Genomic DNA, 57,671 nt, shown 5'->3' with positions numbered 1-57,671 from the left:
TTCCATATACAAAGCGTTGTTTGCCGGGTTCATGTACCGGTTTTGGCCATTAAAACCATGAGCAGATGGACCAATGCCAATATAATCAATGCCTTTCCAATAATTAGTGTTATGTACAGCATAATGGCCTGGCTTGGCAAAATTCGAAATTTCGTAGTGTTCAAATCCGGCATCTGCCAGTTTTTCCATTAAAATGATAAATTGTGCTGCACTTTGGTTATCGTTCAGGGGGCTTTGTTTTTTGTTTTTTATGGCATGGGCCAAAGCTGTTCGGGGTTCTACCGTTAGTGCATAAGCAGAAATATGCGGTACCTCAAGCTCGATTGCTTTTTGGATATTGTTCAGCCATTTATGATCCGTAAGCAAAGGATAGCCATAAATTAAATCGAGCGTTAAGTTTTCAAAACCTGCATCCTGACTTCTTTTAATACCATCCTCAGCATCTTTGGCCCGGTGTGCCCGGTTCATCCAGATCAGATCTTCATCATAAAAAGACTGGATTCCTATACTAAAGCGGTTAACGGGCAACTTTTTCAGCTCCTTTAATTTCTGGGCGGTTAAATCATCCGGATTGGTTTCAATGGTAATCTCTGCACTGGCATTTACCGAAAAAGTATGGTGAATCGCATCAAAAATCTTTTGCATTGCAGCTTCAGATAGGATAGAAGGTGTACCTCCACCCAAATAAATACTCCCAACCTGTTCGTTAATCCGGTCTTTTTTCATTTTTATTTCCTTACAAATGGCTTCTACCATTTCATCAGCATATTTTAAAGAAGTGCTAAAATGAAAATCGCAATAGTGACAGGCCTTTTTACAAAAAGGAATATGGATATAGATACCAGACATTACTGCAAAGATAGTGAAGTTAATTTTTCTTTATTGTCATAAAGATGAAGCAATGATTCTGCAGGCAAAGGGGCTTAAAACAAAGTTATTCATCATTCCTTATTTTCTTTAGGTAAACTTTGATTATTCGACTACTTTTGCAACCGGAAGTTTTGATTTATAACATGCCGAAATTTGTTTTCTTTTTGTTCGCGTTGATATGGTCTGCTAATTTTTTAGCAGCCCAGGAAATTCCTGTTCAAACAGATAGCGTGGCCCTGAAGCAGTACCAATATCGGAGATACCGGCCCGATTCGGCAACGTTGGCCAAACAGCGGTATTCTACTGATTCTCTGATTCATCATACCTGGGTACTTCCTGATCATTTAATCAATAAAAACGCACTTTTAGATACCATAGAAAAGGAATATCTTTCTCCAAAACTAGATTTATGGGCATGGCAAAAGAAGTACCAGCATTTAAAGAAAAAAGCAAATCCTTACCAGTTGGGCACTAAAATTCCAAAGGGAAACGTAGGTTTGCTAGGCTTTATTTTTGGTATGCTTATCATCTTTGCCATTTTAAAAAATGCTTTTTCCAAGCAGTTATCGGCAATCGTTCAGGCATTTTTTAGTAACAGGATTCTGAATAATATCAACAAAGAAGATAACCTGTTTAGTTCATGGCCTTTCTTGTTGCTTTTTGTGCAGTTTGGTTTCGTTTTCGGGATGTTCTTTTTTCTGGTAGCGCAATGGAACGATATGTATCAAGCTAAAGACGGGTTTAAGTTTTTCTTTAGCATATCCATTACGATTATTATTTTTTATGCGTTAAAATTAGTGATATTACGCTTTTTAGGTTACCTGTTCAATGTGCAGAAACCGGTAGGAGAGTATATTTCAATTTTGTATCTCAGCTACTTCAATGCGTCGTTGCTATTTATTCCTTTAGTGGTCGCCTTTGCGCTCTCACCACTTAAATATGGCTCGGTTTATATTGTATTGGCTTTCTTATTGTTAAGCGTTATTTTTGCCTTTCAGCTTCTCCGGGCAGGTGTAACCATACTTTCTAATAATAAGTTTTCTAAAATGCATTTATTTTTGTACTTTTGCGCCCTCGAAATATGTCCCATCCTTATACTAATTAAAACGATAGGACTGTAGCAGGAAAAGGAAAAAATGCAAGAAAAGAACGACTCTAGAATCCGCAAAGTAAAAAGTATTTTGGTTACTTTACCAAAACCTGAAACAGAAAAATCTCCTTACTACGATTTGGCTAAAAAACACAATTTAAAAGTTGATTTTAGGTCTTTTATTCATGTTGAAGGTGTACCAGCAAGAGACTTCAGGAAGGATAAGATTAATCTGGCCGATTTCACGGCTGTGATTTTCACCAGCCGAAATGCAGCAGATCATTTCTTCAGAATCTGCGAAGAAATGCGTTATGAAGTGCCTGCAGAATTAAAATATTTCTGTCTATCTGAAACCATCGCTTTATATCTGCAGAAGTATATTCAGTATCGTAAGCGTAAGATTTTTTTTGGTAAACAAACTGCAGCCGATTTAGCCGAAGTGTTAAAAAAACATGCTAACGAGAAGTTTTTATACCCTTGTTCTGATGTGGCAACCGAAGACACGATGAAGTTTTTGGAGAAAAGCGGATATAATTTTACACCAGCGGTTTTATTTAGGACGGTAGTGAGCGATTTGTCTGATCTGGCAGAGGTATTCTACGATGTTATCGCCTTTTTTAGCCCATCAAGTATTCAATCATTATTTAAAAATTTCCCTGATTTTAAACAGAATAATACCCGAATTGCTGCTTTTGGAACCAATACCAGCAAGGCCTGTACTGATATGGATCTGATTGTAGATATTGCTGCTCCAACCCCAGGTGTCCCGTCAATGACGATGGCTATCGAAAATTATATCAAAATATCTAATAAATAACACGATAAATAATTTATTATAAGTCAATACAATAAATGTATAACTTTACTGTTAATTAGATAGTTAAGCATTTTGTTGCAAAACTTGCAAGGCTATTAGGAAATGGTTAACCTAACTTTAATTGCCTTTACGTGATGATTTAATGTAAAATATTTGCTTTTGTAGATAATTTCTGTGATTTTTGATAAAATTGCTCCTAATCGTGCTGTGCACAACCTTAAAAATATGAAGAAAATCTACCTTCTAGCTATTGTAGGTATAACTGTAATGCTAGCAAGCTGTGGCCATGGTGGCCAAGGTGAGCTGGTTGGTGCTTATAACCGGAAATTTAAAAACGATAGAATCCCACTAGGAATGGTTTATATTCCGCCAGGTCATACACCACTGGGAGGATCGGACGAAGATATTACATTTTCCCAGAACGGACCGAGTAGAATGACCACAATCAGTGCATTCTTTATGGATCAGACCGAGATTTCTAATGCCGAATATCGCCAGTTTACCAATTGGGTACGCGATTCGATTGCGATTGTGATGATGGGTAACCCGCAACAATTTATGATCACTCCAAAAGGAAATGCCGCAACAGCTCTTGGCGGGGAGAAATACATTGACTGGAAAAAGGTTGGGCCAAATGGGGTTAACATCTGGCGTAATAAGGGCAGAGGGGCAGCGGCGGCCCAAGCGAGCCAACTAGACGGTATGTATTATTCTGGCTTAGATGCCCTTCCGGGGAAGAAGGAGTTAGATGTGCGTAAATTCGAATATTCATATGCTGAATTAAATATGGAAAAGGCCGCTATGGGCCATAAAGACCCAAACAGCAAACGCCAGGATTATATTGATCGTTATACTGTTGCCGTCTACCCTGATACAATGGTTTGGAAAACAGATTATTCTTATTCACAAAACGATCCGATGGTGCGTGGTTATTATAACCACCCTTCCTATGATGATTATCCGGTAGTTGGGGTAAGCTGGGAGCAGGCAAAAGCTTTCGCTCACTGGAGGACCCGGTTGTACGACGGGGTTGCAACATCAAGGAAACTACCTGCAGGATCCAGATCTGACTACAGGTTACCAGCCGAAACAGAATTTGAATATGCCGCAAGAGGCGGTAATATCAAAACAAAATATCCATGGGGCGGTCCTTACATTAGAAATACAAAAGGATGTTTACAAGCTAATTTTAAACCGGGCCGTGGAGACTATTCTAGCGATGGCGGTATTTATACAGTAGGTGTCAGATCATATTTTCCTAATGACTATGGCTTGTACAACATGGCCGGAAACGTATCGGAATGGACTATTACGGCTTATAATAAAGGAGCTAGTCCGCTGTTACACGACCTAAACCCTAACTTTACTTATGATGCGGGTGCAGGCGACAGCAAATACAAAAAACGTAAAGTGGTAAAAGGTGGATCCTGGAAAGATACAGGCTATTTCCTGCAAAATGCAGTATCAACTTATGAATATCAGGATACACAAAGGTCATATATTGGCTTCAGATGCGTTTCATCTTATCCTGGTACCGATCTAAGACGTTAAACCAATCAAACTAAAAACTAAAGAAAAACATCAAATTTATGGCAGCAAAGAAACAACCAGGCTGGTTACACGTAGCGATTTCATGGGGAGCAAGTATTGTAATTATCGGAGCATTATTTAAAATTACGCATCTTGGCGGATCATGGGCAAATTTAATTATAGGCGTTGGTTTAGGGGTAGAGGCTTTATTGTTCTTCTTAACAGGTTTCTTTCCACCAGAGCCAGAACCAGCATGGGAAAGAGTTTACCCTGAGTTACAAGCAGATTTCAAAGGAGAATTACCAACAGCTTCGGCCAGGCCTGTGGCTGCAGTGGCTTCATCTAATACGGCAGCTTTAGATAAAATGTTATCAGATGCTAAAATTGGTCCGGAGTTGATCGAAAGTTTGGGTACTGGTTTGCGTACTTTTGGTGATAAGGTTGCAACAATTTCTAATGTTGCTGATGCATCTACTGCAACCAATGAATTTACAGGTAAAATTAAAACTGCATCGGCAGGATTTGATAGTTTAAGCGCTTCTTTTGAAAAAGCTACGGCTAATTTAAAAGCAATGGGCGAAAGTAATGTGGATTCTCAGGCTTACCATGATCAGGTTAACAATTTGGCTAAGAACTTATCGGCTTTAAATGCAGTTTATGAATTGGAGTTACAAGATTCAAGTGCGCATCTAAAATCGATGAATAAATTCTATTCAAACCTATCATTAACCATGCAGAACTTTAACGAATCGATGGAAGATTCTAAGCAGTTTAAAGAAGAAGTGAATAAGCTGGCTAAAAACCTATCATCGCTTAATGCAATTTATGGCAATATGCTATCGGCTATGAACGGCCCACGTGTATAATTGTTTAGTTTTTAATTTTTAAAGAAAAGCTACATTAAACATGGCAGGCGGAAAAGAAACAACAAGGCAGCGGATGATCAATATCATGTATTTGGTATTGTTGGCCATGCTCGCCTTAAACGTATCAGATACCATTTTAGACGCATTCAAAAATATCAACGATAGTTTGGATACTTCTAAAAACAATGTAAATACAAGCATTAATCAGTTGTTTTCTGCCTTCGAAAATTCGAAGTTGAAAGAAGAGCCGGCACGAGCTCAGCCTATTTACGATAAGGCTAAACAGGCTCAGAAAGCGGCTGATGAACTGAATAATTATATTGAAAGCATTAAAAAAGAACTTACCCAGGCTGGAGACGGAATCGATCCTGAAACAGAAGACCTGGTAAACAGGTCCAATCAGGATATTGCTCAGAATATCATGATTAACCAAAAGAAGGCGGATGAGTTAAAGAAAAGAATCAATGCGACTAGAGAAAAACTGATTTCTTTGTTAGATCCTGCAGATCGGGCAAACGTTTCTTTCTCTCTTGAAGCTAAAGACCCGGTAAGAAAAAGAAAAGGCAATTGGCAGGAAACTTATTTTGGTGAGGGAACGCCATTAACTGCTGCCATGACCATTTTGACCAAACTGCAAGCAGATACTAAAAATGCTGAAGCAGAGGTCGTGAAGAAATTGTTCGGAAATATGGATAAGGCGCAAGTTAATCTGGATCAGTTTGCGGCAGTTGCAGTAGCACCTACTTCTTATGTAATTCAAGGTCAGCCTTATACTGCTGAAGTTTTTTTAACGGCCAGCGATTCGAGATCTACTCCAGATATCACTGTTAATGGCAATAAATTATCCATTAAAGATGGCAAGGGAACTTATTCAGGTGGCACCGGGAGTGTTGGTCAGTTTACCTGGGTAGGTACGATCCGAGTTCGCCAAACTGATGGCCAGGTAAAGGAATACAAAACGCAGCCACAAACCTATCAGGTAGCAAAACCTTCAGCATCAGTTTCATCAACAAAACTGAACGTAATTTATGCTGGTATTGCCAACCCGTTTACAGTTTCAGCAGCAGGATTTCCATTAGAAAGCGTACGTGCGTCAATTTCAGGAGGTTCAATGTCTGGTAGTAATGGAAATTACAATGTAAATGTTCCCGGCAGCATGGTGGGCCAGGAAGTATCCATCAATGTCTCAGCAAACAATGCCGGTAAAACCGTTAGCCTAGGCTCGCAAAAATTCAGAGTGAAAGCCATTCCAGCGCCGGTGGCAAAGGTTGGCGGACGTGCAGGTGGTGATATTGCTTCGGTTCAGTTAAAGAGCGAAACCGAGATTGAAGCAGATCTTGATGATTTTCCTTTCGATGTTAAGTTTAAAATACAACGTTATAAATTAACCATTATTAAACCACGTTCAGATGCTGTTACCGTTGCCGGTAGCGGCGGAAGCTTCGCAGGTGCTGTTAAAGGTGCCATGAATTCAATTACTCCTGGAACAAGGGTGTTTTTTGAAGATATTGTTTCTGTAGGTCCTGACGGGCGGCAAAGAATTTTACCTTCATTGGCATTTAGTGTAAAATAAAAAGAAGATGAAAAGGATTTTAAGTATTGCTATTTTAGTTTTGTTAACCACATTTGCTTTTGCACAAAAAAAGCCAACCAAGTTAGCTCCGAAAAAGGCTGCACCTGTTGTTGCTGCTCCTGCAGTTGATACGGTTAAAGCCCCTGTTAAAACAGCGAAAAAGAAGCTAAAGGTTCCACCTAAAGATGGTTTCTATGCCCGTAAAGACATTGACAGTACTGAAATGGTTCCTTTGGCTGATGTAAGAGAGGAGGATGTTTTTTATGCAAAACGGATCTGGAGAGAAATTGATTTACGTGATACAGTTAATTCAGTCTTAAAATCACCCAAATCGAGATTAATTGATGTTTTGATTGCGGCAATTAAAAAAGATGAGCTAACAGCATATTCGCCGATTGATAGCGCCTTAAATGAAGATGATGCTTTCAATAATCCAATGTCTGCGGACTCTGCAGCTAAGTCTGCTTTAGGAACAGCAGAGGTTTCAAACAATAAAACCGGAACCGTAACTACGGTGGTTAACGATTTTAATCCAGAATTATTCCTGAAGTTCAGAATAAAAGAAGATTGGATTTTCGATACTAAACGCTCTATTTTTGAACCCCGGATTGTAGGTATTGCACCATTAAAATACAATGAAGTTTCAAAACAATGGCAGCCTGTATTTTGGGTATATTATCCGGAAGCCAGAGAAATTTTGACAAAGAAACGTTTGATCAATACCAATAATGATGCTTCGTCATTAAGTTTTGACGATTTCTTTATCCGCCGCTTGTTTAGCAGTTATATTGTTAAAGAGTCAAATCCCGGTGACAACAAGATCAGGGATATCATTGCAGATCCTAAACAGCGGTTATATGAATCAGAAAGGATCAAAAAATCTGTTCTTGATTACGAACAAGGTCTTTGGGAATATTAATCCTGTAAAAAGCTCCGGTGAATACCGGAGCTTTTTTATTTAGGTAGGTTCGTTACTTCCTGCTCCGTCCGATGGGGATCGAAATACCATAAGTTTTAAGATGGGCTTGGTTGGCTGAATACTTAGTAATCCCCGTTTGCGCAGGAATGGCGACTATTTAATATGAAATATCAGTATCAATTAAGGACAAGCGATTGATACGACGATAAAACATAAATCTGCTTAAGACAAAAAAATCGGTAATCCATAGATTGGATTACCGATTTTTTCACTTGGGTCTATAATGTGATCTACTGATTATCGGTAGCTGCTTCTATTACATTTTGTATCGCTACAGGTACATTCGATAAAAGGTCGTAACCGGTTGCCGATTCAATAGCATTAACAGTGGTACGGTAAGTTTTCCAGTTGGTATTTAAACCATTCGTATTCGGCATATTTACTGTAATTACCCTGGTAGATGATGTAATGCGGTTTAAATCGTTGTTACCATTAGTCAATACCACAATAACCTTCCAGGTGTTTGAAGGCACATTAATGCGGCCGTTGTCGATTGTATAAGTGATACCGCCATTGCTTCCTGTACCGCCAGAACCATAAGAACCACAGATAATATAAACCTCGTTACCTGCAGTTACCAGTGAGCGGGTGTAGTTTTCTAAATCAGCCCAGGGTCCCTGGTTGTTATTTGGCGCCTGTGGCATCATATTGCTCATTAAAAATGTAGAAGAATTTGCTGCAACCGAAGCCGTTCTATCAGCTGAGGGGCAGTTGTGGCCACGATCAAATCCTGAACCGGAATAACTACTAGTTGATACCTGATACCAACCTGAAGGTAAAGTATTATCTGCTCTGAAATCATCCTGACGAGGTGCTGAACCCAAATCAGATGACCCGATATGCCAGCTTACCCAGTTAGGGGTCGCCCTGCTTTTGCTATAGGAACTGGTATAGTAAGTACGTTCCATCAGGTAATTTTCCGGAGATGAGGTGCTTGAAACCGCATTACTTGGATTTCCAAGTAGCAGGTTATTATTATCTCCTGCGGTAGCTGGTGGAGGAGTCGTTTCACCATCACCGGTCGAAATACTGAAATCATCAATATTGACGCGGGCAGTACCACCACTGATTTTACGGATCTGAAACCTTACATTTCCAGAAAAGGAAACATTAAATGTTGCAGTGGTTAAAGTTGTTGAACTGGTGGTAATAGTGCTACCGGTTTGTTGCCAGCTCGAACCACTATCGGTAGAGGACCAAAGCTGCCAGGTACTATTGGCATCGGTACCATATTTGGCGTGGGCAACGGTTACTACGTTTGCCCCGTTTACGTTGAAATTCATGCTCAGTGTTCCGGTGTTACGGATGCGGACGGATTGACTACCATTCTTAGCATCTGCAGTGAGATTTCCAATCAGCGCATCGTCAAGGCTCCAGCTTCCGCTACCTAAAGTTACCGACCCAAGGCTATAACTTCCTTTGGTGCCCGATTCGAATGTCTCGGGGAACCCCGCAACCACTGCCTGCGTGCTAGCGGTAGACGCTTTACTACTTAACTTTTGCTCATAGAGACTGTTTTCTGGCAGGGTTTGATTGTCTTTTTTACAGGCAGCCAGGCCAAGGCATAAAACTGCCAATAAGCTTAATTTTTTTAATGCTTTCATTGTTTTAGGATTATTTAATGGATATGGAAAATTTTAGGTTTCGATAGCAAAAGTTTCGATCACGATGCAGGTGCCATCTGGTAAATAGCCCGCAATGATTACCGGGATCCGGCTGGCCCCCTCTACTCTTATAACTGTAATATGGGACAGGTTTTGCTTTAAAAAGTTATGGAGATCGGCGATTTTGCCCGCATTTTCGACCATTAGTGCATCGGATTTATCAACTTTCGATATTAGATGATCGAAAAAGGCGGCTTGATTGATTTGCTTTAAATGAGAAGGATCTGCATGATATTGGACAGCAATTTTCTGCGAAAGTTCTGACGGTAAAATTTTGCCCCAATCTGAGGCTTTAAAGGGGCTTTCAGATTCGGTAAAATACCATACGCCCAACAGGAGTTTGGTTATGGCAACCAGGATGTTATTATTCATGAAAATAGGGATGTTTTATGGCGTATTAACTGCCCCAAATTAAGAAAAAGGGATTTGAGTATGATGCAGTCAAGATTAACAAAGTGTTAATATTTATTACAGGTGCATCTGTTTTAGTAACGGATTTACACTTCTTTGAAATGTGCAAGCAGGGAAACTATCTGTTTTTTATTCAGTACATCTGCAAGTTCTTTTTCTGTGGCATCTTTAATTTTTTTAACCGATTTAAAATGCGTTAACAGCTTGTCTGCAGTTGTTTTTCCAATACCTTCAATCTGTTCAAGCTCGGTTTTAAGTGTGCCCTGATCGCGTTTTTTGCGGTGAAAAGTAATGCCGAAACGGTGCGCCTCATCACGCAGTTGCTGTATTACTTTTAAGGTTTCTGATTTCTTGTCTAAATATAGCGGAAAGGAATCACCGGGATAGAACAATTCTTCTAATCGCTTGGCAATACCGATAACCGTTACCTTGTTCTCTATTCCCAATAATTTTAAGCTTTTCACAGCTGACGAAAGCTGCCCTTTACCGCCATCAATAATGATCAGCTGAGGTAAAGACTGGTTTTCATCTAACATCCTTCTATACCGACGGAAAACAGCTTCTTCCATGGTCGCAAAATCATTGGGACCTTCAACCGTTTTCACATTAAAATGGCGGTAGTCTTTTTTGGATGGTTTGGCATCTTTAAACACTACAATTGCCGAAACCGGATATTTCCCCTGAAAATTGGAGTTATCAAAACATTCGATGTGTTTTGGAAGCTGCGTTAAGCGCAGATCTTTTTGCATGGTGGTCAAAATCCGATCGGTGCGTAAATCGGGATTTAACATTTCGTACTGATTGAGTTTCTCCTTTTTGAAAAACAATACATTCTTTTGTGAAAGTTCTAAAAGCTTCTTCTTTTCACCCAGTTTTGGGACGGTGAATTTTAGACTTTCGTCTTCAAGTGAAAGCTCAAATGGGACGATGATTTCTTTTGATGAGCTGTTGAATTTGGTTCTAAATTCCAGCATCGCCAAGGTTAAAATCTCATCATCGCTTTCATCCAGCTGCTTTTTCACCTCAATAGTCTGCGTTTGGATAATGGTTCCGTTCATCACTTTTAAGTAGTTCACAAAAGCATAACGCTCGTCTGAAGCAATACTCACCACATCCACATTCGTAATCGCACTGTTTACCACAGTCGATTTGCTCTGGTATTTTTCCAGTACTTCTAATCGCCTTGCGTATTGATGGGCGAGTTCGAAGTTCAGGTTTTCTGATGCCGATTTAATGACACCTTTAACATCGCGGATGACATTTCCGATTTTACCATTGAGAATTTCCTTGATCTCGCCAATATTTTTATCGTAATCGGCTTCGGTCTGGTAGTTCTGGCAGGGGCCTTTACAATTGCCGATCTGATATTCGAGGCAGACCTTAAATTTGCCTTCATCTATATTTTTTTCGGTCAGGGGTAAATTACAGGTGCGTAAAGGGTAGGTTTCTTTGATCAGATCCAAAATGGTATGCATCATACCGATAGAGCCATAAGGGCCAAAATAGGTAGAGCCATCTTTTATCACTTTACGTGTCCAGTAAATGCGCGGAAAATTTTCATTTTTTACAATAATCCACGGGTAAGTTTTATCGTCCTTTAAATTGATGTTGAATTTGGGCTGATGCTTTTTGATCAGGCTGTTTTCCAATAGCCAGGCATCAATCTCTGTATCTACAATAGTAAAGGTGATTTTTCGTATTTTGGATACCAATACCCTCGTTTTGCCATTAAACTGGTTTCTGTCACTGTTGAAATAAGAACCTACGCGGTTACGCAGGTCTTTTGCTTTACCAATGTACATGAGCTTTCCATCGGCATCCCAATACTGGTACACGCCGGGTTTATGCGGAATTGCGGTTAATGCTGTTTTATGGTCGAAACTGCTCATGGTTACAAAAATAGGATTCGGGAGCGGAAATTTAATTTAATAATCCGATTAGTATATGTGTGATTTAGGCGTACCCCAATCCCCAAGTTCTGGGGTTGGGATAAGGCTATCCGTTACAATCTTTTGCTGCGTTTTGCTATGCTCAACTTTGCAGCAAAAGCATGTCCACTGCTATCCTTCACGCGGGAGTTGATGGTTAAAATCCCAGCTTCTCGTCCAGTTCAGTTGTAGCTTCTTCCTGTTGCTGGTATTGGTTACAATCATAAGTAATCGAAACGCCAGATTTTGGTGCCTCAAAATCAGCATGACTGATTTTTAAGGCCGGATTGGCATATACCCTTTTAATAAATCCTGCAAAGATAGGGAGTGCTGTATTCGCCCCCTCACCTTGGTTGGTACTGATAAAGTGGAAAGCCCTGTCTTCACAACCTGTCCAGATTCCGGTTACCAATTGTGGAGTAATCGCCATAAACCAACCATCGGAGTTATTTTGGGTAGTACCGGTTTTCGCTCCGATTGGTGCATTCACTTTATATTTATAATTTAATCTCGATCCTGTTCCATTGGTCACCACGCCTTTAAGCATCCGGGTCATTACATACGCCACTTCCTCACTCATAATCGGTTTCGGTATTTCCTTTTGAGAAAATAATACTACTCCATTTTTGTCTTCAATCCTCAATAGATAAATGGGTTTGGTATAAATTCCTTTATTGGCAAAAGCACCATATGCACCCACCATGTTATAAACAGAAGAATCGAAAGTGCCCAAACAAATGGATGGAAATGCCGGAACATTAGGAATGCCCATTTTTGTCGCCAGCGTAGATACGGCCACAGGGCCAACCTGTTTCATTAGATAGGCCGTAACAAAGTTTTGTGAGTAAGCCAATGCTTTTTGCAAAGTAATGCTGCCGGGTAGTGGTTTGCCAGAGTTTCTTGGTGTCCATGGTTCACCATAACCTTCAATCGTTACCGGAACGTTGGGTACCGTATAACAAGGCGAATAACCATTTTCGATGGCTACTGCATAGGTAAATGGTTTTGCTGTTGAACCGACCTGGCGGGTTCCCATCTTAACCTGGTCGTATTTAAAGTGCTCGTAATTAATCCCGCCAACCCATGCTTTTACGTGTCCATTGGTCGGATCCATTGTCATCATGGCATTCCGTAACAGCATTTTGTAATAACGTACCGAATCGATCGGTTTCATTACCGTATCGATATTGCCCTTCCAGGTAAAAATGGTCATTTCCGTTTTGGTGTTGAAATCATCTTTAATTTCTTCATCCGATTTACCTTCCAGTTTTAACGATTTATAACGGTCAGACCGTTTAATTCCCTGTTCGATCTGCAAAGCTTTATCCTTAAATGGGTTTCTGCCTTTCCAGCTGGCAATAAATTGTGCCTGTAGCACCTTCATATATTCTTTTTGTGCTTCCTCAGCATATACCTGCATATCATAATTCAAGGTGGTATAGATTTTTAAACCATCACGGTCTAAATCATATGGCGTGCCATCGGGTTTGGTAATGGATTGCTCCTGGAAAATGTTTTTGATATCATTTTTTAATACCGAACGGAAGTAAGGTGCAATGCCATCGTTAACAGTTGCGGCATTGAAATGCAGGTTTAAAGGTTTCTCTTTTTGTTCATCAAATTCTGATTGGCTTAAAAGATCAGCTTTAACCATTAAGGCCATAACTGTATTTCTACGTTCCCTGGATCGCTCTGGATGACGGGTTGGCGAATACATGGTAATGCCTTTTTGCATACCCACCAGGGTTGCAGCCTGTGTTAAATTCAATTTGTCCGGGGTAGTATTGAAATAAACCCTTGCTGCAGATTTTATCCCATAAGCCTGGTTACCAAAATCTACTGTATTTAAATACATGGTAATAATTTCTTCCTTGGTATAGTTGCGCTCCAGTTTAACAGCAACAATCCACTCTTTAAACTTGGTTAATACCAGCGAGAAAAAATTAAGGTTCGATTCGCGTGGAAAGAGATTTTTAGCCAATTGTTGGGTAATGGTACTGGCACCTTGTTTTTTACCGATCAAATTATAACCGATTATGGAAAATGTGCGTTTAAAATCTATGCCTGAATGTTCTTTAAACCGGGTATCTTCTGTTGCAATTAATCCGTTGATTACATTTTCAGAAATATCTTTGTAAGTAACATTCGATCTGTTTTGAACAAAGTAAGTACCTAACGGGCGGCCATCTTCGGCAATAATTTCTGATGCCTGATTACTTTTTGGATGCTCAATATCCCTGAAAGAGGGCAGGGCACCAAATAGCCCCAATCCAATCATCGAAATAAAAATAGCAAAGAGGGCAATTCCACCAATCAATAATTTCCAAATGAGTAAACTGTATCTTTTTGTATCCTGTGGAGAAAGGGATTTGTTCATTTTGTGTTATTATTTTCCAAAACACCGGGATAGGCGATTTTGGATGCAAATTTATTAATTTTTTATAGAATCAAATTGAAGGTCGGGCTTTGGTCCTTTCGCTTTAAGCGTTAGCCCTTTACCTTCGCTTATTTGTAATTGTCTTTTAAAAACTCAAGATATTCATTTATCCTTGCCCTGTCTGTCAGTTTTTCAAAATTTTCTTTACTGATGATAAAGCCTTTATACAGGTTGGCGGGAACCTTCATAATGTTCTTTAACTGACCAACAATGCTCGATTCATAAAGTTTTGCATCCTCAAGATCGATAAAGCTGGTAATGTAAATCAACTGATCGTTATCCAACTCTACCAGTTTATGTTCCAGATCATTGTCGGGGTAATTTCCGCGGTTAAACTGACCGATCCCGAAACGTGATGAACTTAAGGTTAAAGTGGCATCGGCTACATCTATTACGTAATAATACTCTTCTGATTTTGCCCTACTAAAAACACTAACAGGTTTGGTTGGATCAACTGGTTTAATCTCAATCGGTTTTACTACCGGAGTTGGTTCAGCGTTTTTTGCTACCGGAGTTTCAACTGGTAGCGGTTTTGTTGGAACGGCAACGGTTGCGGACTGACTTACAAAACGAGGCGCGTTTGCATCAAAATCAACAAGGGCTACCGGGCGCTGTTTAAATTCGTTGAGGTTAGCCTCGATGTATTTTAAGTGATCACGTACCAAAGGGGTAATAATTTTATCATTGGGATAGCGCTCGGTAATCAGATTAAATTCGGTAAGTAGCGGATCAACTTTTGCTGTACGTCCAACAGCGATGGCTTTTAAGTAAGCATACTGCGGCGCCAGATCACTTTCGGGAGAAGCCTTGATATTATCGTCAGCCTGTTTCACCACGCTGGCGTAATCTTTTTTTACATAAGCATCAAAAGTTAAATTGTAATTGTTGATGGCCATATTTTCCATCTGTGTTTGCTTGGCAGAGTACGATGGATCTAAAATATTTTTTGCGAAATTAGATTCGGGAAATCTGGTCAGCACCAATTGCTTATACTGGTCAGATTTTACTTCGTCAATGCCTTTATAATTCAGGTATAAACTGTAGTAAATGGCAACCAAATGGTTATTATCCGGATATCTTTTGATCAGTTCTGAATATATTTTATTTGCTTCCGGCTTATCATTCAGTTCTTGCTGGTAAAAGCTCGCGATTTCGAAATATGCATCAATAATTTTCTGATCAGATGCGGCCAATAGTGCTGGCGTGGTGGGTAAAGCATCCAAAAACTGTTTTTCAACGGAAGTCTGGTCTGCAGCCGTTGGGTCGGTTTGTCCATTGGCAGGTATAATTTCTGTAGCTACTTTTCCTCCGGCCAAAACCTGGTTGGTTTCCTGTGCAGATGAGCGTATGCTCTGGCGCCAGTTATCCTCCAACTGTCTGGTTCCCCATCGTTTTTTAAAATCGCCAAAGCCATTGCTAACTGCTGCATTATTATCAAAATAAAAGGTGTTGCCGGCGATATTGTTTGTCGTATTTAAACTTCTGTTCGGAAAATCCGGATCATTTAAAAATTGGTTTTTCATTACACCACCGGTATTAGCCACTTCAACCTTGGGTGTTAAATAAGCTTTAACCTTAGCCTCACGCTCAGCAGCCGGAAGTTTGGCGATGGCCTGGGCCGTATCTTCTTTGGCAATAATGGTATACCTGTCGGTCAAATATTGCAGGTTATCTGCCTTTTTAAGAATATTATCGTAATCAGGAAAGTTTTTGGGCAATATCATCACAGTACTGTCATAGTACAGTTTTGCTTTAATATAGTTGTTAAACTCCTTAAAGTTTAAATCGGCAATTCTTAAATAAGATAAGGCTTTTTGCGTTTGGTTTCTGGTGCTTTTTAAAACCGACTTATAGTAGTTCTCTTCTGCCTTTACAAAGTTTCCCTCGGCAGAGAAAAGTTCTCCAACCTGGTAATAAATCTGATCAGTATAATCAGTATTTTTATCATCTTTCAATAAAGCCAAAACTTGTTGTTCCTTATTAAGTTTTTCTCCATTTAACAAGGCCCTTAGTTTAATCCTGTTTAAATTGGCATGAAAATACATCTCAAAAGGTGCATTGCTTTTTTCAACTTTGGTGAAATTGTTATAAGCATCCTGGATATTTTTCTCTTTTTCCTGTAACTGTGCCAATATAAAACGCCAACGGATGCGCAGCTGTTTTTCTGCAGGTAAAGCAATGGCCGATTCTAAAAACAGGATGGCCTCTTTATATCGTTTTTGATAAATACGCATCTGAGCAGCTGTAGCCAAAGGTTCAGCCAGGTCTTTTTTCAATTGATCAGAAGCGCGCAGCATGGTATCAATAATTTTATCGGCCGGTACCATATTGTTGAGTTCCATTTGGCTACGTGCTTTCCAGTTCATGGCCATAATAAAGGTATTCAGGTCGTTGTTATACGTTTTAGCCGTATAATCAAAGTATTCTGATGCGATAAAATAATTGCCTTTAAGGTAATTCGCCTTACCCAAAAGCATGTAGGCATCGTCAATATAGTTACTGAAACTTTTATCGTTGATAATGGTTTGTCCTTTGGTAATTACCTCATCAAGCTGTTTATTGGCAGCCCCGGGTGTGAGTACTAAATTGATCTGTGGCTCAGGATCAAGGTAAACCGGTAGGATCTTTTCGTAATTGTCTGCATAACTTTGCAGCAAACTCTCATTGTATTCGCTTAGTAAAACATTGGCGTTATAAATATAATTGTATTTTGCGGTTAAGTTCTGAAACCTACGATCTACCGCAGTATCTTTATTTGCAACACAGCCATAAATAAAAATACTGATGAGGATGAAGAAGGGATTTAAGTTTTTGTTAGCGTAATTTTTCAAGTATGATAAATCTCTTAAGTAATGTATAATAAACAATATATATAGAAAAATATTTTATCTGGCAACAAATTTTAATTATTCAAAGTTAATTTAATTATTGCATTAAAAAATGGAAAATCCGCAAGAAGAAGACACAAAGAAAAAGGTGAATGCAGCAGCCAAGTATTCTGCCATTGGTTTCCAGATGATCGCCACCATAGGCCTGCTTACCTTTATAGGTTACAAAATTGATGAACACCGAAACAGCAAAACCAATTTAATTACTGCAGCCTTTGCCCTGGCAGGTGTTGGGATTGCACTTTATCAGGCAATCAGGCAGGTTACCAGGGGTTAGTTTTCAGTTTTCAGTTTTCAGTTGGCAGTTGCCGGTTAACAAATGTCAATAATAAAATTCTTCAGTTAGCGATTAACCAGTTCAACCAGTTAACCAGCTAACAATATAACAATTAAGTATTCTTCATTAGTTACTTGATGCTAAAAACCTTATCTTTGCACAAGTTTTTATCTGCTAAGAAATTATACATTGACTCTAGCCAAATTTACCAGTATCTATTTCATTTTCGTAGGCCTGTTAATCGGTATTATAGCCGTTGTGCCTGTAGTATTTCCAGATCGGCAGATTTTGGTAAACAATTTTTGGGTTATGTTTGGCTTTTTGGCGGGTATCACGTATATCGCTTACCTGTTGGTTGATATCGGTATAAAACGTGACCCTGAAGTAGGTGTTATGGCTATTATGGGATCGATAGCGGTGAAGATGATTTTTTGTATGGCTTTTGTGTTGATTTACAGTATAAAAGCAAAGGGAATCGGGCCTGTATTTCTGCTTAATTTTTTTTCTTTATATTTATTGTTTACGGTCTTTGAAGTTTACTGTTTGTTACGTAACTTGCGCCACCAAAATTTAAAGTAAAAAACTGCCAATAAATGGATTGTAACCGAGTTTTTGTGTCTAAAGTTAAAAGGCTAACTATTGTTTTTACGCTTTTAATCGCGTTTTTATCTATCAAAATTGATACTTTCGCTCAAGTTGATAGCGCTGTTGTACCTGTTGATAGTGCTGTTGCCGAGTCTGCTCAGGCGGTTTCCGGCGAGCACGGAGAAGCTGGTCATGGCAAAGAAAAATTCGAGCCTACCAAGGTAATTATGGAACACATTGCCGATTCGCATATGTGGCATCTTTGGGGACATACCTCATTGCCTCTTCCGGTTATTTTATATACGCCTAATGGTTTAGAGGTTTTCTCATCAGGTAATTTTCATCATGGTGAACACGATTATAACGGTAAATATAATAACTATCGCTTAGAAGAGGATCATATCAAAGTGGTTGCTGCTGACGGTAAAGTGGACGAAGAAGCAAGTAAAGCTGTTTTAGACTTCTCGATCACCAAAAATGTTGCTGCAATGTTTGTAGCCATTCTGGTTATTCTGATTGTATTTATTTCAGTGGCTGGAGCTTACAAAAAACGCGCTGGCAAAGCACCTAGAGGGTTGCAATCTTTTATTGAGCCTGTGGTGCTTTTTGTGAGAGATGATATTGCCAAACCTAACATCGGTCATAAATATGCGAAGTTTATGCCTTACTTGTTGACTACCTTTTTCTTTATCTTATTTAACAACTTATTCGGTTTAATTCCGATTTTTCCAGGGGGTGCCAACGTAACCGGTAATATCGCCCTAACTTTTGTAATGGCTTTAGGTACTTTGATTATTGTTAACATCAATGGTAACAAATATTATTGGAAACATATTTTCAGGCCAGATGTTCCTTTTTGGTTATATCCGATTATGATTCCGGTGGAGTTGATCGGTATTATTTCCAAGCCTTTCGCTTTGATGGTGCGTTTGTTTGCAAACATTACCGCTGGTCACATTATCGTATTGAGTTTAATTTCCTTAATCTTTATTTTCGAAACATTGGCTATTGCCCCGGTTTCAGTCGCCTTCGTATTGTTTATGGATGTATTGGAATTATTGGTGGCATTTTTACAGGCCTTTATTTTTACCTTATTAACTGCCTTATTTATTGGAATGGCAGTAGAAGAACATCATTAATAGAAAACTATTTTTTACAAATTAATATAAATTAAATTAGTTATGGTAGGTTCAATCGCGGCAATCGGTGCCGGTTTAGCAGTAATCGGTGCAGGTATCGGTATCGGTCAAGTAGGTGGTAAAGCAATGGAAGGTATTGCTCGTCAACCGGAAGCTGCATCAAAAATTCAGACTGCAATGATTATCGCTGCTGCCCTTATTGAGGGTGCTGCTTTATTCGGTGTGGTAGTTGCATTATTAGGCTTAAACGGTTAATAAGCACTGAAAAAATTAGGTTGGGTATTTAACGATTGGTTATTTACCCCGCCTTATTAAAAGATTGTTTTTAAAAATTAGATAAAAATGGAATTAGTAACCCCAAGCATAGGATTGGTTTTTTGGACATCATTAGCATTCATCTGCTTATTGATTTTACTTAGAAAATTTGCATGGAAACCTATTTTAGGTGCAATTCACGAGCGTGAGCAAAGCATTGATGAAGCTTTAAACAAAGCAGAGTTGGCTAAACAGGAAATGGCCCGTTTAACCAGTCAGAATCAGGATTTGATGCAACAGGCCCGTGCTGAGCGTGACGAAATTTTAAAGGAAGCTAAAACCTTAAAAGATAGTATCTTAAATGATGCTAAAAAACAGGCTCAGGTTGAAGGTGCTAAATTGATCGAGAAAGCAAAAATCGAGATTGAAAACCAAAAGAAAGCAGCTTTAGCTGAGGTTAAAGATCAGGTTTCTACTTTATCATTAGAAATTGCAGAACGTGTTTTGCGGACCCAGTTAGATGATAAAACCAAACAGGAAGCTCTAGTAGCTAACTTGTTAAAAGACGTTGAACTAAACTAAGCGTATTGCGTAAAGTGGTTAAGCGTGCCAAACGCCAAACACTTAGCGCCAACCCAAATAAATATGTCAGAAATTAAAGTTGCAGGCAGATACGCCAAATCATTGTTAGATCTTGCCATTGAAAACAATGCGCTTCAAGATGCCTATAATGATATGGTTTTATTTGAAAAAGTGGTTGATGAAACCCCTGAGCTGGAAGCGATATTAAATAACCCGATCGTACCTTTAGATAAAAAAACCGGAATTTTAAATGGTATTTTTGCTGATAAAGTGGGTAAATTAACGATCACTTTCTTTAAAACTGTAGTGAACAAAGGCCGTTCGGCTATTTTATTTGCTACTGCGAAACAGTTTGTTCAACAATACAATCAGATTAAAGGCATTGTTACTGCTGATGTCGTTTCAGCGACTGTTTTAAGCGACCAAGCTAAAGAACAGATTGTTGCTATTGTGAAGAAGGAATTAGGTGCCAATCAGGTAATTGTTAACGAAAAAGTTAATGAGAAATTAATTGGTGGTTTTATATTGAAAGTTGGTGATAAACAATTTGATGCCAGTATTGCCAGCGGTTTAAGTAAACTTAAAAAAGAATTTGCGCAGTAAGCGCCAGGCGATAAGCGAATAGCAGAAAAACGCCGAACGCAAACCGCCAAACACAAAGAATATTGCGATAAGCGGATGGCGATTAAATGCCAGGCGCCATGCGCTAAGCACTAAACATTTATAAAAAGATATAAAGTAAAATTATGGTAGAGGTAAGACCAGACGAAGTATCGGCAATTATCAGACAGCAATTGGCGGGCTTCAAATCAGAAACCGAACTGGAAGAAGTTGGTACCGTGTTGCAAGTAGGCGACGGTATTGCCCGCGTTTACGGTTTAACTAAAGTTCAATCAGGAGAGTTGGTTGAATTTGCAAACGGACTTCAGGGTATCGTATTAAACCTTGAGGAAGATAACGTTGGTGTGGTACTTTTAGGTGCTTCTGACGAGATTAAAGAAGGTGATACCATTAAACGTACCAAAAAAATTGCCTCTATTAAAGTTGGTCAAGGTATGCTTGGCCGTGTAGTGAATACTTTAGGTGAGCCTTTAGATGGTAAAGGTCCGATCTTAGGTGAAACTTACGAAATGCCTTTAGAGCGTAAAGCACCAGGTGTAATTTACCGTCAACCGGTAAACGAGCCTTTACAAACTGGTATTAAAGCAATCGATGCAATGATTCCAATCGGTCGTGGTCAACGTGAGTTGGTGATCGGCGACCGTCAGATTGGTAAAACTGCTGTTTGTATCGATACCATTATCAACCAGAAAGAATTTTATGAAGCAGGCCAGCCAGTGTTCTGTATCTATGTAGCGATCGGTCAGAAAAACTCTACTGTAGCCAACATTGTACGTACATTGGAAGAAAACGGCGCTTTACCATACACTGTTGTTGTGGCTGCTTCTGCTGCAGATCCTGCTCCAATGCAGTTCTATGCTCCTTTTGCAGGTGCTGCAATTGGTGAGTTTTTCCGTGATACAGGTAAACCAGCATTAATTGTTTATGATGATTTATCTAAACAAGCTGTGGCTTATCGTGAGGTATCGTTATTACTTCGTCGTCCACCGGGCCGTGAGGCTTATCCAGGTGACGTTTTCTACTTACACAGCCGTTTACTGGAAAGAGCTGCGAAAATCAACGCGAACGATGATATCGCTAAAAACATGAACGATTTACCTGAGTCGATTAAACATATCGTTAAAGGTGGTGGTTCATTAACAGCACTTCCAATTATCGAAACACAAGCGGGTGACGTTTCTGCCTATATTCCAACCAACGTAATTTCGATTACTGATGGTCAGATTTTCTTAGAGTCGAACTTGTTCAACTCAGGTATCCGTCCGGCAATTAACGTAGGTATTTCGGTATCACGTGTGGGTGGTAATGCGCAGATTAAATCGATGAAAAAAGTAGCAGGTACTTTAAAGTTAGATCAGGCTCAATACCGTGAGTTAGAGGCTTTCTCTAAATTCGGTTCTGATTTGGACGCTGCAACTAAATCGGTATTGGATAAAGGTGCACGTAACGTAGAAATGCTAAAGCAGGCGCAGTTCTCTCCATTCACTGTGGAGAAACAGGTTGCCATTGTTTACGCTGGAACTAAAAACTTAATGCGTAACGTTCCGGTTAACAAGGTAAAAGAATTTGAAACTGAATTCTTAAATCAATTGGAATTACGTCACCCTGAAACTCTAGCGGCTTTAAAAGCTGGTAAATTTGATGATAACATCACCGGTGTTTTAGATACAGTGGCAAAAGAGATTTCAAGTAAATATTAATAGGATTTGAGACATGAGATTTGAGATTTGAGATGGGGACTTAATGTCTCATGTCTCACATCTCAGATCTCACATCTAAATAGAGAATGGCTAATTTAAAAGAAGTAAGAAACCGGATTGCATCGGTACAGTCAACACAGCAGATTACGAAAGCTATGAAAATGGTTTCGGCGGCTAAGTTGAAACGTGCTACCAATGCAATTATCGCTTTACGTCCTTATGCAACTAAACTGAAAGAGATTTTAGGTAATCTATCGGCAAGTTTAGAAGGGTCTTCATCACCATTTATTCAGGAGCGTGAGCCCAATAAGGTTTTAATTGTTACTGTTTCATCAAACCGTGGTTTGGCCGGAGCATTTAACATGAACGTAATTAAAGCGGCCAACAATTTAATTGCTGATAAGTATAGCGAACAGTTGAAAAACGGTAATGTGAGCATTATTTCTATTGGTAAGAAAACTCAGGATTATTATGAGAAACGTAAATACAACGTTATCGGTAACAATAATGAAATCTTTTCGGCCTTAACTTTCGAAAACGTAACTAAAATTACGGATGCCATTATGGCTGGCTTTGTTAAAGGTGAATTTGATAAAGTTGAAGTGGTGTATAACCGTTTCAGGAATGCGGCCGTACAGTTTATTACGACTGAACAGTTATTGCCTTTGCCAAAAGCAGAGCCGGTAGCTGATACCAAATCGGATAAAAGGACCACTAATATTGATTATATTCTGGAACCTTCGCAAGAGGAAATCGTTGAACAGCTAATCCCTAAATCAATTAAGATCCAGTTATACAAAGCCGTATTAGATTCGCACGCATCTGAGCATGGCGCACGTATGACCTCAATGGATAAAGCAACTGAAAACGCTGGTGAGTTATTAAAAGCCTTAAAACTTTCGTATAATCAGGCACGTCAGGCAGCCATTACAACTGAATTAACAGAAATTGTAAGTGGTGCAGCAGCATTGGAGGGGTAATTTGCAGTTCTCAGTTTTGAATTTGAAGTACTAATTGCACAAAATATAAAGCCCGTTTCTTAATTGAAATGGGCTTTTTTATGGTAGCATTTGGTTTTAATCCAAAATTATTTTTTTTTTTTGTGGATTGTAATCCATAATTATTATGATTTTTATGGATTATATTCCAAAATTATTATACTTTAGTGTAAGGATTTTCATTATGATTACTCGTAAACAGTTGGATTATGCTATAGAACGGCTTTTTAAAGGTAAAGCCTTTATCATATTTGGACCGAGGCAAACCGGCAAAACCACATTTGTAGAACAATTATTGGCAAAAGTTAATAAAAGGACCTTATATCTGAACGGAGACGATGCAGACGTCAGGGAAACTTTGGCAAAACCCAATGCCGCGCAAATTCAACAAATGCTCGCTGGCTATGAAGTGCTTTTTATTGATGAGGCCCAACGGATCAATGATGTGGGTTTGCTGATCAAAATTATTGTAGACCGTTTCAAGTCTGTTCAGGTTATTGCTACCGGCTCATCAGCATTAGAACTATCGGGCAAAATAAACGAACCACTCACCGGTAGAAAGTACGAAATGATGCTTTTGCCCTTTTCGTACGCAGAGCTGTTAAGTGACACAGATTTTATAACTGAAGAACGATCTTTGGAACAGCGGTTAATTTATGGTTCTTATCCGAAGATTATCAATGACCCGCAAAATGCAGAAGAACACTTAAAATTACTTACTGATAGTTACCTGTATAAAGATCTTCTTATTTTAGAAGACGTTAAAAAGCCGCTACTTTTCGAGAAAATTGTAAAAGCTTTAGCCCTGCAGGTAGGCAGTGAGGTGAACTTTTCGGAGATGGCGCAGCTGGTAAAGGCCGATCAGAAAACAGTTGATAAGTACATCAGCCTGCTTGAAAAAGCGTTTGTGGTGTTCAGTTTACCTGCCTTTGCAGGCAATGTTCGCAATGAAATTAAAAAAAATAAGAAAATCTATTTTTACGATACGGGTATTGTGAATGCGATTACGCGGAATTTCAATCCCTTAGCCAACAGGAATGACGTTGGCGCACTGTTTGAAAATTATATGATTGCGGAACGGATGAAGTTTCTGCACCAGAACCAGATGGAGGCTGAATGCTTTTTCTGGCGTACCACACAACAGCAGGAAATAGATTACGTGGAAAAAACAAGAGAGAAATTTCTGGCCGTTGAATTCAAATGGAGCGAAAGGGGGAAAAATAAAATCCCGCTTACCTTTACACATGCTTACCCTGATGCAGAAACATTGTTGGTATCAAAAACCGATAGGGGAAGTTTTTTGAACGGTTAAACGTATCTTTGTTGTATAATATTAATACATGAAAAAGTACACCCTCATCATCCTATCACTCATTCCGTTTTTTGCCGCAGCACAAAATCCTGCAAGAGATTATACCAACGCAGTACTTTGGCAACAAACTTCAGGCGAATACAGGGCCCTATGTTTCCAGGCTTATAACTTCGCTCGTTTGTCATTAAAAGAAGCTTTATGGGCGGATACAAGTAAAAAGCCAAATTGTGTGATTGTTGATATCGATGAAACCGTTTTAGACAATTCCGCTTTTCAGGGCCATGAAATTAAAATGGGACTAAGTTATGTACCTGCAGACTGGACCGAATGGACCAATCTGGCGCGGGCCGATACCGTTCCGGGGGCATTGGCTTTTCTGAAATTTGCCGCCTCAAAAAATATCGAAACTTTTTATGTGAGTAACCGCGATGAAAAGGATTATACAGCTACATTAAAAAATCTGCAACATTTTGGTTTCCCTTATGCTGATGATGCGCATTTAGTAGTTTCCAAAGGAAGTTCAAACAAAGAACCAAGGCGTCAAAAAATTAGCGAAACACATAATATTCTATTGTTGCGTGGAGATAATTTAAGCGATTTCAGCAATATTTTTTATCGTGAAAATAAAAATACCTTTGAGCAGGTAAACGCCAACCAGAACTTATTTGGAGCAAAATATATTGTCTTGCCAAATCCGATGTACGGCGATTGGGAAAAGCCTTTGTATCAGGGAGAAAAACTTAGCGATAAAGATAAAGCGAAGCAAAGATTGGAACGATTAAAAAGTTACTAAGTTTTATAAATATTCAGCAATAAGTATTACTTTTGCTGCATCATAAAAATAAACATTATGGATAACAACGAATTAAAGCACAATACAGAAAGTATGAAAACGGCTAACCAGCCCGGAATTTATAAATTAATGATTTTTGGTGTACTGGTTTGCATAGTGGGTACTTATGCACGTTTCGCTTATGATTCGTGGCAGGTATCTTTAGCATCCTGGATTGTTTTGTTCATCGGTGCAATTATTGCCATTAAAGGTGTATTCAAAATATTAGATGCATAAGCATCTATCCCCAAAATATAAAGCCGATTATGTTCATTCATGATCGGCTTTTTTGTTATTAAATAAAGTATTGCTTTTTTTGAAAAGCAGGTTCCTGTGGGCATCGGTTGCGAAAGCCCTGCCATCCGCTTTACTTCACTGCGGTCGTGCCCGCTCCTGTCAGGTTTAAATTACTTAGGTAAACCTTTCTATCCTAAACCCCTGCCCGTGCAGGCGGGCGACTGCAGCGGCAGCCCCTGATTTTTAACCAGGGCTAAAGCGAAAGGCGGGACTGCCATAACCCAACTGCTTCTGCATTTGCTTTTCTAAAATAACACATAGATTCAAGTATTAAGAGTAGTGTTGTTGAAAATGAAATTCTTTTGAAAAGCAGGTTCCTGTGGGCATCGGTTCCGAAGCCCTGCAATCCACTTTACTTTACTGCGTTTATGCCGGTTCCTGTTAGGTCCAAAGTATCTTTGCAGACCTTTCTGTATTCAAAAAAACAGTCTTGTAAATTTCTGATTATTAGACGGTTAATATTGTATTTTTTTGCTTTATGGAAATGCAGGTTATGTAACATCGTTATATAAACATTTGTTTTTGGGTTACCTAAAGCAGATTATAGTATTAAATGAAAAAGAGGGTTACAAACCAACCCAAAACACAAAACTTCTCATGGCCATTTGAAGCAAATATTTAAAAATGATTATTTATTTAGAACCACATCATCATGAAAAGGAATATTATTGCTATAGCCATAATTTTAACCATTTTCGGCTGCCAAAAATCGGGCGAAAAGTATGCCAGTACCGAAACTGTCGCGGCAAATGAATTTAGCGTACCTACAGATAGCACCGCAGTAGAAAAAATCATTAAAACTGCAGATATGCGTTTTAGGGTTAAGAATGTTCAAAATACCAAAGAGCAGCTGAGCAAAACCATTAAAGCAGAAGGGGGAACTGTTGCTGAGTTTTCTATAGAAAGCACTATTCAGGAAACGGATAAAGTAAAACAATCTACCGATTCTTTAAAAGAAATTACAGCCTATCGCACTGAAGGTTATCTGGTGGCGAAGATTCCATCTGAAAAACTAGATGAATTTACCAATACCATTGCAAAAATAGCGGTCTTTGTCGATCACCAATCGATGAAGCTGGACGATCAAAGCATTGCTTATTTAGCCAATAAACTAAAGGCGCAGAATAGAGTTGATGCGGTAGAGAAGATCAATAAAGTAGCGTCTAAGAAAAGTGCCAACGTAGAATCATCTCTTTACATCAAAGACGATTATGTGGATAAGAAAATCGAAAATATGCAGATCGATAGCCGGGTAAAATTCAGTACCATTACCCTTAATTTTTATCAGGATAATACGGTAAAAACCATGATTGTGGCGAATGATAATTTGTATGATTACCGTCCGGCATTTATAAACAGGCTTTGGTTAGGAATTGTAAATGGCTGGACGATTTTTAAAGAAATCATTATTGCTATTTCCAATTTGTGGATGTTGATATTGGTTGGTTTTGCAATCTTCTTCATCATAAAGTATTTTATCCGGAAGAATAAACTGGCAATGGATCAAGCGACTAAAAACATGATCGATCAGGCCAGGCAATAAGAATCTATCCCATTCTATGGTTCTTGTCCGCACGAACCATTTTATATTTTCTATCAAGACAGATTGTTTCAATCTGATATCGTTGAGCCAATAACCATTGAATCGTTGATAACGATGAACTATATTGTTTTAATGAAGCTATAGTAAATTTTAATTCAATCGAATTTGTCACGTTGAGCCTGTCGAAACGCCTTGTAAAACATTTAAAGCAGGTCCTTCGACAAGCTACCATTGACGTTATTTTGCAATTATTTATTAATGAGTGACTTGCGGAACCTACGCATTTCCGCGTAGCTAGTCCGTAGCACCGTATCTCCGTTCCGCTTAAATCCGGCCTAACAAATTTTTCGGGCTCCACTGACAAAGCCATCCCACTGGCTTCGAAAGAAAAATTTTCAGCCGGTGTTTTTTGTTTCTTTTTGACATCAAAAAGAAAGAGCCCTTCGGCGGCGGTGAGCCGAGGCAAGGCTTAGCCCTGGGGCAAAAAAAGAAATGTATACGTCATTCATATTGATTTTTATCCAATAAATTATCCCTCAGGATGACATTGAGGGGATTTGTCTGTCATTCTGAATGCAATGAATATTTTTTATCAGATGCATTTTAAAGGAGCATAGTTTAAGGTCATGTCTTTTTGTATCAAAACCATCAGTTCAACCGGAAAACAACGCGAACAAATGCGCTTAGCTTTTCTTACATTTGCCTCCATCTCATGATTAAACTACGTATTATATTTCTCCTGCTGTTTGCAGCAAGCAACACTGCCCACGCACAACTCTCCAACCAGGAAATTGCGGTTTTGAAAACCAATATGGTTAAAGCGGTAGAAAACTCAAAGCTAACCGATTCCTTATATGCAAAGCTGAATAAACTGCCCAATAAAACAGCATTGGTAACGGGTTACCTGGGTACTTTGGAAGCCCTTAAAGCCAAACACTCCTGGAATCCATATAATAAGATTAAATATGTAAGCCAATCGCTAAAAACGATGCAGAAAGCAATAGATATGGATGGGGAAAATATGGAAATCCGTTTTATGCGTTTTTCAATCGAATTTTATACCCCCTCCTTTCTTGGTTTTAGTAAAGATTTAGCGCAGGATAAAAAAGAAATTATTAAACATTATCAAAATGGAAATTTTGGCCTTGCCGATGCGGAATTAGTTAAAAACGTAGCTAAATTTATGATCGACAGCAAAAAATGCAGTGCAGCTGAAGTTAAAATTTTAACAAAATACCTTTAAAATGAATTATACCTATCTGCTTATTAATATAGCCGTAATTTTTTTTCCGCTGGTTTTATCATTTGATAAAAAAGTTCATTTTTTTAGTAAATGGAAGTTTGTATTTCCTGCCATATTGCTTACCGGTATTGTTTTTTTAATTTGGGATATCCTTTTTACCAAGCTCAACGTTTGGTCTTTTAATCCGGATTACCTCGTAGGAATAAACCTTTTTGGCTTACCTCTGGAAGAGATGCTGTTCTTTTTGACTGTTCCATATGCCTGTGTATTTATTTATGAATGTTTAAACATCTATTTCCCGAAAAGTAACCTCCAGAAGTATAGCCTCGCAGTAAGCAATCTTTTTTTGGGACTTAGTGTAGCCCTTTTGTTTTTTGGTTATAACAGGTGGTATACGCTGATCAACTTTGGCTTTTTGCTTATTGTGCTGGCCTATGTAGAATATGTGAATGTAAAATTCAGGTTTATGTACAGGTTTTACAGGGCTTATCTGGTTTCGCTTGTTCCATTTTATATCGTAAATGGTTTTTTAACCGCTGTTCCGGTGGTCATATATAACGATAAAGAAAATATAGGTTTTAGGGTAGGTACGATACCTTTCGAAGATCATTTTTATTTAATGAGTTTATTGTTAATGAATGTTTTTCTATATGAGTTTTTTAAAAGCAGAGCCGTTAAAAAGAAGGTATAGGATTTCTGTTTAACACGAAGAAAAATCAGCCAGCTTTGTCGGGTTTTACATTATAGTAAATAGAAATTTGTATGCCTTCTATTCTTTTACAGGGTTGAAGATTGGGAAATGAGCGTTCAGTAGTTCCTGGCGGTTTGCAGTTCCGCTTTTCATTTCAATTCCTCGCTGCGCTCCGGGCTTTACATTGCATCGATAGCCATCGGATCGGGTTTATCGCCAGGGGGGCTGCTAAACAACCTCAGGATGAAAAGCTGTTTTAACCATCTGGCCGGGTTTGAAGCGATATCCTGTAGCAATGAGGTACGAGGCAGCGAATCGTAAAAGCAAAAAAGGGAGCGAATTCGTTGTCTTGTAGCAATCTTGCGATTGAAATGGGGATAGTAAATCGAAATACGATGTAGATAAGTCTTTCACTATGCTCAGCAAGTAATCGCTGCACTTATCTTTTGCTTTGAAAATAATAGCTACTTTAATAATACAAGGCATTAAAGAAAACATAGCTTATATGCCCTTATATTTCTGATATGGTTAAAAACCTTTTGATTATCTTCAGCCCGAAATTAATTTAAATGGACTTACCAAATTATACCAAACAACAGCTTGCGTTGCGTAACGGGCAGGATAAACCTCAGATCTGGGTGGCTTATAAGGGGTTGATTTACGACATGACGGATAGCAGGTTATGGAAAAATGGAAAACATTATGAACATTGGGCAGGTCAGGATTTAACTGGTGAGCTACCGGATGCACCCCATACCGATGCTGTGTTTGAAAAGTTTGTTCCGATAGCTATGCTTGCCAAACCAGATTGATTTTAGCCGCTGATTCGTTGTTAAAAACATTAACTCCATAAAAAAACTGCAGACTTGAAGACTAATTTCTTAAAGCCTGCAGCTGAATTGCCATATGAAACTGTTAACTGCTTACTAAGAAGTGTTAACTGGTTACGCTTCTATCGTGAAAGAACTTAAGCTTACAAATTCCTGAATTCTGGCGGCAACTTCTTTATCGGTTAAATTCAATAACTTTTCTGTCCCAAATTTCTCTACGCAGAAAGAAGCCAGTGCAGAGCCATAAATAATCGCATTTTTCATATTATTGAAGTTGATAGTCCCAACTTTTGCCAAATAACCGATAAATCCACCAGCGAAGGTATCGCCAGCACCTGTCGGATCGAATACTTCGGCTAAAGGTAAGGCCGGAGCAGAGAAAATCTGATCCTCATGAAATAACAATGCACCATGTTCCCCCTTTTTAATAATCAAATATTTCGGACCCATGCTAAGGATTTTTTTAGCTGCTTTTACAAGCGAGTACTCACCTGATAGCTGACGTGCTTCAGCATCATTAATGGTTAATACATCTACCATTTTAATGGTTTCCAGTAAATCATCCATCATAATATCCATCCAGAAGTTCATGGTATCCATTACGATCAATTTCGGGCGGTTTTTAAGTCGTTTAATCACCGTTTGTTGTACCTGCGGTGTGAGGTTGCCCAACATCAGGTATTCACAATCCTGGTAGCTTTCCGGGATAACAGGATCAAAATTTTCCAATACATTTAATTCCGTAATCAACGTGTCGCGGCTGTTCATATCATTATGGTATTTGCCCGACCAGAAAAATGATTTCTCACCTGCTTTGATCTGTAATCCTTCGGTATCGATACCGTGTTTGGTGAAAATGTCAATGTCTGATTGATGAAAGTCATCACCTACCACAGCTACAATTTTTGCTTTATTATAAAAATAAGAAGCGGCTAAACTGGCGTAAGTTGCTGCACCACCAACAATTTTATCTGTTTTTCCGAAAGGAGTTTCAATAGCATCAAAAGCTACAGTACCTATGATTATCAGGCTCATATCTATGTATTAGATTTTTTTAATTTTTTTTTCCTGCAAATATTGCATAAATAATTTAAAAGCCCTAATATTGCATTCCCAAAACAAACAAGCATATGTTTGCTGAAAAGTTTAAACAAGCTGTTTTTTGGATAGCCGGATTCCTTCTTAGCTCAGCCGGTTAGAGCATCTGACTGTTAATCAGAGGGTCGCTGGTTCGAGCCCAGCAGAAGGAGCTTAAAGCGGATAACGGAAGTTATTCGCTTTTTTTTGTTTAATTCTATTTTGGACTAAAGATTTATGATAATCACTGTCAGGTAAAGCTCTCAGATAATAAGGACTCCAGTTTTTTTGTATTTATGACCTATTATCTTTATATCTTATATTCTAAAGCTTCGGATCTCTATTATGTTGGATACACCAGTGATTATGTCCGTCGACTTGAAGAGCACAATAGCTTATCTTTTGGAACATTTACCTCTAAGCATAGGCCTTGGAGCCTGGAAGCTGTATTTTCGTGTGGATTCATAGAGCCTGACGCCATCCGCCTGGAACGTTTTATCAAGAGGCAGAAAAGCCGTAAATTAATTGAGCGAATTGTTCAAGGAGATTACTAACAGGAATTTTGGCTCAGCTGGTTAGAGTCCCGCACGTGCGGGATTAATCAGAGGGTCGCTGGTTCGAGCCCAGCAGAAGGAGCCAAAAGCCAACTGTAATGTTGGTTTTTTTTTGTTTAGGCGGGGCGATAAGTTTACCCCCGGTTGCATATCGTGGAGTCCAACAGAAGGCGCAAAGATTTTCAAGACTGAATCGCATAAAAAACCCATCTCTAACAGGATGGGTTTTTTATTTCCATAACAGGAAGTTTCTTACTCCAAAATCTTTTTTAGTAATATTTTCGTCAGTTTTACAACGGAAATTGCCAAACTTTAATGATTAGAATAGTATAGAAGTTAAGATTGCCGGCCTGTTGTTTGTTGGGGCTTGATTAAACTTTGCCCCTGATACGAGACTTTATCTTTGAATCATATAAATCCCTTAGCCGTGTAAGTGTATCGAGTGACAAAGGGGGTATTTCGGCAGCTTCTATATTGCTGCGAACTTGGTTGGGGCTTGATGCACCAGGGATCACTGTCGTGATAGCCTCGTGCTGTAATATCCATCGGATACTTTGCTGGGCCAGTTTCTCGACACCCACAATGGCCTTTATTTCGTCCACCAGCGCTATCCCTTCTTCGAAAGCAATGCCGCTGAATGTTTCGCCCACATTGAATGCGTCGCCGTTGGCGTTGAAGAACCGGTGGTCTTTATCGGCAAATTTGGTTTCATTGGTAAATTTGCCGCTCAGTAATCCACTAGCCAAAGGAACGCGGGCAATAAGGGCAGTGCCCTGTTCATTGGCTTGATTAAAAAAGGATTCTGCCAGGTGTTGACGTAACAGATTAAATATAATTTGCAGTGAGGCAATGTCGGTGTGTGCAAGGCAAATGTGAGCTTCCTCTATAGTTTCCACACTCACACCAAAATATTTAATTAGCCCCTCTTCCTGCAAGCGGCGCAGGTGATCAAATACCTCACCTCTACGTAATTCTTCAGTTGGGATACAATGCAGTTGTTCCAGAAATAATTGATCAAGTCCCAGGTGAAGTAGCGAGTCCTCAACATGGCGGCGGATGGCATCATAAGTAAAATTTTGAGGCCACCCGTTAGGCTCATCATGCCGGCGTCCGAGCTTTGTTGCAATATGCAGTTGATGCTCCGTCTGTTTTAGAAATTTACCGATCAGCCGTTCGCTGGTTCCCGACCCATATACATCTGCCGTGTCAACAAAATTACCGCCCAGGCTAACATAGGTGTCTAATATTTCAAATGCTTTCGCTTCATCAATTATTCCCCAATCAGCGCTGCCTAACTGCCAGGTGCCTAAGCCTACCTCGGCAATGTAATCACTTTGAAATTTTCTGTATTGCATATCTTTCATTGTCGGCTGTCTAATCCGCCATTGAAGCAAAAATATGAAAAATTATCTTGATTCAACATCGTTGAATCAAGATAAACATAAGAGATTTATAACAGAAAATTTATGTACATAGTTTCATCGCGCACCGACCTTATGCCATAGTCATCATGATTTTCATGATGGCAGGAATAGAAGACATTGTCTAGCCATTTTCAATTTTTAAGCTCATCCGCTCTAAAAGCGCACCATTATGTAAGTATAACTTTTACTTTAAACGTTCGGAAACATTTGCGATCTGATGGCAGCATTCCAATATTTGCAGATCTGTCATTTTACGATATTTTCATTAAATGAAAAATTCCAATTTAATTACCGGAAAGTAATTTTTTTTTATAACATTTGTATTCAACTTTGTTGAATATAATTCAAATTTCGGGAATCAATCAGGAAATATCAATGAAAAAAACCATCACCATTTTACCTTTTCTCATTTTTGCTATCATCCGGCTTTATGCGCAGGCGCCAGAAATTAAAGTAGACCTCAACAGTGAGGTCGGAAAATTAACGCCGATTTGGGCATGGTTTGGCTATGATGAGCCGAATTATACCTATATGAAAGACGGTAAAAAACTCTTATCTGAAATTTCGGCATTGAGTCCGGTGCCGGTATACGTCCGCACACATAGTCTGATGGTAACCGGAGATGGGGAACCTGCACTTAAATGGGGTAGCACCAATATGTATTCAGAAGATGCACAAGGCAAGCCCATTTACAACTGGACCATCGTAGACAGTATATTCGACACCTATATCAAACGGGGAATGAAACCCCTTGCACAGATTGGATTCATGCCAGAGGCGCTTTCTACGCATCCTAAGCCTTATCGGCACCACTGGAAGCCGGGTGATAAATACAGTGATATTATAACAGGCTGGGCTTACCCGCCGAAAGACTATAATAAGTGGGCTGAACTGGTGTACCAATGGGTAAGCCATTGCGTAGAGCGCTATGGCCGAAAAGAAGTAGAAAGCTGGTATTGGGAAGTTTGGAATGAGCCGGATGGAGCTTATTGGAAAGGCACCCGGGAAGAGTTTTTCAAACTTTATGATTTCTCTGCCGACGCAGTCAAAAGAGCGTTACCAACCGCACGAATAGGGGGCTTAAACACGACTGGTGGTGCTATGAGGTGGCTGGACGCTTTTATAAAACATTGCTTGTATGAAAAAAATTATGTTACTGGTAAAACCGGCTCCCCCCTGGATGCTATTCTCTTTCATGCTAAAGGATCACCGCAGTTGAGTGATGGACGTGTGATTATGGGCATACGTAGTCAACTTCGTAATATCAGAGACAATTTCGAGGTTATCGCCCGTTATCCTGAATTAAAGGGCAAACCGGTTATTTTGGGTGAAAGTGATCCGGAAGGTTGTGCCGCCTGTGGCATGGCTACCGATCCTCAGAATGCCTACCGCAATGGCACCATGTATTCAAGTTATACTGCCGCTTCTTTTGCACGAAAATATGAATTAGCACGACGCTATGGCATTAACCTGATTGGTGCGGTAACCTGGGCCTTCGAATTTGAGAACCAACCCTGGTTTTATGGATTCCGGGATTTGGCGACCAATGGAGTCGACAAGCCGGTTTTGAATGTGTTCAGGATGTTTGGCATGATGCCAGGCAACCAGGTCAAGGCAGAAAGCAACCGGCGCTACAGTCTGGACGCTGTTCTGGATTCCGGTATCCGCAAAACAAATACGGACATAGGGGCGCTTGCGTCCAAAGACAAGCGAACGGCAGCAGTAATGGTTTGGAACTATCATGATGCCGACAAGCAGGACAATGGAGGGCCTTTAACCATCAATATCGACAATATACCTGCTACAAAAGTGAATTTACGCATTTTCCTGATTGATCAAGAACACAGCAACTCTTACGAAGTATGGAAAAAAATGGGGTCGCCTCAAAATCCGACAGTGGGGCAGATTAAAACACTTGAAAAAGCCGGGCAGTTAGCCGGCAAAAGTACCAGGACACTTCGCGTAAAAAATGGAAGCCTTCGGATTCCGTTAACTTTAGAACGGCAGGCAGTTGCTTTGACTGTGGTTACCTGGTAACCGGTTAAAAAGAACAAAAAGTTTATGAAATCTTTGAAATTTATTTTGTTCACAGCTGTTGGTTTGTTATCGGCAAAAAGTATGATCGCACAGTCCTTCAAGGATCATATAGATCTCCCAAAGCCCTATGCAACACCTTCCAGTAAAGTTTTTGCCCGGGTTATCGGGTGGAAAGATGAGCAAAAGCCAATTGCGCCCGCGGGTTTCAACGTAACTAAATTTGCCAGTGAATTGGCAAATCCCAGGTGGCTTTACGTAGCTCCCAATGGCGATGTATTCGTAGCTGAATCCGGTACCAGGATTCCCAAAAACAAACGAAGTGAAGAAAAGGATGAATTTTTCGCCTCGAAGGCGCAGAATTTTGGAAGTGCTAACCTAATTACACTCTTCCGGGATAAAGATAAAGGATGGGGAGTACGAAAGCAGATATACTTACCTGGCTAATTTGAACCAGCCCTTTGGAATGCTGGTATTGAATGGCTTTTTTTACGTTGCCAATACTGATGAGGTCATTCGTTTCCCATATAACCCGGGCGATACAACGAATACCGGTAGCTATAAAAAGATTATCGATTTGCCGGCAGGCGGCTACAATAATCACTGGACACGAAATATTATAGCGAGCCCGAATGGAAAAAAAATATATGTTACCGTTGGGTCTGAAAGTAATGTGGCTGAAAGGGGGATCGAAACTGAAAAGCGCCGGGCCAATATACTGGAATTTAACCCGGATGGAACTGGTGAAAGGATATATGCCAGTGGATTACGCAATCCCAATGGCATGGACTGGGCACCCGGAAGTAAAATATTATGGACAGCTGTTAACGAAAGGGATGAGCTAGGTGACGACCTGGTGCCAGATTATGCGACAGGAATAATCGAGGGTGGTTTTTATGGATGGCCATACGCTTATTTTGGTACAAATGAAGATCCACGTCATACCGGTGAGCGTTTAGATTTGGTCAAAAAGTCAATTATACCTGATATCGTATTAGGTGCACACACCGCATCTTTAGGCCTTACATTTTACAGGGCAAAGTTATTTCCCAAAAAATATTTCAATGGCATGTTCGTTGGACAACATGGATCCTGGAACCGGTCTGTACTTTCAGGGTACAAGGTTGTCTTTGTTCCATTCAAAAATGGTAAACCTTCAGGAAAACCTGAAGATTTTCTCACCGGATTTATTGCGGACCCTTCAACGCATGAGGTATATGGCAGACCTGTTGCAGTCGCCGTACTGCCTGATGGCTCACTGCTGGTTAGCGATGATGCCGCAAAAACCATCTGGCGGGTAAGTTCCAACTGATAACCAGAGTTTCACTATGTCACTACAATTCAACTTTATTCAACATTTTATAATTTAATTCAACTGCATTGAATAACACAATCATCCTTTTTGAGGTCGCAAGGCCATATTTAGGTTGAATGAGTAGCAAACGGGATGGTATACCGGTTTTATTTATGGCAGATATTTTTTATTTTTGATTCATGTTAATGTTGACAGTTTAAAAAATCATGCTACCTACACAGTCCCCAAGTAGCCTTTTAGAAGATATGGAAACAAAACCGGTTGTGAACACGATATCCAGCATCGGCGACCGGATCAGAATTTTACGGGTGAGCCAAAAAAGAACCTTACAAGAGTTCGGAGATATTTGCGGATTGTCCAAAAGCATGATTTCAAAGATTGAAACCAACAAAACCATGCCTTCTGTGGCGACGTTGGTTAAGATTGCACAAAATCTGGGAACTACTATTTCCAATTTGATGGAGAATGACGGTTGGGCCAAAGCAATTGTAGCCTCAAGGAGCCAGGCAGAACAAAAGTTAATGCCAACTGAAAAAGGTTACTCTATTTATCCATATGCTTCGGAATATCATGAAAAGAAAATGCAGCCGTTTCTTTTTGTGGCCAAAAAGGGAGAAGTGAGGCCACACTTATTATCACATGAGGGAGAGGAATTTATATTTGTTATTGACGGACAAATGAAGATGCAGATCGGTGAAGTTGAATATATCCTGAATACCGGCGATAGTATTTATTTTAACACTATACAGAAACATGGCATCCTGCCTATTTCGGATGTCGTAACTTATCTCGATATTTTCGTTTAAACGGAACTGTATTTCCGCAGTACAAGGTTAAAACAATAATCAAATTGAACTGATCTACCAGAAAAGGGTAAAAAAATCAGTTCATATTTGTTGCGTGAAAACGTAGGCGACTAAACTTGATGCTGTAAGTTACTAAACCTGCAGATTGCGCAATAATAATCAGGGATCAGGGCCATTGCAGTTAAAATGTATGGCAGGCATCGTTTCTTTTTTAAATTACCAGTTATTTAACCGACAATTAAAGCGCCATCCTGAATTAAATCCGACTGACATAAGTATTTGAAAGTAGCTGAATCCTAAGTTGCGAAGGCTATTACTATTCCATTGCTCCTCATTGTTTATACCTTAATATAGTAAAAGAATAAGTGGGTAATTCCAATTTGGCCACATCCTGTTTAGTTATTAAACTAATTACCGGTTTTGCTTTTTCATCGCCCGGCAAACCGGTGAGTAAACTGTGCTGTATTTTACCATCATGACACACCACCTGGCCAACCTTGAATACCACCATTTCAAATATGATGCCCATCGGGTTCCTTACCAGTCACATGTACACTTTATGGGTGCGGACGCTTTCAGCTTTGGAAACGGCATTAAATTACAGAATGGGGATGTCATGACTGTGCACTGGGCACAGTTGGGAAGGCCATTGAAAAACAGTATTAATCTGATTCAATCGGAGGAAATATTAATTAAAGTCAATTCTTTAGTTTAATTTCATTGCGATGCCAATTAAACCTATATAATTATGAGAACTTGTTTAAAACCACTTTTCCATAAAAAGCTAATAGGGCTGTTTGCTTCGCTGCAATGCTTTACAACTCCCGCGTGATTGCGCAGGACAAACCATTATACCTCGATTATACCAAGGCGATAGACCTTAGAGTTGAAGACCTGATGTCAAAAATGACAATCGAGGAGAAAGCCCAGTTTCTTAATCATGTTGCGCCCACCATTAGCCGGTTTGGTATCCGATCAGACAGATGGAACCAAAGTCTTCATGGTGTAACCTGGAATAAACCGACAACCATGTTCCCCGTGTCTATTGCCATGGCGGCAACCTGGGATACTGTATTGGTACATCAGGAAGCGACTGCCATATCCGATTTGGCACGCGCTATCTACAATGGCTGGCATAACGACCCGGATTTCCAGGGAGACAAAAAAGGACTGATTTACAGATCTCCTGTGGTGAACGTGAGCCGCAATCCCTACTGGGGCCGAATCAATGAGTGTTTTGGTGAAGATCCATTCTTAACTGGCAGGATTGGCGTGGCACATGTGAAAGGCCTGCAGGGAAATGATAAAAACTACCTTAAACTGGTTTCCGCACTTAAGCACTATGCTGTAAACAACATCGAACAAAACCGCATGAGTTTATCAGCAACAGTTAGTGAACGGATGTTATATGAATTTTGGCTGCCCCACTTTCGTGATTGTATTGTAGAAGGACAGGCGCAGTCAATTATGGCTTCTCACAATGCTTTTGTAGTATCTGATCTGGGGGGTGTCAACATCATGGTACAAGGGCACGAAAAGGGGCAGATTTCGTTTGAAGAAGCGGTAGCTAAATCGATCAACGCAGGCTGCGGCTTTTCAGATAAAGAATTTATGCAGTATATACCCGCAGCAATTCAAAAAGGTTATTTAACCGAAGATAAGCTCAATGAGTCAGTAGCGAGGGTGATGCGCGACAGTTTTCTGCTGGGCGAATTTGATCCGCAGGAACGTGTCCCTTACAGCAAAATTCCGATGAGCGTAATTGGCAGTGAAAATCATATCAAACTAGCCCTGAAAGCCGCGCAGGAGTCTATGGTGCTGCTGACCAATAAAAACCACATGCTGCCGCTTGACAAAACAAAACTAAAAACCATTGCAGTTATAGGTCCGCATGCAAATGTTTTTACAGCAGGTGGTTACAGTGGCAAGCCAACCAACCCAATCCTTCCCATAGACGGTATTAAAAATAAAATGGCAGCCGGCACCGAGGTGCTATATGCTGCCGGAGCTGAAATATCTGCCGGAAAGCCAAATGCAAACAAGCCAGCTTTCAATCGTGAGGAAGAAATTAAAAAAGCAGTTGCCCTCGCCCAAAAAGCTGATGTGGCCATTTTATACGTTGGTACTGACTTGACAATAGAAGCTGAAGCTCGGGACCGTTCTTCGCTTGGTCTGCCCGGTAATCAGGAAGAACTCGTTAAAGCAGTATTGGCTGTTCAGCCTAAAACCATCGTCGTATTAATGAACGCAGGACCTTTGACGATTCCTTATGTGAAAGAAAATGCGCCTGCTATCCTCGAAGCGTGGTGGCCGGGTGAGCAGGGTGCGAATGCTATAGCCGATGTTTTGTTTGGTAATATCAATCCAGGTGGCAAGATGCCACTGACCGTTTATGCCAGTGAAGATCAGGTTCCGCCGCAGGATGAATATGATGTAACTAAAGGATTTACCTACATGTATCTTAATGGCAAGCCGCTGTTTCCCTTTGGCCACGGTTTGAGTTACACCACCTTTAAATACAGTAATCTCAAGCTTTCAGCCAATTCGATAAAAGCCAATGAAAGCCTGACAGCGACAGTTGATATAAAAAAAAGTGGTAAAACCGCCGGCGACGAAGTGGTCCAATTATACATTCATGATGTATCCCCAAGTGTAAAGCGGCCGGCCAAAGAATTGCGTAGCCTTGCCAGGGTATCGCTTAAACCTGGTGAAACGAAAAAGGTAACATTTACTGTCCCTGGTAGCAAGCTGGCATTTTACGATGAAAAAATTCACGACTTCAGGGTAGAAACAGAAATGATTGATGTACTTATTGGCAGTTCATCAGAAGATATCCGTCTGAAATCACAGTTTAAAGTAAGCGGGATTTAATAGCAATGGAACCACTTTCATCTGGCGCAAATCCGTCTAAACTACGTTGGATAATGATATCCATGGCTTTTTTAGCTACTGTGTTAAACTATGTACACAGGTTGTCTTTCAATTACCTAAGTGCGGAAGGGCCGTTGAGAAAATTGATCCCTGACAGTGCCTTTGGTTATATTGGAACCGCATTTTTTGTGGCTTATATGATTTCCAATGCGTTTTCTGGCTTCGTGATTGACCGTTTGGGAACAAAAAAAGGATATGCAGTATGTATGGCCTTCTGGACCACTGCCGGATTAGCGCATGCATTCGTTATTACACCTGTTCAGTTTGGAATTACCCGTTTCTTTCTTGGAATCGGGGAAGCAGGCAATTGGCCTGCAGCTTTGAAGCTAACCAGCGAGTGGTTCCCTAAACATGAACGGTCAACGGCTTCTGGTATCTTTAACAGTGGCTCTGCACTGGGTGCAATTATTGTTCCGCCATTAGTGGCCTATCTGAGTATTCATTACAGCTGGCAAACTACCTTTATATTCCTGGCAGCAGCCGGATATGTATGGCTAGTGGTTTTCTGGTTATTTTATTATACACCAAAACAGGAAGGTACTGAGGTGATATCAAAGCCGATATCCGTTGTTCAATTGCTTAAAACAAGGTTTGTCATTACATTCATCCTGTCTAAGTTCTTTCTGGACCCGATCTGGTACTTTGTTACTTTCTGGCTGGGCCGTTATCTTGTGGATGTGCATCATTGGAGTTTAAAGCAGATCGGCTGGTATGCAACCATCCCCTTTATAATCGCTGATGTTGGCAATCTGGCAGGTGGATATTTCACACAGTTTATCATCAAAAAAGGGATGCCCGTGCCTAAAGCCAGAAAACTAGCTTTGTGCCTATCTGCAGCTATCATGGGCATTCCGCTATTAGTTGCACCTTTTGTCATCTCAACACCCTTATCTGCCTTACTGGTATTCGGTTTGGCTGGTTTCGGCTATACTTCCTATACCGCCAACTCCTTAGCCTGTCCGGCCGATGTGGTGCCAAAAAGTTCGGCAGCATCCGTTTGGGGAATCGGCTGCGTAGGCACAGGTTTGGGCGGTGCTCTTTTTCAATCCCTTTCGGGCGTAATACTGTCATCAACCAGTCATATGAGTGGTACAGGAACTGCGTACAATTATCTGTTCTTTTTGTATGGCGCAATAGCGATCGTCGGCCTGGCCATTATCGTGTTTTTCATGGGGCCGATCAGCAGAAACGAAAAATTAATTGCGCATCAACATGTCGTTTAGTATAAAAATAAGTAAATAAAAATTACCGGAGCAAATTTTATCGGATTTGACAGCAGTGGTAATGGTACAAAAACTTTTAAAGCTTTTAGCCCCTCGGCCAATCGGGACCTTGAAGGCGAATTTTTTATAGCAACCGCTGGAGAGAATATTGACCAGGAGCTGTTGTCGCTCGAAAAAGTATTTGAGATCTTAAACGAGAACCTGAAGCAATATCACTCGGAACCTACTTGATATTAAAAATAGTTAATTAAAATACGATACTACCGACGGTTCGAGGGTTATCCTTTCGGGTATCAATGAACGCAAAGATTCTATTTATGTGGTACTTGATCGTTATGAACGACAATATGTATTACCAAAAAGCACTTTGAACGCAGGTAAATATTAAGGTAATGAACAAAAAAACGGTACTCCTATTGGCCTGTCCCCTGGTACTATTACTAATGTCGCTAAAAACGGCGTTTATACCGATGCAGGTTCAATTACCACTGGCTGATAGCTTAAAACGGCCGGCTAAATTTGGTTTTGGCCGCAAGGCTACTGCGCTGGAAATTGCTGCCTGGGATATCGATGTCCGCCCGGATGGGAAAGGATTACCAGCAGGCCAGGGGGATGTGAAAAAGGGAAAGATATTATATGGTCAAAAATGTGCGATATGCCACGGCGTGGATGGTACTGAAAAACCTGGTATCAAACTGCCCGGAAATGCGTTGGTGGGCGATACATCTGCCACCAGCAAACCCAAAACCATTGGCAACTACTGGCCTTATGCCACTACTTTATTTGATTATGTGCGCCGTGCTATGCCCTACAATCTTCCCGGTTCGTTAAACAATGATGAAGTGTACAGCATCACTGCTTACCTGCTGAATGCCAACAAAATTATCAAAGCAGATGTGGTACTCAATGCTAAAAACCTGTACAAAGTGGTGATGCCGGCGAAAAAACTATTTATTATGGACGATCGTAAAGGAGGTCCTGAAATAAAATAATGGAAAAGCGCAATAATAAAGATCAGAAAAGAGCCACTGGTAAAATTAGCAGGCGTACATTATTGGGAGGGGTAATTGCAGCTGCGGTTTTACCTGTACAATCGTTATTGGCTGATGAAGTGCATGCTGAAATGCCTGTTCTTCCTGAAATTACGGATGATCCAACCAAAATTGTTGGCCCCGGGCCTAGTCCGCTGGGTAAACGCTCTTCATTTGAGAACCCCGTACGTAAACCTTCTGATATTTCTTCGCGCACACCTTTGCAGGATATGCACAGTACCCTGACGCCGGCTGATCTTCATTTCGAGCGCCATCATGCGGGTATTCCAACTATTGATCCGGCAAAACATGAACTGCTGATTCATGGATTGGTAGAAAATCCGATGAAATTTTCGGTTGCCGATATTAAGAGGTTCCCATCCGTTACCCGTACCTGTTTTATCGAATGTGCAGGTAATTTTCGAACAGGAAAAGCAGAAATGACCCCGCAGGATATTCTTGGCCTCACCAGCCAGAGCGAGTGGACGGGTGTAATGCTTTCTACCCTATTTAAAGAGGTAGGCATCAGCGATCAGGCCAAATGGTTTCTGGCCGAAGGTTCGGATGCCGCCATCATGACGCGTACCATCCCCATCGCAAAAGCCTGGGATGACGCCATGATTGTTTACGCCCAGAATGGTGAAGCCATACGGCCTGAACAGGGTTATCCCATCAGGTTACTTTTGCCCGGTTTTGAAGGCAATATGAATATTAAATGGCTCAGGCGTATAGAACTTTCGGAAGAACCCTATATGACCAGGGAAGAAACGTCAAAATATACTTACCCGGTAAAAGATAAAATCAGAATGTTTAGCTTTGAGTTGGATGCGCGTTCCATCATCACCTATCCGTCTTATCCCCAAAAGGTAAATAAAGGCTGGATAGAAATACATGGAATTGCCTGGAGCGGCAGGGGAAAGGTAGAAAAAGTGGAAGTGAGCACTGATGCCGGAAAAACCTGGAAACAGGCCGGCTTACAGGAACCTGTGCTCAGTAAAGCACACACTTATTTCAGGTATTTGTGGGATTGGAAAGGAGAGGCTACAGAAATATTAAGCCGTGTGACCGACGAAACAGGCTATTTGCAGCCAACTTTGGCACAACTGGTAGAGGCCCGTGGCGTAAACCTGGGTGGATACCACATGAATCCCATCACAGCCTGGCAGATTAAAAATGACGGAACTGTTTTGTTTAAACCGGAAACCATAAAATAACCAGATGAAACTAGAAAAACGGGATTACGATGCAATTGTAGTAGGGTCGGGGCCAAATGGTCTGGCAGCGGCAATCCTTTTGCAGCAACAGGGACTTTCCGTTTTAATCATAGAAGGAAAAGCGGTAATTGGAGGTGGATTGAGCTCTGCCGAACTTACTTTACCCGGCTTTACGCATGATGTGTGTTCAGCGATCCACCCGATGGCACTGGCTTCTCCCTTTTTTAAAACCTTGCCACTGGATCAGCATGGGCTGGAATATTTGCAACCTGTTTTAGCTGCTGCACATCCTTTTGATGATGGTACTGCTGCTATACTGGATCATTCCATCCAAAAAACGGCTGAATCCTTAGGTGGCGATGCCAAAACTTATACTTCTTTAATGGAGAACATCGCGGTGGCATGGCCATTGATTGATGAGGATGCACTGGGACCGCTACGTTTTCCTAAACACCCCATCGCAATGGCAGGTTTTGGGTTAAAAGCATTAAGCAGTGCAACAGGTTTTGTTAAACGGTTTAAAGAAAAGCAAGCCCGAGGACTTTTTGGCGGAATGGCCGCCCATGCGATACAGCCTTTAAGCAATTTAAGTACCACGGCCATTGGCCTGGTATTGATGGCTGCAGGTCACCTTAAGGGTTGGCCGATACCTAAGGGCGGATCAAAATTTATTGCACAGGCTTTGGCCGGCTATTTTCAAACGCTGGGTGGAAAAATTGAAACCGGAACTTTTGTTACATCTTTAAATCAGTTACCTTCAGCCCACGCCGTACTTTTTGATGTGACACCGAAGCAGTTATTACAGATTGCAGGGCATAAATTCTCCAATATTTATAAATGGCAGCTCGAACGTTACCGCTATGGTATGGGTGTATTTAAGGTAGATTGGGCTTTGGACGGACCGATTCCATTTACCGCTGAAGAATGCCGTAACGCGGGCACTATCCACCTGGGTAATACCTTCGAAGAAATAGCCGCAGGCGAACTGACGACCAGTAAAGGCCGGCAAGCAGAAAAACCCTTTGTGCTTTTGGCGCAGCAGAGTTTGTTTGATCCTTCGCGGGCACCGGAAGGTAAACAAACAGCATGGGCTTATTGCCATGTTCCAAACGGATCAAACCAGGATATGACCACCCAGATCGAAAATCAGGTGGAGCGTTTTGCCCCTGGATTTAGAGGTCGGATCATCGCCAAACATACCATGAATACCGAACAGATGGAAGCGCATAACCGCAACTATATTGGTGGTGATATTAACGGGGGGATACTAGACCTCAGACAATTATTTACCCGTCCGGCTTTAAGGTGGTCGCCTTATAAAACATCGGCCAAAGGATTGTACATCTGCTCGTCATCTACCCCGCCGGGAGGTGGCGTACACGGAATGTGCGGCTACAATGCTGCAAAGCGCGTATTAAAAGATATTTTCAATATAAAACTCAGATAACCACAAAGAAAAAACGATGTCAACACAGAACAATGCTTCAGGAACTACGGGCGCTTTAACCGATGCGGGGATAACTCCAGACAAAAAAACATTTTTACAATCGCTTACCGAAGACTGGTGGGCGGTAATTTTAGGAACAATCATTATTGCTACCGTACTTTATTTAACTTCTAACGGGACAACAATTACTTTACCTGCCTATAAATGGGCTACCGCTGATGATCTTTTTAATAAAATTCTTTCAGGAGGAAATTTACTGCTCATTTTAGAAACAGGTGTGATTTTTCTGGCACTTGCATCTACAGCCATTGGTCTCTCGGGTGGTAATGTAGCGAGGTTTGCTGCTGGCTTTTCACTGATTTACTTTTTTGCGATCATCTCATTCATCATCGGCGGGAATAAAAGCGTATCTTATTTCGGATTGGAATATGTCGTGTTTGCTTTGCTGATTGGGATTTTTTTAGGTAACGTGGTAAAATTGCCCGAATGGTTGAAAGAAGCTGTACGGTCTGAGTTTTACATTAAAACCGGTCTGGTCATTTTAGGAACCACCATTTTATCGGCCGATTTAATCAAAGCAGGTTTACCCGGAATTGTACAGGCAGTTATCGTAGTTACGGCCGTGTGGTTTTTCTCTTTATGGTTAAGCCGCAGGTTAAAAGTGGATGATGAATTTGGTGTAATTTTAGCTTCTGCGGTATCTATTTGTGGCGTTTCGGCGGCTATTGTTGCCGCAGGTGCGATTAATGGCGATAAACGCAAACTCTCTTATGTAACCACATTGGTGTTGATTATGGCCATTCCGATGATGATCATCCAGCCCTGGGCGGTGAGGTATTTTCACATCCCTGATGTAATCGGTGGTGCATGGTTAGGCGGAACGTTGGATACCACTGCAACCGTTACCGCAGCGGGCGATCTGGTTGGACCAATTGCCGTTAAGGCCGGAGTGATTGCGAAATTCTCGCAAAATGTGTTTATTGGCGTGGCGGCATTTTTTATCGCCATCTGGTGGGCCTATAAAAAACCAAAAGGCGAGAATGGTGAGGTGTTGATTAAAGCAGAAAGTCCGGGACATAAAATTGTATGGGAACGTTTCCCGAAATTTGTTTTGGGATTTGTTGCGGCATCGCTGGTATTCTCTTTTTTGTTATCGCCTGCTACCGCAAAAAGTGTTGCGCCCACATTAAATGGATTACGTACGGTTTGGTTTGCCATTGCTTTTATCTCGATCGGTATGGAAGCCAAGTTTTCATCACTGGTGAAACTGCAAGGTGGTAGACCCGCATTTACTTTCGTAACCGCGCAGATTTTCAATATCTTTTGGACATTGTTATGGGCTTATATCCTGTTTGGCGGATATTTGTTCCCTGTGCCCAATTTTAAATAAAAAATATCACCTCATGCCTCGGTCCGTGGAAATACGGACCGAAATGAAATTAGGTGGCAATAGCCTATTAATCAAAAAGCCGAGATAAGCTAACGGGCGGCAATATTAATAATCTAACTCAGGTTATTAGTATAATCCTTAAGGGAGCATTTCTTGTTCCTGTATTTCATCGGTTAGAGCAGCTTCGCGCCGCTCAGAAAGACAGATTTATCCAGGCAGATTGAATTTCCTGGCTGATGCAGGCCGTCGGTTAATTATTATCCTGCAGCGACGAGGTACGAGGCAGCGAAGCTTAAGAACGGAAAACATTTAGTATTGTGCAAAGGTCTTGCGCTTCAAATAGAAGTTACTCCTGTGTGGCGATGGAAAAGAATTCTTTGTTTTAGGAAATGCGCAGGCAGTAGTTCTTGGCGATGTGAAGTCCCCGCTATTCATTTCAAGTCCTCTCCCGATGAAAATCGGGAGCCGGGCTTTACATTTCTATCGGGTTTAGGGATAGGGGGCACCTGCAAACTTAAATGAAAGCTGCTTTTTGGCCAAATCAGGTTATAATAACTTTTGGTAACAAAAGAAACGTAATCCGGGGCGTTTGGCTAATCCAATTTCGCCACTAAACTGATAACCCAGCTTTGGGAACAGTGCCTGGGTGGCCATGTTTTCGCTGTTGGTATCTACCCTTAAAATAGAAATTCCTGAGTCTTTTGCAACCTGCTCGGCCTGGTTCATTAAAGCTTTGGCGATGCCTTTGCCCTGGCAATCAGGATCAACGGCCAGGCGGTGCGTAACAATGGCTTTTTCGGTAATGTCCCAGCCAGCATCGGCATATTCGGGATCCTGATCTGTGGTAATAGCCGAAACACCAACAATTTCTTTTTCCAGTTCAGCTACCCATAACTGGCCAATAGCAATATCGCGGGCAAACACTTCAGGATTCGGATAGTCATCTCCCCACTGGAAATTTCCGGTAGCACGCATTAAGGGCACAACCTGATGAACAAGTTGCATTATAAATGGTATATCTTCTGTAACAGCTAATCTTATTATCATGGTTGCAAAGATAGGAAATGGGTTTATTAGTTCAATTGTCATCTGGTTATATGGGGTCTAGCTGTAAAATGTTTATTGTTTAAATCGGTGCTAAACTTCTAACTGCTTTGATCGACTTCGGACTTCAGACTCATTGCCAAGCAAATCTTCATCAAGTCTTCATCTTAATATCTGATATTTGAGCATATCGCTCATCATCTTATTCCGGCTTTTAAATAGCTGTTAAGGAATTGTTTTCCTATTGTTTAATTCCGATTTTTATATTGTTAACCTAAGGTTAAACTTAATTTCATGTTAATATTTAGTTAACATTAAGACTGTTGTTTTGTGCCAAAATAAAACAACAGAAAATGAAATCACGTATACTATCCCTGATCAGTATTCTTGTACTCCTGATTACTTTTGCTCAGGCTCAGGTTACAACATCCAGTATTAATGGAAAAATTAAGGATAACAAAGGCATCATTCCTGGTGCAACCATTGTTATGGTACATGTTCCCACCGGAACAGTATCCAAAGGTTCTTCAAACGAATCAGGGCTTTACCGCATCGGTAACTTAAATCCTGGCGGACCATACAAAATTACCGTAACCTTTGTGGGTTATAACCCGGTAGTAAAAGAAAATATTTATTTAACCCTTGGCTCAGACGTAAAATTTGATGTTGACCTTCAGGAGCAGGGCAATCAATTGGCCGAGGTAAATGTTAAGGGCCAAAAAGGCGGAACAAAATCTGGCGCAGGTACTAGCATTGGCGAAGGCCAGATTAAAACCCTGCCAACCATGAACCGCAGTTTGCAGGATGTTACCCGTGTAACGCCTCAGGGTAGTAAAGATAATACCTTTGGAGGTACCAATTTCAGGTACAATAATGTAACCATTGATGGCGCAATCAATAACGATGCGATCGGTTTTAGCCCTTCATTGGGTGGACAGAGCGGAAGTTCTGGTATGCCGGGAAGCAGTACACGTACCAATCCGGTTTCACTTGATGCGATCCAGGATGTAACTGTTCTGCTTTCACCTTACGATGTTAAAGTGGGTAACTTTTTAGGTGGTAGTATTAATGCAGTTACACGTGGCGGTACCAACGAGGTGGTAGGGTCGGTTTACGGTTATGGACGTAATGCTTCTTTAATCGGTAGAAATAAAATCGGCGATAATAGCAAAGAGCCATCTGCATTCCACGATTATCAAACAGGGTTTCGTGTGGGTTTTCCGATTATAAAAGATAAATTGTTCTTTTTTACCAACGAGGAGATTACCCGCCGTCAGGATCCGGTTATTTTAGGTGCAGGATCATCGGATATGAAATTGCTTACTGCAAATGATGCACAGCAGATTTCTGATTACATGAAATCCGCTTATGGTGTAGATGCAGGTTCTTTCGATAATTATAATATCTACTCGCAATCAAACAAATTCTTCAACCGTTTGGATTGGAATATCAGTGAAAGTACCCAATTAACCATCAGAAATAACACCATTATTTCTAAAGCAACAAACCTGGAAAGAGATCAGCTTAACTTTAGGTTTGGCGGCATCGATTTCAGGCAAAATAACAACCAAACCTCAACCGTTGCCGATCTGAAAACCCGTTTTGGAAATTCAGCTACCAATAATTTAATTATAGGTTATTCTACCGTGCACGATTACCGCAATCCACTATCTAATCCGGCTTTACCGCAGATTGAGATTGCCGCTAATGGAGGAACACTGTTTTTAGGTACTGACCGCGAAGCGAGTATCTTCAATATGAAACAAAATACTTTCGAATTCACCGACAATTATACTTACAATTCTGGTATCCATACTTTTACTGTTGGTACGCACAACGAATTTTATAATATTAATTATGGTTTTGTAAATGCATGGAACGGTCGTGTGGCTTACAGCAGTATTGCCGATTTCCTGGCCAACAGACCAAATAGGGTACGTACAAGTTACAACTATGATGACAATACACGTGATAACATTATTGCCAACCCTACAGCAGAATTTAATGTAAACATGTACAGTGTTTACGGTCAGGATGAAATCCGCATTGGCGATCGTTTTAAATTAACACCAGGTTTACGTTTTGATATGGCAAACCTGCCAGACATGCCGTCTTTAAGCTCAAAAACAAGCAACTCTCCGGTTGATGCCAATTACGGTACAACTTATACCTATACACAACCATCATCCATTACCGGAAAATTCCTGAACAAAATCCAGATTTCTCCTCGTGTTGGCTTTAATTTTGACGTATTGGGTAACCAAAGTTTGGTCATGCGTGGTGGTACCGGTTTGTTTACCAGCCGTGTGCCTTTTGCATGGATTGGTTATGCTTATTATAATAACGGTGTAAACTACGGTGCTTTTGATAAATCGTATGTTTATTCAAATGCAGATCCAACAAAAATCACTACACCGGCAGCAGGTTCAGATCCAATCAGAGATGCTTTGACCGGTAATGGCGAAGCAGGTTATGTAACTAAACAAGGGGTAAATGTTAAAGATGCCAGTGGTGCTACGCAGGTAGATTTAGTTGATAATAACTTTAAAATGCCAAAAGCCTGGAGAAGTAATTTAGCTTTTGATTATAAAACAGACGACCAGTGGAAGTTTACCGTGGAGGGAATTTTTAGCCAGGTAATAAAAGATGTACAGTTCCAGCAGATCAATTATGTAGATAATCCAAAGTACATGGTTTATGATACACAAAAACAACAGCCTATCTATTCAGGGGCAAAAATCAATCCGTTGTACACTAATGCCTACCTGTTATCAAACACCGATAAAGGATATAAATATAGCTTAACTGCACAGGTAAGTAAATCACTTCCTTTTGGTTTAGATATGATGGTGGCTTATACTTACGGGAGATCGAAAGATATTGCCAACGGTATCCGTAACTCAATGGAATCTAACTGGCAGTTAAACCAGGCACTTAGCCCGAATAACCCGGGTTTGGCTTATTCAAACTTCGATATCCGCAACAGGATTATTTCAACCATTAACTATAGATTAGATTGGGCTAAAAATGGTAAATATGTATCTAACTTCTCTTTGTTCTTCAGCGGTCAGTCGGGTTCTCCATATTCATTGGGTTTAGTAAACACCAGGATCAATGGAACAGGACAAACCGTAAGTTTAATGTATGTGCCGGCAGTAGGCGAAACACAGAAGTTCTTTGCCAATACAGCTGATGGAATTGCTCAGGCGGCGGCATTTGATAACTATATCAATGGCGATAAATACCTAAGCAGCCGTCGTGGTGATTTTACCGAACGTAATGGTGCACGTACCCCATGGAATGTTCAGGCTGATTTTCGTTTTGCTCAGGATATACAAGTGGCGAAAGGAAAACACCCACACGTACTTACTTTAACCTATGATATTATTAACTTAACTAATCTGGTGAATAAAAACTGGGGAGTTCAGTATTTTTCTCCTAATACTTATAACTCAATGGCCAGTATGGGTATCAAAGTGGCAACCGCAGGAACACCAACTACTTATCCTGTTTATACCTTTGCACAAAAAGATGTAACCTCATATTCAAAAGATTTCTTTGCCTCGCGTTACCAGATGCAATTGGGATTAAGATATAGTTTCTAATCTTTTTTAATGTCACCATACAACGGTCTGATCTTGTAAGGTCAGGCCGTTTTTTACTATGCGATAAATCGAATCCCTAATTCGTGATTAGGTCGGTTGATGAGGCACTATAGAAAAAAGTAATGCGTAATGTATTGGTTAAGAGTATTGAGTGTTGCTAACAAGCTGATATTCAATTTCGGAGGGGCGAAACGATCCTCTGCTATAATATGACGGTCCGTTTTTTTAAATAATAATTAAATAAATTTTTGCATAAATAATTTAAAAGCACTAATATTGCACTCCCAAAACGAACAAGCGGATGTTGGCTGAAAAGTTTAAATCAGCTGTTTTTTTGGATAGCCGGATTCCTTCTTAGCTCAGCCGGTTAGAGCATCTGACTGTTAATCAGAGGGTCGCTGGTTCGAGCCCAGCAGAAGGAGCTTAAAGCGGATAACGGAAGTTATCCGCTTTTTTTTGTTTAAAATTAAGCTGGGCGAGAGACCTATCCTAGGTGCGGCGAAGGGAGATCGTTATGGATAATTCGAATTTTAATGCTGAAAATTACATAAACCCCAATTTATAGCCAATGGAATGGTTTTTTATTTCCATAATAGAATTTTTCCAGCTTTCTAATATCTTTTCAATTGCTGATATTGTAAGGAACGGTTTATCAGGATAATGAAATTTTACCCGATTATTATCGGATTTTCTCCAAAAATAAATCAAAACCTCGCTGTAGGCTGTATTTAGTCCTATTATTATATAAAATGATTTGACAGTATTACTCCTTGTAACTATGCAAAGCATTTATTTGTAAATTAGCTATGAATTTAGCTAACAGTCATAGGATCTTTCTCATTTGATTAGGTTTTCTAACCAAGCTTCTATCGGATTTAGTGTTGTAACAGAATAATTTGATACTTTTTTGCTGTCTGAATGATAGCAGGAGGTGCCAAAATACTCAACAGGGATTTCATCTATTGATCGATTACTAAATTTAAAATTATCTAAATTACTATCATGACGCTCATCAAAGATAAAGAGATTACAAAAGCGAAGCTTATTGAAGCCGTAGGAGAAATCATTAAGGAATCAGGCTATACTGGGTTAGGTGTTAATAAAATTGCCAAACGTGCAGAGGTAGACAAGTGTTTGATTTATCGATATTTTTCGGGGTTTGATGGTTTAATAGAAGCCTATGTCCTACAAAGGGATTACTGGCTTAGGACAAACAATAATGCTGAAACGTTCGTACAGCGTCCTGACGAGGGATTAAAGGAATTCGTATCCCGCCTCCTAGTTGAACAGTTTGACTACTTTAATAACAGTGAGGAAATGCAGGAATTAATATATTGGGAGATTAGCGAAAGAAATGAGTTGTTAAACAGCATATCCAGAACTAGAGAGATTAAAGCCGGTAGTCTTCTTGCCCGTATTGATGATGAAGTTTCGGATAATACGATCGATTTTAGGTCTCTTAGCGCTCTTCTGGTTGCAGGCATATACTATTTAAATCTTCATCGACGTGTCAATGATAGCTCGTTTTGCGAATTGGATATAAATGATCCTGAAGATAGGCAAAAGCTTCGCAAGACAATTACCCAGTTAATTTATCATGCTCTTGAATAGATTTAAGGTGATTTTTATTTAAGATGAATCTTATATTAAACTATAATCACTTTTAATGATTTACGTTAACGTCAAACTGTCTTCAAAGTTTTTATAGCTATGTCTCAAAATAGTGCGGTACTATTGCTTTCCATTATATCCAGCATAAATCATTAGCTTGTCTCTATTGGCTTTAATACTAGTTGTTTAGCAGCTTTATTATTTCTTAACTAGGATATCTCTCTTATATCCGATTAGCAGCTATGCTCTTGGTTTGTTAATGAAAATGTCTATTAAAACATTCTTTAATGGAGTGATTGTTAGGTTTAAACTTGTCTATATTCGTTTTCATAACTACTAACAATAATTTTTTTATAGTAAATTTTATTAGTAATTATTTTTTAAAAAAAAACTACAATGTCACCACTTCGAAGAATTTTTAAATCTAAATTAGATTCAAATGCATTGTTAATAGCAGTTAAAATTTTAAAAAGTAGAAAAATCTAACCATTAGTAGCCATATCTATATGAAGCAATATTCAAATGCCTTTTTAGTTGTACACCAATTTTTAAAATCGTTAAAGGTTAAACATAGTAAAGTTGGACTTTCCCAAACACTGGTAGGGCATCCCGACTTTCCAAGTATGATGGCTATTAGTGATTGCCTAACAGAATGGCGGGTTGCAAATGAAGCCAATTTAATACCAAAAGAAAATTACAAAGACTTGGAAGTGCCTTTTATAGCTCATTTTGCTGAAAATGGAGGAAATATCATTCTAATAAACTCGACAACTAATGGAAGCATAGGTTATTTTGATGGGAGGCGTCAAAATTCGAGTATGTCAGAAAATGAATTTCTGAAGAAGTGGAATGGTATAGTTTTACGGGCAGAAGCTGATGAGGATAGCGGAGAGGCAGAATACAACCAAAATAGATGGAAAGATCTGTTTCAGATATTGAAGATGCCCATGCTTTTTACCATTTTACTGGTAGGAATAGGTATCAGGATTTATGCTTTGTTTCCAATTTTAACTTTGCCTTATTACACTCAGTTGGTCATTAACATATTGGGTGTGGTTATTACCAGTTTGTTATTGGTATCGAGCGTTGATAATAATAATTCCCTTGTACAAAACCTTTGCAGTTTGGGTAGTAAGAATGGCTGTAATGCTATTTTAAAAACAGATGCCTCGAAGCTAACCAATTGGCTTAGCTGGAGCGAAATTGGTTTCATTTATTTCACCGGTGGTTTGCTTTCTTTGCTAATAACCCCTTCTTCCTTGTTTCTTATAGCCGGTTTTAACCTATTGGCAATGCCTTATACTGTTTATTCTATAACTTATCAATATAGGCATAAAAACTGGTGTGCGTTGTGCTGTATGGTGCAAGGTCTTTTAATACTGGGTTGCATAAATGTGCTGGTTTTTAACCTTTGGTTTTTTAGTTTTAATAACGTTCCAATATCTGCTTTTTACCTTGTTCCTTTTTCATTCCTGTTACCAATAACAATATGGTATATACTTAAACCATTCTTTGAGCAAGCTGTGCAATTTCAACCGTTGAAGCAACAGCTAAATAAGTTTAAGTATAATAGCGACCTGTTTGACAAGGTTCTGAAAAACCAGCCCTGCTACGCCGTAAGTAATGAACTCATGCCGATAGTTTTAGGAAACCCCCAGGCTGATACTGTAATTACTATGGTAAGTAACCCTTTCTGCGCACCATGTGCAAAGGCCCACCGGACTATTGATGAGTGGTTGAAATATAGAGAAGATATACAGTTGAAAATTATTTTTACTACAGCAGACCATGAGGATGATGACCGTACAAAGGTGTCGAGACATATCAGCGCACTCACCACGCTAAATAATGCGCAACTTGTAGAAGATGCATTGAACGATTGGTACATGCAAAAAACAAAACAATATAACGACTGGGCCGTAAAATACCCTGTCAACTTTGATACAGCTGTAAATGGTATTACCGAAAAGCAGAAACAATGGTGTGAAATGGCTGAAATTTCATTTACCCCTACCATTTTAGTGAATGGTTACAAACTCCCTGAACCCTATACACTGGAAGATATCAAGTATTTGATTACTTAAAGCTATTTGAGATGTGAAACCTCAAAAGTGATAAAAATTTTTTGTACAAAAAAGGGGCAACCGGTTCGAAACGTATTGCCCCAAAACGAGTACCAGCGTTACTGGTATCGCCTAAGTTGTTCTTGCGTGAAAGGACAACAAAACCATAAACAACAAAGTTAATATTAAAACAATGAAAAAACTTAGTTTAAAACCAAATGCTTTCAACAAAGGAGAAGTGCTAACCAGAACACAATTGAAAAAAGTAATGGGGGGAGTTGGAAGTGGCGCCGGTACACCAGGCGGAAGTAATGGTAATCCTTGCCCTAACAATTGTAAACAGTATTGCCATCAAAATGATGATGGACATACAGGCTATGGTACTTGTTCTCCATCAACAGGAGGTACAAGTTGCCATAATTACTGTTGCGACGGAACTCAATCACAGTATTATTGGTGTTAACCGTTTATTAAACAATGTATTACTGAATTTTAATTCAGTAATACATTGTTAGTTTATCAAAAATAACTTATGACCTTAAACGTAATAAATGTAACGCTTTTAACCGTTGTTATTAGTCTATTTGGTTTTTCTTGTCATTCGCAAACTGAACCTAGCGATGTAAACTCAGCAAAAAGTGTGAAAAGCACAACCATTGTCGTGAACTTTAAAAGGAATTCTGATCGATATTTTACAAGATTAAGTCAGTTGAGTGCATTATCTTTTCAGCCCTTATTGGTATCTCCCCCAGAAAATGTACTTGATACCACTGATAAATTAAAAACTATAATTAAGCTGGAATTGTATAAACCGAGTTATATAGCCTTGGGATTTAGTATATTATACATTGAACCCGGAGATAGTGTGAACTTAAATTATGAAACGCTTCTGGTAACCAAGGAACGTTTTAGAGATAGTATCACCATCAATAATGGAAATATCTTTTTTACACATAGAAATGGAGAACCTGCTTTACCTGTAAAAGCACTCCTCGACCGTTTTTATGAAAAGTTAAGCGGAATAAAATCGCCAAGCGTAATGGCCGATTATTTATCCGTCAAAAATGTAAATAGTTTGGTTGATGAATATGCCAAATTGCTATATCATGATCACCCCAATTTGGACCACTCAAATTTAATGTTCAAAAAATTAAGAAAAATTACTGAGAACAACTTCCTGGGGCAATTATCCTACCGGCTTAAATATTTGTACAAAAACTCGACCAATGTGTTGTTGAAAAAATCAATCCACCAATGCGTTATCAACCTACTGAATAATGCATGCATGCAGAAAAACGAAACTGTTGATCCACTTATGCTCGGTAAATATTTAGGGATGTATAATTTTTTCAAAGACTTAAATTACAATGAACATGAAATTCATTCAAAATTCGAATCATGTGATACTATAGTTAGACAGTATGTTTTGCTTAATCTTTTAAAAGATAACTTACTGCCACACAATTCAAAAAAAGAATATACCTTAAGCCAAATTACTTATCCTCCATTTAAAGCGTATGCCATAGGATTGTCTAAAAATCCAAATATGGGCAGCGAAAAGGCAGGATATGTAAATAACACAATAAAGAATATAGGAATATTTGATACTAAAGATCAAAAAAAATTTTTTGGAGATCTTTTTAAATCAACAGAACAGCCATTTATAATATTTGATTTCTGTGGAACCTGGTGCAAGCCATGTATGGATGAAATTCAACGATATAAACAAACAAAAAACCTGGACAGGTCGACAAAGATAAGGCCAATCTGGCTTTTCTTTGAAAATGACAAGGGCAAATGGTTGGAAGTGGTAAAACAAAATTCGCTAATCGCAGAAAACTGCTTTGTAATTTTAGGCAGCGATGCCAATATACTTACCAAAGAATTTGCATTATTAGCTGATTGGCAGGGCGAGTTTCCACATCACTTTGTGTTTTCTAAGGAAGGAAAGGTGATACAAAAAAATGCTGTAAATCTTTCTGTTTTTTCCGAAAATGAACTTGTTCCTTATACTAGAAACGAAAAAAATAATTCATCTACACCAGCTTTGCCTTCTAAATGGTAATAATTCGACTGGAAATCCAAGATGCTGTTTGATAAAATTTACTCCATGAATAAAATACCAACTTTTGTTATCAACCTGGAAAAACGTAAAGAACGTAAAGCCCATATCATAAAGCAGTTTAATAAAAGAACAGAGTTTAATGTACACATTGTTAAAGCCATTGAAAATAAAAATGGTGCGTTGGGTTTGTGGCAAACCATTACACAAATCGTACAGCAAGCCAATCAACGGCAAGATGAATATATCTTGATTTGCGAGGATGACCATGAGTTTATGGATCACTATAATAAAGAAGCCTTTTTTTATGTTATTAAGACATGCGGCCAAAAAAAGGAGGCAGATATCCTGTTAGGTGGAGTAAGTTGGTTTTATGATGCACTTCGAATAGACCGAAACTTATATTGGATAGATAAGTTTACCGGAACACAATTCATCATCATTTTTCGAAAATTTTATGATGCCATTCTTGGCTATGAATTTAAAAATGGTGATACCGCAGATAAAATTATTTATGAGCTCACCGATAATAATTTTTTAATTTATCCATACATCTCAACGCAAAAAGAATTTGGTTATTCTGATGCTACAGTAGATAATAATGCAGAAGGGCGCGTAACCAAGCTTTTTGATGAGAGCATGGCTGTAATTGATAATTTAGATAAAGTAAACCAATTCTATAAATGAGCACTCAAGAACCAACAGAATTTACAATCCCTACTTATATTATCAATATCAAAGAACGGACTGACCGCTTAGCGTTTATACTTTCTGAGTTTAACAAGAGGCAAGAATTTGACATCAGTGTTATTGAGGCCTGTACGCATAAAATTGGCGCCGTTGGATTATGGCAAAGCATACTAAAAATAGTGAATTTAGCCA

49 protein-coding genes and 2 tRNA genes (2 of these 51 cut by a window edge) are annotated in these 57,671 nt (G+C 39.7%); 41 read left to right on the top strand and 10 right to left on the bottom strand.

The features are described 5' to 3' along the window. Positions 1–849: the 5' portion of a radical SAM family heme chaperone HemW gene (gene hemW / locus QZ738_RS16225; protein WP_293788781.1), read on the bottom strand. The gene continues 285 nt to the left of window position 1, outside the view; the window shows 849 of its 1,134 coding nt (coding positions 1–849); the start codon lies at positions 847–849; its stop codon lies beyond the left edge, outside the window. Positions 850–1,013: 164 nt separating this feature from the next. On the opposite strand from hemW, the gene QZ738_RS16220 reads away from it, so the two are divergent. The 6 genes from QZ738_RS16220 (at position 1,014) to gldN (ending at position 7,665) form a co-directional block, all read left to right on the top strand. Continuing rightward, positions 1,014–1,991 (top strand): DUF4271 domain-containing protein, encoded by a 978-nt coding sequence (locus QZ738_RS16220; protein ID WP_293788780.1) that lies wholly within the window; start codon positions 1,014–1,016, stop codon positions 1,989–1,991. 15 nt (positions 1,992–2,006) lie between these two features. Further along, the gene (locus QZ738_RS16215) at positions 2,007–2,777 is read left to right on the top strand and encodes a uroporphyrinogen-III synthase (RefSeq protein WP_090983220.1); all 771 of its coding nucleotides are present in this window, start codon (positions 2,007–2,009) and stop codon (positions 2,775–2,777) included. 225 nt (positions 2,778–3,002) lie between these two features. Next, on the top strand, positions 3,003–4,328 hold the full coding sequence (locus QZ738_RS16210) for an SUMF1/EgtB/PvdO family nonheme iron enzyme (RefSeq protein ID WP_293788779.1): 1,326 nt from the start codon (positions 3,003–3,005) through the stop codon (positions 4,326–4,328). Between the two features lie 38 nt (positions 4,329–4,366). Next, on the top strand, positions 4,367–5,173 hold the full coding sequence (gldL, locus tag QZ738_RS16205; RefSeq protein ID WP_293788778.1) for a gliding motility protein GldL: 807 nt from the start codon (positions 4,367–4,369) through the stop codon (positions 5,171–5,173). A gap of 40 nt (positions 5,174–5,213) precedes the next feature. Beyond that, the gene (gene gldM, locus QZ738_RS16200) at positions 5,214–6,746 is read left to right on the top strand and encodes a gliding motility protein GldM (RefSeq protein ID WP_293788777.1); all 1,533 of its coding nucleotides are present in this window, start codon (positions 5,214–5,216) and stop codon (positions 6,744–6,746) included. Positions 6,747–6,753: 7 nt separating this feature from the next. After that, positions 6,754–7,665, top strand: a complete 912-nt coding sequence (gldN, locus tag QZ738_RS16195; RefSeq protein ID WP_293788776.1) for a gliding motility protein GldN — start codon at positions 6,754–6,756, stop codon at positions 7,663–7,665. A gap of 290 nt (positions 7,666–7,955) precedes the next feature. Here gldN and QZ738_RS16190 read toward each other — a convergent pair whose 3' ends face one another. The 5 genes from QZ738_RS16190 to QZ738_RS16170 form a co-directional block, all read right to left on the bottom strand. Next, on the bottom strand, positions 7,956–9,329 hold the full coding sequence (locus QZ738_RS16190; RefSeq protein WP_293788775.1) for a DNA/RNA non-specific endonuclease: 1,374 nt from the start codon (positions 9,327–9,329) through the stop codon (positions 7,956–7,958). Positions 9,330–9,362: 33 nt separating this feature from the next. Continuing rightward, positions 9,363–9,761, bottom strand: coding sequence for a nuclease A inhibitor family protein (locus QZ738_RS16185; protein WP_293788774.1), 399 nt, complete (start codon positions 9,759–9,761; stop codon positions 9,363–9,365). Between the two features lie 125 nt (positions 9,762–9,886). Further along, the gene (uvrC, locus tag QZ738_RS16180) at positions 9,887–11,689 is read right to left on the bottom strand and encodes an excinuclease ABC subunit UvrC (protein ID WP_293788773.1); all 1,803 of its coding nucleotides are present in this window, start codon (positions 11,687–11,689) and stop codon (positions 9,887–9,889) included. Between the two features lie 196 nt (positions 11,690–11,885). After that, positions 11,886–14,105 carry a transglycosylase domain-containing protein gene (locus QZ738_RS16175; RefSeq protein ID WP_293788772.1) on the bottom strand — a complete coding sequence of 740 codons (2,220 nt, stop codon included), beginning with the start codon at positions 14,103–14,105 and terminating at the stop codon, positions 11,886–11,888. A gap of 128 nt (positions 14,106–14,233) precedes the next feature. Next, a complete protein-coding gene (locus tag QZ738_RS16170; RefSeq protein ID WP_293788771.1) occupies positions 14,234–16,996 on the bottom strand; it encodes a gliding motility protein in 2,763 nt (920 codons plus the stop codon). 109 nt (positions 16,997–17,105) lie between these two features. On the opposite strand from QZ738_RS16170, the gene QZ738_RS16165 reads away from it, so the two are divergent. The 15 genes from QZ738_RS16165 to QZ738_RS16095 all read left to right on the top strand — a co-directional run bounded on the left by QZ738_RS16165 (position 17,106) and on the right by QZ738_RS16095 (position 29,940). Next, positions 17,106–17,330, top strand: coding sequence for an AtpZ/AtpI family protein (locus QZ738_RS16165; protein ID WP_293788770.1), 225 nt, complete (start codon positions 17,106–17,108; stop codon positions 17,328–17,330). Positions 17,331–17,519: 189 nt separating this feature from the next. After that, positions 17,520–17,909 carry a hypothetical protein gene (locus QZ738_RS16160; RefSeq protein WP_293788769.1) on the top strand — a complete coding sequence of 130 codons (390 nt, stop codon included), beginning with the start codon at positions 17,520–17,522 and terminating at the stop codon, positions 17,907–17,909. A 14-nt stretch (positions 17,910–17,923) separates the two neighbouring features. Then, positions 17,924–19,054 carry a F0F1 ATP synthase subunit A gene (gene atpB / locus QZ738_RS16155; RefSeq protein ID WP_293788768.1) on the top strand — a complete coding sequence of 377 codons (1,131 nt, stop codon included), beginning with the start codon at positions 17,924–17,926 and terminating at the stop codon, positions 19,052–19,054. Positions 19,055–19,096: 42 nt separating this feature from the next. Next, positions 19,097–19,309, top strand: a complete 213-nt coding sequence (atpE, locus tag QZ738_RS16150; protein ID WP_025144011.1) for an ATP synthase F0 subunit C — start codon at positions 19,097–19,099, stop codon at positions 19,307–19,309. Between the two features lie 87 nt (positions 19,310–19,396). Beyond that, positions 19,397–19,891, top strand: coding sequence for a F0F1 ATP synthase subunit B (locus tag QZ738_RS16145; RefSeq protein WP_293788767.1), 495 nt, complete (start codon positions 19,397–19,399; stop codon positions 19,889–19,891). 63 nt (positions 19,892–19,954) lie between these two features. Next, positions 19,955–20,494 carry an ATP synthase F1 subunit delta gene (gene atpH, locus QZ738_RS16140; protein ID WP_293788766.1) on the top strand — a complete coding sequence of 180 codons (540 nt, stop codon included), beginning with the start codon at positions 19,955–19,957 and terminating at the stop codon, positions 20,492–20,494. A 143-nt stretch (positions 20,495–20,637) separates the two neighbouring features. Continuing rightward, positions 20,638–22,212, top strand: a complete 1,575-nt coding sequence (gene atpA / locus QZ738_RS16135) for a F0F1 ATP synthase subunit alpha (protein ID WP_293788765.1) — start codon at positions 20,638–20,640, stop codon at positions 22,210–22,212. 86 nt (positions 22,213–22,298) lie between these two features. Next, the gene (gene atpG / locus QZ738_RS16130; RefSeq protein WP_293788764.1) at positions 22,299–23,192 is read left to right on the top strand and encodes an ATP synthase F1 subunit gamma; all 894 of its coding nucleotides are present in this window, start codon (positions 22,299–22,301) and stop codon (positions 23,190–23,192) included. A 202-nt stretch (positions 23,193–23,394) separates the two neighbouring features. Continuing rightward, the gene (locus QZ738_RS16125; protein WP_293788763.1) at positions 23,395–24,522 is read left to right on the top strand and encodes an ATP-binding protein; all 1,128 of its coding nucleotides are present in this window, start codon (positions 23,395–23,397) and stop codon (positions 24,520–24,522) included. A 28-nt stretch (positions 24,523–24,550) separates the two neighbouring features. After that, the gene (locus QZ738_RS16120) at positions 24,551–25,315 is read left to right on the top strand and encodes a 5'-nucleotidase, lipoprotein e(P4) family (RefSeq protein ID WP_293788762.1); all 765 of its coding nucleotides are present in this window, start codon (positions 24,551–24,553) and stop codon (positions 25,313–25,315) included. A 57-nt stretch (positions 25,316–25,372) separates the two neighbouring features. Next, positions 25,373–25,591 (top strand): hypothetical protein, encoded by a 219-nt coding sequence (locus tag QZ738_RS16115; protein ID WP_293788761.1) that lies wholly within the window; start codon positions 25,373–25,375, stop codon positions 25,589–25,591. A 712-nt stretch (positions 25,592–26,303) separates the two neighbouring features. Then, a complete protein-coding gene (locus QZ738_RS16110; protein WP_293788760.1) occupies positions 26,304–27,194 on the top strand; it encodes a DUF4349 domain-containing protein in 891 nt (296 codons plus the stop codon). A gap of 712 nt (positions 27,195–27,906) precedes the next feature. Continuing rightward, positions 27,907–28,437 carry a hypothetical protein gene (locus QZ738_RS16105; protein ID WP_293788759.1) on the top strand — a complete coding sequence of 177 codons (531 nt, stop codon included), beginning with the start codon at positions 27,907–27,909 and terminating at the stop codon, positions 28,435–28,437. A 1-nt stretch (position 28,438) separates the two neighbouring features. Next, entirely contained in the window at positions 28,439–29,128 is a 690-nt protein-coding gene (locus QZ738_RS16100; protein WP_293788758.1) for a lycopene cyclase domain-containing protein, read from the top strand. Positions 29,129–29,697: 569 nt separating this feature from the next. Continuing rightward, complete coding sequence (locus QZ738_RS16095; RefSeq protein ID WP_293788757.1) at positions 29,698–29,940, top strand: cytochrome b5 domain-containing protein; 243 nt, start codon at positions 29,698–29,700, stop codon at positions 29,938–29,940. 132 nt (positions 29,941–30,072) lie between these two features. On the opposite strand, the gene QZ738_RS16090 is transcribed toward QZ738_RS16095, so the two are convergent. Next, positions 30,073–30,993: a PfkB family carbohydrate kinase gene (locus tag QZ738_RS16090; protein ID WP_293788756.1), complete on the bottom strand. Its 921-nt coding sequence runs from the start codon at positions 30,991–30,993 to the stop codon at positions 30,073–30,075. Between the two features lie 141 nt (positions 30,994–31,134). On the opposite strand from QZ738_RS16090, the gene QZ738_RS16085 reads away from it, so the two are divergent. Both QZ738_RS16085 and QZ738_RS21370 read left to right on the top strand, forming a co-directional pair. After that, positions 31,135–31,208: transfer RNA gene (locus tag QZ738_RS16085), tRNA-Asn, on the top strand. Between the two features lie 123 nt (positions 31,209–31,331). Next, on the top strand, positions 31,332–31,589 hold the full coding sequence (locus tag QZ738_RS21370) for a GIY-YIG nuclease family protein (RefSeq protein WP_367268603.1): 258 nt from the start codon (positions 31,332–31,334) through the stop codon (positions 31,587–31,589). Positions 31,590–31,960: 371 nt separating this feature from the next. Here the strand turns inward: QZ738_RS21370 and QZ738_RS16080 are convergent, their stop codons facing one another. After that, a complete protein-coding gene (locus QZ738_RS16080) occupies positions 31,961–32,953 on the bottom strand; it encodes an aldo/keto reductase (protein ID WP_293788755.1) in 993 nt (330 codons plus the stop codon). Positions 32,954–33,388: 435 nt separating this feature from the next. On the opposite strand from QZ738_RS16080, the gene QZ738_RS16075 reads away from it, so the two are divergent. The 4 genes from QZ738_RS16075 to QZ738_RS16060 all read left to right on the top strand — a co-directional run bounded on the left by QZ738_RS16075 (position 33,389) and on the right by QZ738_RS16060 (position 37,168). Continuing rightward, the gene (locus QZ738_RS16075) at positions 33,389–35,050 is read left to right on the top strand and encodes a beta-xylosidase (protein WP_293788754.1); all 1,662 of its coding nucleotides are present in this window, start codon (positions 33,389–33,391) and stop codon (positions 35,048–35,050) included. Between the two features lie 24 nt (positions 35,051–35,074). Continuing rightward, complete coding sequence (locus QZ738_RS16070; RefSeq protein WP_293788753.1) at positions 35,075–35,494, top strand: hypothetical protein; 420 nt, start codon at positions 35,075–35,077, stop codon at positions 35,492–35,494. A 1-nt stretch (position 35,495) separates the two neighbouring features. Next, positions 35,496–36,359 carry a sorbosone dehydrogenase family protein gene (locus tag QZ738_RS16065; RefSeq protein WP_293788752.1) on the top strand — a complete coding sequence of 288 codons (864 nt, stop codon included), beginning with the start codon at positions 35,496–35,498 and terminating at the stop codon, positions 36,357–36,359. A gap of 209 nt (positions 36,360–36,568) precedes the next feature. Continuing rightward, positions 36,569–37,168 carry a helix-turn-helix domain-containing protein gene (locus tag QZ738_RS16060; protein WP_293788751.1) on the top strand — a complete coding sequence of 200 codons (600 nt, stop codon included), beginning with the start codon at positions 36,569–36,571 and terminating at the stop codon, positions 37,166–37,168. Positions 37,169–37,499: 331 nt separating this feature from the next. On the opposite strand, the gene QZ738_RS16055 is transcribed toward QZ738_RS16060, so the two are convergent. Beyond that, positions 37,500–37,697, bottom strand: a complete 198-nt coding sequence (locus tag QZ738_RS16055; RefSeq protein WP_293788750.1) for a hypothetical protein — start codon at positions 37,695–37,697, stop codon at positions 37,500–37,502. A gap of 281 nt (positions 37,698–37,978) precedes the next feature. Here QZ738_RS16055 and QZ738_RS16050 point away from each other — a divergent pair, with 281 nt between their 5' ends. The 6 genes from QZ738_RS16050 to QZ738_RS16025 all read left to right on the top strand — a co-directional run bounded on the left by QZ738_RS16050 (position 37,979) and on the right by QZ738_RS16025 (position 46,404). Beyond that, positions 37,979–40,039, top strand: coding sequence for a glycoside hydrolase family 3 C-terminal domain-containing protein (locus QZ738_RS16050; protein WP_293788749.1), 2,061 nt, complete (start codon positions 37,979–37,981; stop codon positions 40,037–40,039). A 5-nt stretch (positions 40,040–40,044) separates the two neighbouring features. After that, entirely contained in the window at positions 40,045–41,322 is a 1,278-nt protein-coding gene (locus tag QZ738_RS16045) for an MFS transporter (protein ID WP_293788748.1), read from the top strand. Positions 41,323–41,714: 392 nt separating this feature from the next. Further along, positions 41,715–42,314, top strand: a complete 600-nt coding sequence (locus QZ738_RS16040; protein WP_293788747.1) for a c-type cytochrome — start codon at positions 41,715–41,717, stop codon at positions 42,312–42,314. After that, entirely contained in the window at positions 42,314–43,567 is a 1,254-nt protein-coding gene (gene soxC, locus QZ738_RS16035) for a sulfite dehydrogenase (protein ID WP_293788746.1), read from the top strand. Before QZ738_RS16040 ends, soxC begins: the two co-directional genes overlap by 1 nt. Before the next feature lie 4 nt (positions 43,568–43,571). Next, positions 43,572–45,014, top strand: a complete 1,443-nt coding sequence (locus QZ738_RS16030) for an NAD(P)/FAD-dependent oxidoreductase (RefSeq protein ID WP_293788745.1) — start codon at positions 43,572–43,574, stop codon at positions 45,012–45,014. Positions 45,015–45,030: 16 nt separating this feature from the next. Beyond that, positions 45,031–46,404: a putative sulfate exporter family transporter gene (locus tag QZ738_RS16025; RefSeq protein WP_293788744.1), complete on the top strand. Its 1,374-nt coding sequence runs from the start codon at positions 45,031–45,033 to the stop codon at positions 46,402–46,404. 546 nt (positions 46,405–46,950) lie between these two features. Here QZ738_RS16025 and QZ738_RS16020 read toward each other — a convergent pair. Further along, the gene (locus tag QZ738_RS16020) at positions 46,951–47,451 is read right to left on the bottom strand and encodes a GNAT family N-acetyltransferase (RefSeq protein ID WP_293788743.1); all 501 of its coding nucleotides are present in this window, start codon (positions 47,449–47,451) and stop codon (positions 46,951–46,953) included. 350 nt (positions 47,452–47,801) lie between these two features. On the opposite strand from QZ738_RS16020, the gene QZ738_RS16015 reads away from it, so the two are divergent. The 8 genes from QZ738_RS16015 to QZ738_RS15980 all read left to right on the top strand — a co-directional run. After that, entirely contained in the window at positions 47,802–51,053 is a 3,252-nt protein-coding gene (locus QZ738_RS16015) for a TonB-dependent receptor (protein ID WP_293788742.1), read from the top strand. A gap of 348 nt (positions 51,054–51,401) precedes the next feature. Further along, positions 51,402–51,475: transfer RNA gene (locus QZ738_RS16010), tRNA-Asn, on the top strand. 580 nt (positions 51,476–52,055) lie between these two features. Then, positions 52,056–52,664 carry a TetR/AcrR family transcriptional regulator gene (locus tag QZ738_RS16005; RefSeq protein ID WP_293788741.1) on the top strand — a complete coding sequence of 203 codons (609 nt, stop codon included), beginning with the start codon at positions 52,056–52,058 and terminating at the stop codon, positions 52,662–52,664. Between the two features lie 506 nt (positions 52,665–53,170). Next, positions 53,171–54,748 (top strand): thioredoxin domain-containing protein, encoded by a 1,578-nt coding sequence (locus QZ738_RS16000; RefSeq protein WP_293788740.1) that lies wholly within the window; start codon positions 53,171–53,173, stop codon positions 54,746–54,748. Positions 54,749–54,920: 172 nt separating this feature from the next. After that, positions 54,921–55,190, top strand: a complete 270-nt coding sequence (locus tag QZ738_RS15995; protein ID WP_293788739.1) for a hypothetical protein — start codon at positions 54,921–54,923, stop codon at positions 55,188–55,190. 576 nt (positions 55,191–55,766) lie between these two features. Then, complete coding sequence (locus tag QZ738_RS15990) at positions 55,767–56,792, top strand: hypothetical protein (RefSeq protein ID WP_293788738.1); 1,026 nt, start codon at positions 55,767–55,769, stop codon at positions 56,790–56,792. 45 nt (positions 56,793–56,837) lie between these two features. Further along, positions 56,838–57,476, top strand: coding sequence for a glycosyltransferase family 25 protein (locus QZ738_RS15985; RefSeq protein ID WP_293788737.1), 639 nt, complete (start codon positions 56,838–56,840; stop codon positions 57,474–57,476). Then, positions 57,473–57,671, top strand: partial view of a hypothetical protein gene (locus QZ738_RS15980; RefSeq protein WP_293788736.1) — the 5' portion only. The gene runs 464 nt beyond the window's last position; only the first 199 of its 663 coding nucleotides appear in the window; its start codon is at positions 57,473–57,475; its stop codon lies off the right edge, out of view. Before QZ738_RS15985 ends, QZ738_RS15980 begins: the two co-directional genes overlap by 4 nt.

This window comes from uncultured Pedobacter sp. (assembly GCF_913776295.1).
In the GTDB taxonomy this organism is placed as follows: Bacteria; Bacteroidota; Bacteroidia; order Sphingobacteriales; family Sphingobacteriaceae; genus Pedobacter.
This window is presented reverse-complemented; position numbering and strand designations above follow the sequence as displayed.

Coding starts and splice junctions, on each gene's coding strand:
- QZ738_RS16210 (WP_293788779.1), top strand. CDS start 3,003: ATGAAGAAAATCTACCTTCTAGCTATTGTAGGTATAACTGTAATGCTA.
- QZ738_RS16070 (WP_293788753.1), top strand. CDS start 35,075: ATGAAATCTTTGAAATTTATTTTGTTCACAGCTGTTGGTTTGTTATCG.
- QZ738_RS16190 (WP_293788775.1), bottom strand. CDS start 9,329: ATGAAAGCATTAAAAAAATTAAGCTTATTGGCAGTTTTATGCCTTGGC.
- QZ738_RS16055 (WP_293788750.1), bottom strand. CDS start 37,697: ATGGGCATCATATTTGAAATGGTGGTATTCAAGGTTGGCCAGGTGGTG.
- QZ738_RS16020 (WP_293788743.1), bottom strand. CDS start 47,451: ATGATAATAAGATTAGCTGTTACAGAAGATATACCATTTATAATGCAA.
- QZ738_RS16185 (WP_293788774.1), bottom strand. CDS start 9,761: ATGAATAATAACATCCTGGTTGCCATAACCAAACTCCTGTTGGGCGTA.
- QZ738_RS16090 (WP_293788756.1), bottom strand. CDS start 30,993: ATGAGCCTGATAATCATAGGTACTGTAGCTTTTGATGCTATTGAAACT.
- atpB (WP_293788768.1), top strand. CDS start 17,924: ATGGATTGTAACCGAGTTTTTGTGTCTAAAGTTAAAAGGCTAACTATT.
- QZ738_RS16005 (WP_293788741.1), top strand. CDS start 52,056: ATGACGCTCATCAAAGATAAAGAGATTACAAAAGCGAAGCTTATTGAA.
- QZ738_RS16000 (WP_293788740.1), top strand. CDS start 53,171: ATGAAGCAATATTCAAATGCCTTTTTAGTTGTACACCAATTTTTAAAA.
- QZ738_RS16105 (WP_293788759.1), top strand. CDS start 27,907: ATGATTAAACTACGTATTATATTTCTCCTGCTGTTTGCAGCAAGCAAC.
- gldL (WP_293788778.1), top strand. CDS start 4,367: ATGGCAGCAAAGAAACAACCAGGCTGGTTACACGTAGCGATTTCATGG.
- gldN (WP_293788776.1), top strand. CDS start 6,754: ATGAAAAGGATTTTAAGTATTGCTATTTTAGTTTTGTTAACCACATTT.
- QZ738_RS16220 (WP_293788780.1), top strand. CDS start 1,014: ATGCCGAAATTTGTTTTCTTTTTGTTCGCGTTGATATGGTCTGCTAAT.
- QZ738_RS21370 (WP_367268603.1), top strand. CDS start 31,332: ATGACCTATTATCTTTATATCTTATATTCTAAAGCTTCGGATCTCTAT.
- QZ738_RS16060 (WP_293788751.1), top strand. CDS start 36,569: ATGCTACCTACACAGTCCCCAAGTAGCCTTTTAGAAGATATGGAAACA.
- QZ738_RS16120 (WP_293788762.1), top strand. CDS start 24,551: ATGAAAAAGTACACCCTCATCATCCTATCACTCATTCCGTTTTTTGCC.
- QZ738_RS16100 (WP_293788758.1), top strand. CDS start 28,439: ATGAATTATACCTATCTGCTTATTAATATAGCCGTAATTTTTTTTCCG.
- QZ738_RS16095 (WP_293788757.1), top strand. CDS start 29,698: ATGGACTTACCAAATTATACCAAACAACAGCTTGCGTTGCGTAACGGG.
- QZ738_RS16165 (WP_293788770.1), top strand. CDS start 17,106: ATGGAAAATCCGCAAGAAGAAGACACAAAGAAAAAGGTGAATGCAGCA.
- gldM (WP_293788777.1), top strand. CDS start 5,214: ATGGCAGGCGGAAAAGAAACAACAAGGCAGCGGATGATCAATATCATG.
- atpG (WP_293788764.1), top strand. CDS start 22,299: ATGGCTAATTTAAAAGAAGTAAGAAACCGGATTGCATCGGTACAGTCA.
- QZ738_RS16115 (WP_293788761.1), top strand. CDS start 25,373: ATGGATAACAACGAATTAAAGCACAATACAGAAAGTATGAAAACGGCT.
- QZ738_RS16125 (WP_293788763.1), top strand. CDS start 23,395: ATGATTACTCGTAAACAGTTGGATTATGCTATAGAACGGCTTTTTAAA.
- QZ738_RS16175 (WP_293788772.1), bottom strand. CDS start 14,105: ATGAACAAATCCCTTTCTCCACAGGATACAAAAAGATACAGTTTACTC.
- soxC (WP_293788746.1), top strand. CDS start 42,314: ATGGAAAAGCGCAATAATAAAGATCAGAAAAGAGCCACTGGTAAAATT.
- QZ738_RS15995 (WP_293788739.1), top strand. CDS start 54,921: ATGAAAAAACTTAGTTTAAAACCAAATGCTTTCAACAAAGGAGAAGTG.
- uvrC (WP_293788773.1), bottom strand. CDS start 11,689: ATGAGCAGTTTCGACCATAAAACAGCATTAACCGCAATTCCGCATAAA.
- QZ738_RS16030 (WP_293788745.1), top strand. CDS start 43,572: ATGAAACTAGAAAAACGGGATTACGATGCAATTGTAGTAGGGTCGGGG.
- atpE (WP_025144011.1), top strand. CDS start 19,097: ATGGTAGGTTCAATCGCGGCAATCGGTGCCGGTTTAGCAGTAATCGGT.
- QZ738_RS16015 (WP_293788742.1), top strand. CDS start 47,802: ATGAAATCACGTATACTATCCCTGATCAGTATTCTTGTACTCCTGATT.
- atpH (WP_293788766.1), top strand. CDS start 19,955: ATGTCAGAAATTAAAGTTGCAGGCAGATACGCCAAATCATTGTTAGAT.
- QZ738_RS16050 (WP_293788749.1), top strand. CDS start 37,979: ATGCTTTACAACTCCCGCGTGATTGCGCAGGACAAACCATTATACCTC.
- QZ738_RS16145 (WP_293788767.1), top strand. CDS start 19,397: ATGGAATTAGTAACCCCAAGCATAGGATTGGTTTTTTGGACATCATTA.
- QZ738_RS16215 (WP_090983220.1), top strand. CDS start 2,007: ATGCAAGAAAAGAACGACTCTAGAATCCGCAAAGTAAAAAGTATTTTG.
- QZ738_RS16045 (WP_293788748.1), top strand. CDS start 40,045: ATGGAACCACTTTCATCTGGCGCAAATCCGTCTAAACTACGTTGGATA.
- QZ738_RS16040 (WP_293788747.1), top strand. CDS start 41,715: ATGAACAAAAAAACGGTACTCCTATTGGCCTGTCCCCTGGTACTATTA.
- atpA (WP_293788765.1), top strand. CDS start 20,638: ATGGTAGAGGTAAGACCAGACGAAGTATCGGCAATTATCAGACAGCAA.
- QZ738_RS16080 (WP_293788755.1), bottom strand. CDS start 32,953: ATGAAAGATATGCAATACAGAAAATTTCAAAGTGATTACATTGCCGAG.
- QZ738_RS16110 (WP_293788760.1), top strand. CDS start 26,304: ATGAAAAGGAATATTATTGCTATAGCCATAATTTTAACCATTTTCGGC.
- QZ738_RS16025 (WP_293788744.1), top strand. CDS start 45,031: ATGTCAACACAGAACAATGCTTCAGGAACTACGGGCGCTTTAACCGAT.
- QZ738_RS15985 (WP_293788737.1), top strand. CDS start 56,838: ATGAATAAAATACCAACTTTTGTTATCAACCTGGAAAAACGTAAAGAA.
- QZ738_RS16075 (WP_293788754.1), top strand. CDS start 33,389: ATGAAAAAAACCATCACCATTTTACCTTTTCTCATTTTTGCTATCATC.
- QZ738_RS15990 (WP_293788738.1), top strand. CDS start 55,767: ATGGCCGATTATTTATCCGTCAAAAATGTAAATAGTTTGGTTGATGAA.